Origin of the sequence: Streptomyces sp. NPDC001508 (genome assembly GCF_040298665.1) — a bacterium.
In the GTDB taxonomy this organism is placed as follows: Bacteria; Actinomycetota; Actinomycetes; order Streptomycetales; family Streptomycetaceae; genus Streptomyces.
Window position 1 is genome coordinate 125,732 of record NZ_JBEPAP010000011.1, and the last position, 50,133, is coordinate 175,864.

Annotated in this window: 48 protein-coding genes and 3 pseudogenes; 24 read left to right on the forward strand and 27 right to left on the reverse strand. The window is 68.8% G+C overall.

Annotation, left to right across the window (positions count from 1 at the left end; all coding sequences use genetic code 11):
• The 5 genes and pseudogenes from ABT245_RS13670 to ABT245_RS13695 form a co-directional block, all read left to right on the forward strand.
• A partial coding sequence (locus tag ABT245_RS13670) for a transposase (protein ID WP_351732812.1) occupies positions 1–840 on the forward strand: 840 nt, incomplete at its 5' end.
• A 215-nt stretch (positions 841–1,055) separates the two neighbouring features.
• The gene (locus ABT245_RS13675; RefSeq protein ID WP_351732815.1) at positions 1,056–1,280 is read left to right on the forward strand and encodes a SoxR reducing system RseC family protein; all 225 of its coding nucleotides are present in this window, start codon (positions 1,056–1,058) and stop codon (positions 1,278–1,280) included.
• Between the two features lie 25 nt (positions 1,281–1,305).
• On the forward strand, positions 1,306–1,734 hold the full coding sequence (locus tag ABT245_RS13680; protein ID WP_351732818.1) for a DUF8711 family protein: 429 nt from the start codon (positions 1,306–1,308) through the stop codon (positions 1,732–1,734).
• Positions 1,735–2,466: 732 nt separating this feature from the next.
• Positions 2,467–2,655 (forward strand): annotated as a pseudogene (locus ABT245_RS13690) (transposase); the annotation flags it as partial.
• Positions 2,656–2,943: 288 nt separating this feature from the next.
• Positions 2,944–4,566, forward strand: coding sequence for an ISL3 family transposase (locus ABT245_RS13695; protein ID WP_351732821.1), 1,623 nt, complete (start codon positions 2,944–2,946; stop codon positions 4,564–4,566).
• A 213-nt stretch (positions 4,567–4,779) separates the two neighbouring features.
• Here the strand turns inward: ABT245_RS13695 and ABT245_RS13700 are convergent, their stop codons facing one another.
• Positions 4,780–5,847 (reverse strand): tyrosine-type recombinase/integrase, encoded by a 1,068-nt coding sequence (locus tag ABT245_RS13700; protein WP_351732824.1) that lies wholly within the window; start codon positions 5,845–5,847, stop codon positions 4,780–4,782.
• 204 nt (positions 5,848–6,051) lie between these two features.
• Between ABT245_RS13700 and ABT245_RS13705 the strand changes: the two genes are divergently transcribed.
• The 3 genes from ABT245_RS13705 (at position 6,052) to ABT245_RS13715 (ending at position 8,853) form a co-directional block, all read left to right on the forward strand.
• A complete protein-coding gene (locus ABT245_RS13705; protein WP_351732826.1) occupies positions 6,052–6,495 on the forward strand; it encodes an Rrf2 family transcriptional regulator in 444 nt (147 codons plus the stop codon).
• A gap of 184 nt (positions 6,496–6,679) precedes the next feature.
• On the forward strand, positions 6,680–7,921 hold the full coding sequence (locus ABT245_RS13710) for an amidohydrolase family protein (protein ID WP_351732828.1): 1,242 nt from the start codon (positions 6,680–6,682) through the stop codon (positions 7,919–7,921).
• A gap of 62 nt (positions 7,922–7,983) precedes the next feature.
• Positions 7,984–8,853 (forward strand): SDR family oxidoreductase, encoded by an 870-nt coding sequence (locus ABT245_RS13715; protein ID WP_351732830.1) that lies wholly within the window; start codon positions 7,984–7,986, stop codon positions 8,851–8,853.
• 315 nt (positions 8,854–9,168) lie between these two features.
• Here the strand turns inward: ABT245_RS13715 and ABT245_RS13720 are convergent, their stop codons facing one another.
• Positions 9,169–12,213: a Tn3 family transposase gene (locus ABT245_RS13720; RefSeq protein ID WP_351732832.1), complete on the reverse strand. Its 3,045-nt coding sequence runs from the start codon at positions 12,211–12,213 to the stop codon at positions 9,169–9,171.
• Positions 12,214–12,502: 289 nt separating this feature from the next.
• Between ABT245_RS13720 and ABT245_RS13725 the strand changes: the two genes are divergently transcribed.
• Both ABT245_RS13725 and ABT245_RS13730 read left to right on the forward strand, forming a co-directional pair.
• Positions 12,503–13,315, forward strand: coding sequence for an ABC transporter ATP-binding protein (locus ABT245_RS13725; RefSeq protein ID WP_351732834.1), 813 nt, complete (start codon positions 12,503–12,505; stop codon positions 13,313–13,315).
• A gap of 2 nt (positions 13,316–13,317) precedes the next feature.
• Complete coding sequence (locus ABT245_RS13730) at positions 13,318–16,047, forward strand: FtsX-like permease family protein (RefSeq protein WP_351732837.1); 2,730 nt, start codon at positions 13,318–13,320, stop codon at positions 16,045–16,047.
• A gap of 200 nt (positions 16,048–16,247) precedes the next feature.
• Here ABT245_RS13730 and ABT245_RS13735 read toward each other — a convergent pair whose 3' ends face one another.
• The 4 genes from ABT245_RS13735 to ABT245_RS13750 form a co-directional block, all read right to left on the reverse strand.
• A complete protein-coding gene (locus tag ABT245_RS13735) occupies positions 16,248–16,445 on the reverse strand; it encodes a hypothetical protein (RefSeq protein ID WP_351732839.1) in 198 nt (65 codons plus the stop codon).
• Positions 16,446–16,606: 161 nt separating this feature from the next.
• A complete protein-coding gene (locus ABT245_RS13740; RefSeq protein WP_351732842.1) occupies positions 16,607–17,692 on the reverse strand; it encodes an amidase family protein in 1,086 nt (361 codons plus the stop codon).
• Between the two features lie 525 nt (positions 17,693–18,217).
• Entirely contained in the window at positions 18,218–18,892 is a 675-nt protein-coding gene (locus ABT245_RS13745) for a LuxR C-terminal-related transcriptional regulator (RefSeq protein WP_351732844.1), read from the reverse strand.
• Positions 18,880–20,091 carry a sensor histidine kinase gene (locus ABT245_RS13750; protein WP_351732847.1) on the reverse strand — a complete coding sequence of 404 codons (1,212 nt, stop codon included), beginning with the start codon at positions 20,089–20,091 and terminating at the stop codon, positions 18,880–18,882. Before ABT245_RS13750 ends, ABT245_RS13745 begins: the two co-directional genes overlap by 13 nt.
• Before the next feature lie 243 nt (positions 20,092–20,334).
• Here ABT245_RS13750 and ABT245_RS13755 point away from each other — a divergent pair, with 243 nt between their 5' ends.
• Together ABT245_RS13755 and ABT245_RS13760 are read left to right on the forward strand one after the other, a co-directional pair.
• On the forward strand, positions 20,335–20,745 hold the full coding sequence (locus ABT245_RS13755; protein ID WP_351732849.1) for a hypothetical protein: 411 nt from the start codon (positions 20,335–20,337) through the stop codon (positions 20,743–20,745).
• 560 nt (positions 20,746–21,305) lie between these two features.
• The gene (locus ABT245_RS13760) at positions 21,306–21,596 is read left to right on the forward strand and encodes a transposase (protein WP_351732852.1); all 291 of its coding nucleotides are present in this window, start codon (positions 21,306–21,308) and stop codon (positions 21,594–21,596) included.
• 110 nt (positions 21,597–21,706) lie between these two features.
• Here the strand turns inward: ABT245_RS13760 and ABT245_RS46050 are convergent, their stop codons facing one another.
• From ABT245_RS46050 to ABT245_RS46055, 4 genes and pseudogenes are all read right to left on the reverse strand, one after another.
• A complete protein-coding gene (locus ABT245_RS46050; protein WP_502982116.1) occupies positions 21,707–22,135 on the reverse strand; it encodes a DUF7919 family protein in 429 nt (142 codons plus the stop codon).
• Between the two features lies 1 nt (position 22,136).
• Positions 22,137–22,709, reverse strand: a complete 573-nt coding sequence (locus tag ABT245_RS13765; RefSeq protein ID WP_351732855.1) for a putative adhesin — start codon at positions 22,707–22,709, stop codon at positions 22,137–22,139.
• A gap of 160 nt (positions 22,710–22,869) precedes the next feature.
• Complete coding sequence (locus ABT245_RS13770; RefSeq protein WP_351732857.1) at positions 22,870–25,224, reverse strand: RHS repeat-associated core domain-containing protein; 2,355 nt, start codon at positions 25,222–25,224, stop codon at positions 22,870–22,872.
• 325 nt (positions 25,225–25,549) lie between these two features.
• A pseudogene (locus ABT245_RS46055) lies at positions 25,550–26,392 on the reverse strand (scabin-related ADP-ribosyltransferase); the annotation flags it as partial.
• Between ABT245_RS46055 and ABT245_RS13790 the strand changes: the two are divergent.
• From ABT245_RS13790 to ABT245_RS13805, 4 genes are all read left to right on the forward strand, one after another.
• Positions 26,313–26,843: a choice-of-anchor M domain-containing protein gene (locus tag ABT245_RS13790; RefSeq protein ID WP_351732861.1), complete on the forward strand. Its 531-nt coding sequence runs from the start codon at positions 26,313–26,315 to the stop codon at positions 26,841–26,843. The pseudogene ABT245_RS46055 and the gene ABT245_RS13790 sit on opposite strands and share 80 nt — an antisense overlap.
• A complete protein-coding gene (locus ABT245_RS13795) occupies positions 26,792–27,532 on the forward strand; it encodes an anchored repeat-type ABC transporter ATP-binding subunit (protein WP_502982117.1) in 741 nt (246 codons plus the stop codon). The genes ABT245_RS13790 and ABT245_RS13795 overlap by 52 nt, the downstream gene beginning before the upstream one ends.
• Positions 27,529–28,461 carry an anchored repeat-type ABC transporter permease subunit gene (locus ABT245_RS13800; protein WP_351732864.1) on the forward strand — a complete coding sequence of 311 codons (933 nt, stop codon included), beginning with the start codon at positions 27,529–27,531 and terminating at the stop codon, positions 28,459–28,461. The genes ABT245_RS13795 and ABT245_RS13800 overlap by 4 nt, the downstream gene beginning before the upstream one ends.
• A gap of 260 nt (positions 28,462–28,721) precedes the next feature.
• The gene (locus ABT245_RS13805; RefSeq protein WP_351732866.1) at positions 28,722–28,895 is read left to right on the forward strand and encodes a DUF1963 domain-containing protein; all 174 of its coding nucleotides are present in this window, start codon (positions 28,722–28,724) and stop codon (positions 28,893–28,895) included.
• On the opposite strand, the gene ABT245_RS13810 is transcribed toward ABT245_RS13805, so the two are convergent.
• From ABT245_RS13810 to ABT245_RS13845, 8 genes are all read right to left on the reverse strand, one after another.
• Positions 28,880–29,161 carry a hypothetical protein gene (locus ABT245_RS13810; protein ID WP_351732869.1) on the reverse strand — a complete coding sequence of 94 codons (282 nt, stop codon included), beginning with the start codon at positions 29,159–29,161 and terminating at the stop codon, positions 28,880–28,882. The two genes, ABT245_RS13805 and ABT245_RS13810, sit on opposite strands and share 16 nt — an antisense overlap.
• A 123-nt stretch (positions 29,162–29,284) precedes the next feature.
• The gene (locus tag ABT245_RS13815; RefSeq protein ID WP_351732872.1) at positions 29,285–29,947 is read right to left on the reverse strand and encodes a LysR substrate-binding domain-containing protein; all 663 of its coding nucleotides are present in this window, start codon (positions 29,945–29,947) and stop codon (positions 29,285–29,287) included.
• 668 nt (positions 29,948–30,615) lie between these two features.
• Entirely contained in the window at positions 30,616–31,497 is an 882-nt protein-coding gene (locus tag ABT245_RS13820) for a metal ABC transporter permease (protein WP_351732874.1), read from the reverse strand.
• Positions 31,494–32,375 carry a metal ABC transporter ATP-binding protein gene (locus ABT245_RS13825; RefSeq protein ID WP_351732877.1) on the reverse strand — a complete coding sequence of 294 codons (882 nt, stop codon included), beginning with the start codon at positions 32,373–32,375 and terminating at the stop codon, positions 31,494–31,496. Before ABT245_RS13825 ends, ABT245_RS13820 begins: the two co-directional genes overlap by 4 nt.
• 11 nt (positions 32,376–32,386) lie before the next feature.
• Entirely contained in the window at positions 32,387–33,328 is a 942-nt protein-coding gene (locus tag ABT245_RS13830; RefSeq protein WP_351732880.1) for a metal ABC transporter solute-binding protein, Zn/Mn family, read from the reverse strand.
• 214 nt (positions 33,329–33,542) lie between these two features.
• Positions 33,543–34,007, reverse strand: a complete 465-nt coding sequence (locus ABT245_RS13835) for a Fur family transcriptional regulator (RefSeq protein ID WP_351732882.1) — start codon at positions 34,005–34,007, stop codon at positions 33,543–33,545.
• 433 nt (positions 34,008–34,440) lie between these two features.
• Positions 34,441–34,761 carry an ArsR/SmtB family transcription factor gene (locus ABT245_RS13840; RefSeq protein ID WP_351732885.1) on the reverse strand — a complete coding sequence of 107 codons (321 nt, stop codon included), beginning with the start codon at positions 34,759–34,761 and terminating at the stop codon, positions 34,441–34,443.
• Positions 34,762–34,836: 75 nt separating this feature from the next.
• On the reverse strand, positions 34,837–35,139 hold the full coding sequence (locus ABT245_RS13845; protein WP_351732887.1) for a hypothetical protein: 303 nt from the start codon (positions 35,137–35,139) through the stop codon (positions 34,837–34,839).
• Between the two features lie 295 nt (positions 35,140–35,434).
• On the opposite strand from ABT245_RS13845, the gene ABT245_RS13850 reads away from it, so the two are divergent.
• The 4 genes from ABT245_RS13850 to ABT245_RS13865 all read left to right on the forward strand — a co-directional run bounded on the left by ABT245_RS13850 (position 35,435) and on the right by ABT245_RS13865 (position 40,346).
• The gene (locus ABT245_RS13850) at positions 35,435–36,934 is read left to right on the forward strand and encodes a Y4yA family PLP-dependent enzyme (RefSeq protein ID WP_351732889.1); all 1,500 of its coding nucleotides are present in this window, start codon (positions 35,435–35,437) and stop codon (positions 36,932–36,934) included.
• Positions 36,931–38,268: a pyridoxal-phosphate dependent enzyme gene (locus tag ABT245_RS13855; RefSeq protein ID WP_351732892.1), complete on the forward strand. Its 1,338-nt coding sequence runs from the start codon at positions 36,931–36,933 to the stop codon at positions 38,266–38,268. The genes ABT245_RS13850 and ABT245_RS13855 overlap by 4 nt, the downstream gene beginning before the upstream one ends.
• Positions 38,265–39,491, forward strand: coding sequence for an aminotransferase class V-fold PLP-dependent enzyme (locus tag ABT245_RS13860; RefSeq protein WP_351732894.1), 1,227 nt, complete (start codon positions 38,265–38,267; stop codon positions 39,489–39,491). The genes ABT245_RS13855 and ABT245_RS13860 overlap by 4 nt, the downstream gene beginning before the upstream one ends.
• Positions 39,492–39,578: 87 nt before the next feature.
• Entirely contained in the window at positions 39,579–40,346 is a 768-nt protein-coding gene (locus ABT245_RS13865) for a class I SAM-dependent methyltransferase (RefSeq protein ID WP_351732896.1), read from the forward strand.
• A gap of 64 nt (positions 40,347–40,410) precedes the next feature.
• Here the strand turns inward: ABT245_RS13865 and ABT245_RS13870 are convergent, their stop codons facing one another.
• Positions 40,411–40,971, reverse strand: coding sequence for a GNAT family N-acetyltransferase (locus ABT245_RS13870; RefSeq protein ID WP_351732899.1), 561 nt, complete (start codon positions 40,969–40,971; stop codon positions 40,411–40,413).
• An 81-nt stretch (positions 40,972–41,052) separates the two neighbouring features.
• Positions 41,053–41,190: pseudogene (locus ABT245_RS13875) on the reverse strand (CobW C-terminal domain-containing protein); the annotation flags it as partial.
• A gap of 117 nt (positions 41,191–41,307) precedes the next feature.
• Between ABT245_RS13875 and rpmB the strand changes: the two are divergent.
• The 3 genes from rpmB to ABT245_RS13890 all read left to right on the forward strand — a co-directional run bounded on the left by rpmB (position 41,308) and on the right by ABT245_RS13890 (position 42,413).
• Positions 41,308–41,544: a 50S ribosomal protein L28 gene (gene rpmB / locus ABT245_RS13880; RefSeq protein WP_351732902.1), complete on the forward strand. Its 237-nt coding sequence runs from the start codon at positions 41,308–41,310 to the stop codon at positions 41,542–41,544.
• Positions 41,544–41,849 carry a 30S ribosomal protein S14 gene (gene rpsN / locus ABT245_RS13885; protein ID WP_351732904.1) on the forward strand — a complete coding sequence of 102 codons (306 nt, stop codon included), beginning with the start codon at positions 41,544–41,546 and terminating at the stop codon, positions 41,847–41,849. The genes rpmB and rpsN overlap by 1 nt, the downstream gene beginning before the upstream one ends.
• Before the next feature lie 186 nt (positions 41,850–42,035).
• The gene (locus ABT245_RS13890) at positions 42,036–42,413 is read left to right on the forward strand and encodes a hypothetical protein (RefSeq protein ID WP_351732906.1); all 378 of its coding nucleotides are present in this window, start codon (positions 42,036–42,038) and stop codon (positions 42,411–42,413) included.
• Positions 42,414–42,996: 583 nt separating this feature from the next.
• Here the strand turns inward: ABT245_RS13890 and ABT245_RS13895 are convergent.
• From ABT245_RS13895 to ABT245_RS13915, 5 genes are all read right to left on the reverse strand, one after another.
• Positions 42,997–43,824, reverse strand: coding sequence for a class I SAM-dependent methyltransferase (locus tag ABT245_RS13895; RefSeq protein ID WP_351732908.1), 828 nt, complete (start codon positions 43,822–43,824; stop codon positions 42,997–42,999).
• 73 nt (positions 43,825–43,897) lie between these two features.
• Complete coding sequence (locus ABT245_RS13900) at positions 43,898–45,079, reverse strand: GTP-binding protein (protein WP_351732910.1); 1,182 nt, start codon at positions 45,077–45,079, stop codon at positions 43,898–43,900.
• 5 nt (positions 45,080–45,084) lie between these two features.
• Positions 45,085–45,255, reverse strand: coding sequence for a 50S ribosomal protein L32 (gene rpmF, locus ABT245_RS13905; protein ID WP_181658604.1), 171 nt, complete (start codon positions 45,253–45,255; stop codon positions 45,085–45,087).
• A 568-nt stretch (positions 45,256–45,823) separates the two neighbouring features.
• A complete protein-coding gene (locus tag ABT245_RS13910; RefSeq protein WP_351732912.1) occupies positions 45,824–46,609 on the reverse strand; it encodes a class I SAM-dependent methyltransferase in 786 nt (261 codons plus the stop codon).
• A gap of 17 nt (positions 46,610–46,626) precedes the next feature.
• The gene (locus ABT245_RS13915; protein WP_351732915.1) at positions 46,627–47,394 is read right to left on the reverse strand and encodes an ATP-binding cassette domain-containing protein; all 768 of its coding nucleotides are present in this window, start codon (positions 47,392–47,394) and stop codon (positions 46,627–46,629) included.
• Between the two features lie 287 nt (positions 47,395–47,681).
• Between ABT245_RS13915 and ABT245_RS13920 the strand changes: the two genes are divergently transcribed.
• Entirely contained in the window at positions 47,682–49,127 is a 1,446-nt protein-coding gene (locus ABT245_RS13920; protein ID WP_351732918.1) for an NF041680 family putative transposase, read from the forward strand.
• Here the strand turns inward: ABT245_RS13920 and ABT245_RS13925 are convergent.
• Complete coding sequence (locus tag ABT245_RS13925) at positions 49,124–49,561, reverse strand: GNAT family N-acetyltransferase (RefSeq protein ID WP_351732921.1); 438 nt, start codon at positions 49,559–49,561, stop codon at positions 49,124–49,126. The genes ABT245_RS13920 and ABT245_RS13925 overlap by 4 nt on opposite strands.
• Before the next feature lie 287 nt (positions 49,562–49,848).
• The coding region (locus tag ABT245_RS13930; protein ID WP_351732924.1) for a hypothetical protein at positions 49,849–50,133 on the reverse strand (285 nt) is incomplete at its 5' end.

Consider the following 50,133-nt stretch of genomic DNA (forward strand, 5'->3'; position numbering starts at 1 on the left):
GAAGCCGAAGCCGAAGCCGAAGCCGAAGCCGAAGCCGAAGCCGAAGCCGAAGCCGAAGCCGAAGCCGAAGCCGAAGCCGAAGCCGAAGCCGAAGCCGAAGCCGGGGGCCTGGCGGCACCGAACCTGATCACGGACGTGTTCACCACCGACGCCACCGTGCCCGACGTGAAGGCAACCGCACCTGTCCAACAGCGCCTGGCCGCACACGGGGTGACACCCGGCGAGCACTATCTCGACTCCGGCTACCCCTCCGCCGATCTCATCACCGCCGCGCTGAAGCAGGGCACCCGTATGGTCACCCCCGTCCTGCTGGACCACTCCGCACAGGCCAAGGCCCACGCCGGCTTCGACAAGAACGCCTTCACCATCGACTGGAAGGCGCGCCAGGTCCGCTGTCCCGCCGGCAAGAGCAGCGCGCACTGGAACCCGGTGAAACAGCACGGCGCGGACGCGATCGTCATCACCTTCAGTGTCCGCACCTGCCGCCCCTGTCCCTTCCAGGAGCAATGCACCACTTCCGCGCTGGGCCGGCGCATGCTCACCCTGCGGCCCAGGGAACCGCACGAGGCCCTCGTCCGGGCCCGCGCCGAGCAGAAGACCGAGACCTGGAAAGCCAAGTACGCCCTGCGCGCGGGAGTGGAGGGCACCATCAACCAGGCCCTGGACATCACCGGCATACGCCGGGCCCGCTACCGCGGACTGCCGAAAGTCCGCCTCCAGCACGCCTTCTCCGCCACCGCACTGAACGTGATCCGACTCGACGCGTACTGGACCGGACACGACCGGCACCACACCCGCAGCAGCCGCCTGGAACACCTCGCCTACCAGCTCACGGCCTGACCCAGGAATTGCGCAGCAGAGTCACCGACCCAACCAAAACAGCAAATGCGCCGGTGAAAAGGGTGCGGTCGGACCCTCGGCCGGTGTGGAACCCCGAATGGTGGTGCAGGCTTCACCCCGGTTCGGGTGCGCGGTGTACTGCCCGGAACACCGTCAGCAGGCAGCATGGAGGAGGCCGCGTGACGCGACGAGCACGGAGTGGAGTAGGAGTTCTCATGGCACGTTCGACCGACTACGACGAGGATCGCGCTTCCCGGAGGGCTAGGGGAGGGTGGTACGTGCTGCCACTGCTGGTGTTCTTCGTGGGCGCCATGCTCACGTCCGTGGTCTCGCATGGTGTGGACGGCGGCACGCACACCGCTGTGATGAGCGCGGGGTTCGGCCTGGACGCTCTCGCGGTGATCTGGGCGATCGTCCGGTGGCGGCGGTCCGCGAGTTGAGAAGGCACTCAGAGGGGGATGCTGAATGAAGTCGTCACTGGGCATGCGGACGCGCTTACCGGAAAGGCGCCGGAGGTTCGCTGTGCTCCTGGCTGGCGGAATCGTCGCCGTCCCGGCTGCCCTCGGCCTGACTGCCTGTGATTCCGCGCAGCACGCGCTGGATCGGGGCGATATATGCCTCGACATTATGGACGTCGCGCTTTTCGACCCCAATCCGTCGAGTGCGGATGAGGCCCGCAAGGACGTCCGCGAACGCGCCGACAAGATTGACGAGATCGCCGAAAAGGCCTCCGACGACAAACTGCGCGATGCCGCGGCGAAGACCGCGAAGGAGCTGCGAGACGCTGCCGACGGCGATCTGTCCGCAGGATCGGTCTCGGACTACGTGTCCCAGCAGAACGATCGGCTGAAGGCGCTGCGCGAGACGTGCACCGACCTCGGCGACTTCGGCTAACACACACCGCCGCAGAGCTGGGAGTCGGGCATCACGGGAGACATCCCCCCGCACCGTTGAGTTCAGATGCCCTTCCTCCTTTCTACCGGCGATGGCATTGAGGTTTTCTCGGCGAAATGATCTCCGCGAAGCAGGCTGATCGGCGCATGTCCGGATAGATCGGTCCGGGCGGCCCCAGCTCTGGACAGACGTAAAGCCCCTGGTAGGACAGGTCTCACCACAAGAGCGTGTCCGTAACCACCAGAGGCTTCACGTTGGTCACCTATGCTGCCACGCTCGACGTCCCGCGCCATGTCGTGGAGTACCTGTCCCGCCTGCTCGCAGCGCACCGGACCACCGCGGAACAGGGTCTGCGGGCGCCGGACCTGTCCCGCCTGCTCGCAGCGCACCGACGGCACATCGGCACCCCACGCGGCAGCCGGGCACTGGGCCCGTTCCGGCAGGCCGTGCTGATCCTGCGCTGGTTCCGCGAGCGCGGCTGCGTGCACTGCCTGGCCCGCGACGCCGGCGTCTCCCAGGCCACTGGCTACCGCTACCTGCACGAAGGCATCGACGTTCTCGCCGAGAAGGCCCCGGACCTGCACCAGGTCCTGGGCCGCTGCCAACGCGAAGGCATGACGCACGTAATCCTGGACGGGACTCTCATCGAGTGCGACCGCGTGGCCGGGATCCGAGAGAACGGCAACGACCTGTGGTTCAGCCAGAAGCACAAGTCATTCGGCGGCAACATCCCTGCTGCTGGACGGGGAACCGGCCACCGCCGAGCCGAAGAAGCTCCGCTACCGGCTGCTGCACGTCGCCGCCCGCCTCACCCGCGGCGCTCGGCGTCTGCGCTTGCGGATATCGGCGACCTGGCCCTGGAGACACGAACTGGCCATGGCCTTCCAACGCCTCGCCGCACTGCCCCGCCCCGCCGACTGACCGCCAAATCCCCGACCGCCCACGACTCGAAAGACCTTGGAGAACCCGACCACGCGCCGGGACTCCGCCATGCCCAGGCAACAAAATCACCCCGCCCACGCGACACCAGACGAACAGCGACGTCTGATCAACCCAAGCGAAACGGCGAGGTTAACGCTCTGAAGTGGGGTCTGGCCCAAGTTGTGGTGAGCCGACTACTCGTTGTAGCTGTTGATCTTCGTGACTGAGGTTCGGAAGTCGCCTTGAATTCGCTCCTCGTATGGCTGATGTGCTCGACATTCGGTCGCAGTGAACGAAGACCCGTCTCTGGTACAAGAGCTGTTGTTCCCGTCGAACACGAACGTCGTGATCACGTCCGCCGAGACGGACGGTGAGGTGATCCGCATCGAGGCGCGGTGCTCCGCGAGCAACGCCTGTTGCCCGGCCTGCGGGGATTGGTCTGCTCAGATCCACGGTTCCTACCTGCGCTTTCCCGCGGACCTGGCCTGTGCCGGACGGCCGTGCGTACTGGCACTGCGGGTCCGCCGGTTCGTATGCGCGACCCGGGAGTGCCCGCGGCGCACGTTCGTCGAGCAGGTGCCGGGACTCACCCGGCGCCACGGCCGGACCACCGAGCGTCTGCGGTCGGCAATGAGCAAGGTCGGGCTGGCACTGGCCGGGCGGGCCGGCGCCCGCCTCGCCAGACACCTGGGCATCACGACCAGCCGCAACACGCTGCTGCGGAGGGTGATGGACCTGCCCGACCCGGCAGCGACGCAGCCCCGCGCCGTCGGCGTGGACGACTTCGCGCTCCGGCGTGGCCACGTCTACGGAACGGTCGTGATCGACGCCGAGACCCACCAGGTCCTCGACCTGCTGCCCGAGCGCGACGCCGCCACCCTCGTCCCATGGCTCGCGGCCCGTCCCGGAATCGAGGTCATCTGCCGCGACCGCGCCAGCGCCTACGCCGAGGCGGCCGACACCGCCGCGCCCCAGGCCCTCCAGGTCGCCGACCGGTTCCACCTCTGGCAGAACCTCGCCTCGGCCGTCGAGAAGACCGTGGCCGCCCACCGCTCCAGCCTGCACGACCTGCCGCTGCCGGACCCAGAGCCGGAACCGGCCTGGGAGACGCCGATCAGGGCGGCCCCCGGCCAGACCGACGAAACGGACGCACCGACAGGCAAGTTCGCCGAGCGGGACCGTGTCCACCACGCTCTCGTCCACGAACTCCTCGCCCAGGGCATGAGCCTGCGGGGAGTCGCACAGCATCTGGGCTGGGGTCGGCACACAGTGCAGCGGTACGCACGCGCGGTCCGCTGGCAGGACATGGTCAAGGGCCGCAAACGGCAGCTCCCGAGCAAGCTCGACCCGTTCAAGCCCTACCTGGCCGAACGCTGGGCCGAGACCGGCGGGAAAGTGACCGTCCTCGACCTCTACCGGGAGATCACCGCCCGGGGCTTCCGCGGTCACTACACCATCGTCTGCGACTGGATCCGGCGCGACCTGCCCCAGCGGGAAGGCTTCACACCGCCTCCGGCCCCGCTGTCGGTACGGCAGGTGACCGGCTGGCTCACCCGGCACCCGGCCACCCTGACCGAAGAGGAGAAACTGCACCGCAAGGCCGTGCTTGACCGCTGCCCGGAACTGGCCTCCGCTGCCGACCTGACCAGCTCGTTCGCGGAAATGCTCACCACACTCGACGGACTGCGCCTCCCCGAGTGGATCACTGAGGCGGTGACATCGGGCCTGCCCGGAATCAGCACCTTCGCCACCGGGCTGGAAAGCGACTTCGACGCGGTGACCGCCGGACTGACCACCGACTGGAACTCCGGCCCGGTCGAAGGAGCAGTCAACCGGATCAAGATGCTCAAACGGCAGATGTTCGGCCGCGCCGGATTCCCGCTCCTCCGGAAACGCGTTCTCCTCGCGTGACACTCCGTCACCAACCCACACAACTTGGGCCAGGCCCCACTTCAGAGCGTTAATGCCACGGCGAGGACCGCCGGCACTCTGCGGCGTAGGTCTGTTCGAATTCCTGCGACTTCCATCACGGTTTCACTGCCGAATGGCCGGGCCGGTGTGTCCACCTCCCCTGGGGGTGGGGGTGCCGGTAAGAACGCTGTCACCAGCCGCAAACGGCGGGTGTCACGTGCGGCGACGTGCGGCGGGGTCGCGTTCCGCGACGTGTCGGGCGACCGCGTCGACGCCGGGACGGGCGTACCGCTCCAGGGAGCGGACGGAGGCGTGGCGAGAGCGGGCCAGCAGCATTGGGGTGGACGTACCGTCCTCGGCGTCATGCGTGAGGGCGCTGTGGCGGAGCCGGTGGAGGGTCCAGCCATCCAGGTCCTCGATGTCTGCGGGTGAGGCGAGCGGGTTGGCCAGCAGCCGGGTGTTCTCCTCGAAGATCTCCTCGGCCCGGCGGTAGGAGAGCCGGGCGCGTCCGGTCTCTGGACACACGTCGAGCGTCGGCGTTCCAGCCGGGGCCTTGCGGTCGGTGAGGAGCAGCGGGCCTAGGGTGCGGCGGGTGGTGAGTCGGGGCAGGAGCTGGGCGGTGCCGGACTGCCAGTGAATCCACTCGGTCGCCCCGCCCTTGGCGGTGATCCTGCCGCGCTTGTCCTGCGGGTACAGGTCTTCCACGTTCAGGCACAGCACCTCGTCGGCGCGGGCCGCCGACTCGTAGAGCATCTTCCAGAACGTCTTCTCCCGTAGGGCGACGTCCAGGCGCCACAGGGCGGCGATCTGGTTCTCGGCCAGGGCCTTGGTGCGGTCCGGCGGTGCAGGCCGCCGCTCGATGCCGATCGTCGGGTCGCCTTCGATCCAGCCCTGGCGCTGCCACCAGCCGATCGCCTTGCGCGCGATGGACAGTTCACGGTTGACGGTGTCGGCGTCCATCTCGTCCGCCCGCACCGCCGCCAGCTCGGCCAGCACTTCCGGCAGCGCCGGGTCGTCGATCGCGGTGACGGGGAAGACGGGCGGCTTCGCGCCCCGGCGGGCGGGTCCGGTCGGTGCCGGTTTGCCGGCGAGTATCCACCCCCACGTCGTGAGCGAGATCCGGTAGATCCGCGCGGAGGACTTCGCGATGCCCGCGCCGGTGAGGTACCGCTCGACCGCCGCGGTGTACGAGAAAGGCGGGGCGGACAGGGGTACGACCCGGGCGCGCGGCAGCCGGAGCGCGCCCCCGTTTCCGAGTTCGGTCACTGGCCCGATCGCCATGCCGGCTCCGCCCATCCCTGGCTCTGCCGCAGTAAATGCGTACACCTCGCCCCAACGGCCGGGTCACCCCACCGCAGGTCGCGTTGATCACGGGAGAGGCCCTGCCGCAGTAAATCCGGTATTTACTGCGGCAGTCGAGCTTGCGAGTGGATCAAACTGCAACTACTGTGGTTGCAGTTAACCGGCGACGGCAAGGAGTAGGAGATGGCGGGGCTCAGCAGTAGGAGCGCGGTCGCGATTCACGCGCTGGCGATGCTGGCGCACCGGCGTGGGGGCTCGTTGACTTCCGCGGAGATCGCGGACAGCCTTGAGAGCAATCCAGTCCTCGTGCGGCGTGTCCTCGGCCGCTTGCGAGACGCTGACCTGGTTTGGTCCGCCGAGGGCCGGGGGGGCGGCTGGTCCCTTGCTCGCGCCCCGCGGGATATCACGCTCTATGACGCGTACGCCGCCGTCGAGGAAGGGCAGATCTTCTCGCGGTACACCCATCCGCCCAGCGGGGCGTGCGAGGTCGGACGCAACATCGGCGACCTGCTTGACGTCGAGTTCCAGAGCGCGGAACGAGCTCTGGAGGAACAGCTCGGCAGGACGACGATCGCCGACCTGCTGCATCAGATACTGGCCTCCGACAACGAACCGAGGAATCACTGATCAGGCGCTGACGCGCACCCACCCTGCGTCATGAGGTACGCCTTAACTGTAACTAGTTTGGTTACAGTTTTTCCAGCCCGGGCACTCCGGGCCCTCCTGACTCTCGATGCCAGCGGCCCCGCATGATCCGTCCGCGTGTACCGCGGCCCGAACACCTACTCAGAACGCACCAGGAGTGAGAGCGATGCACCAGGAATCCGAAGCACTTGCGAGCACCGAAGCTCGCGGCCCTGCGACCTATGACCTCGTGATCAGTCGCGCACATGTCTTCGACGGCCGCCAGGCGCTCGCCGGTCTGTACGACGTCGCCATCAACGGCGGAGAGATCGCTTCCGTCTCGGCCGAGCCGCTCAGGGGCAGACAGGAGGTGGATGCGGCCGAAGGATGGGTCATGCCGGGCCTGATCGACACTCATATCCACTTCTACGACGTGCGCGCGGTCTCCGATCCGGATTCGATGCGGGCCTTCGAGGAGAACGAGCTTCCCGGAAGGCTCGGGCTGTTCCTCGACCACGGGATTACCACCATCAAGTCGGTGGGCGATCCGACGGGCGGAATTCTGGACACGCGGGCGAAAATCGCCGCGGGCGCGCTGCGGGGCCCGCGACTGCTTGCGACCGGTTGCGGTATCACCGGACGCGACGGGCATCCCGCCGCCACTGTCTTCAGCGGCAACCCCTGGGCGCGCGAGCGCTTCACGGGAGAGGTCGACAGCGTGCAGCAGATCCGCGACCTGGTGCACCACCTCGCTGACCGAAAGGTGGACGCGGTCAAACTCCTGTCGGAAGGCGCGTGTGCGCACGCTGGCGGGCCGAAGTACCTCTGGCAGAATCCTGCCTTTCCTGGTGGTGTCGAGTTGGAACGGCTTCCCCTCGATGTCCTTCTGGCGGGTATCGAGACCGGGCACGAGCGGGGCCTTCGGGTTACCGTCCACACCACCCAGCAAGCCGCGGCACGTGAGGCGATCGAGGCTGGAGCGGACGGCCTGGAGCACGGTGTCACCGTCGAGCCCCTCACCGACCACTCGCTCATCGACCTGATGCTCGAACACGGCATCACCTACACGCCCACGCTCTGGATCGACGATGCTCACCCGGACGCCCGTGGCAATCTCAAGAAGGTCGCTGAGGCCGGCGTGCACATCGCGCTGGGCAGCGACACCTTCAGCGGTCGGGGCCTGTTCGGAGCCAACACCCTGGACGAGGCCGAACTCATGGTGGCGGCCGGGATGACGCCCACCCAGGTGCTGGCCGCAGGCACCAGCGGCGCGTCGCGGCAGTGTGTCCGCCCCGACCTCGGCGCGGTGGCCCCCGGCAAGCGCGCCGACCTGCTCGTGCTGAACGCTGATCCCACTGCGGACATCGGCAACCTTCGCGACCTCAGCATAGTGATCCTGAACGGCGGGCTCGTCGTCGACAAGCGCTAGCTAGGCGCGCGCGTGGCGGGACGTCCTCCCGCCGCTTCACCGCAGCAGGGAGGAAACCACCCATGAGAACCTGGTTCATCACCGGCATCAGCAGCGGCTTCGGCCGCCTGATGACGGAAGAGCTGCTCGCTACCGGCGATCGCGTCGCCGGCACACTTCGGGACCTCTCAGCCGCCGACGACCTCAAGGCGCAATACGGCGACCGGCTGTGGCTCGCCGCTCTCGACCTGACACATGCCGGCGAGATCCGGCCGACGGCCGACGCCGCCTGGGCCGCGATGGGCCACATCGACGTGGTCGTCAGCAACGCCGGCTACGGGCTGCTGGGCGCCGCCGAGGAGGTAACCGACGAGCAGGTCCGCCACCAGATCGACACCAATTTGATCGGATCAATCCAGCTCGTTCGCGCGGTCCTTCCCCACATGCGCGAGCAGGGTCACGGCCGCATCCTCCAGGTCTCCAGCCTCGGAGGCCAGGTGACGATTCCCGGCAGCTCGCTCTATCACGCAACGAAGTGGGGCATCGAAGGGTTCATGGAGACGGTTGCGCAGGAGGTGGCCGTGTTCGGGATCGGCTGCACGATCGTCGAACCCGGCAGTGCGCGCACCGGCTTCCGTAACAGGAGCGCGAGAGTCGGGCCCCGTATCCCCGCCTATGACGCCTCACCCTCCCGCAGGATCAATGACATCCTTGACGACACCTCGCTCCACTCGCCGGGCGACCCAGGCAAGATGGTCGACGCAATGATCGCCAGCGTCGTTGAGGAACCCGCTCCGCTGCGCCTCGCTCTGGGCAGCGACAGCTACAAGCACATCACCCGCACGCTGAGCACTCGCCTGGCCCAGCTCCAGGCACAACGCGACCTGGCCTGCTCGACCGACTGCGCAGACCGGGGAAACGGCCCGCGCTTCTTCCAATCGGACGAAAGCTGACTCGCAGGCAGGGCTGAGAATGCTCACGCCTATGTCGGTCGCATGAGCAAGGCGCTGATCGACGAGAAAGCGGTGGCAGCAACGCAGAACGCGTTCGAATGCGGCCGCGACGCCGCACTCGCCGCCGCGACCACTTCATCCAACGGACAGCCGACGGGCTGATGATCCCCGTCGCCCAAATCGAGTTCGTCAGGTTCGATCTCAAGCACGCCGAGACCGAGCCGACCACCTGACGCGACAGCGCACCACGAATAAGCAGCGTCCGAAGCCACAAGAGGTGACTTCGGGCGCCGCTTCGACTGTACAGGCGCATGTTCACACCGCGTTCTCCGCGACGGATCGCTCGGCCTGGTCGGCCTGGGCACGGGGGCCCGGTACGGAGGTCGCGGCGAGGTGGAGGCGGGCGCCCATATCGAGGTTCACCTCACCGTAGGGCCGAACGTGGGACCAGAACAGCGGGGTCAGGCCGCGCCGGTCGGCGGGTGTGAGGAGATCCGCCCACGCCGGTTCGCCGAGGATGTCTTGGAGCATCAGGGTGTTCACGTACACCAGGGCCGATTGCAGAATCCGCAGGCACAGCACGAACATCTCCTGCTCGTCGCGCCGGTTGGAAGCGATCTCTCCGCCCTTGCCGTAGGCGATCACGCTGTTGGCGCCGTTGGAGGACTCCATGACGTTCAGGCCCTCCTCGATCTCCTGCTGAAGGTCACGCAGCCGCAGGTAGCGGGCCACGAAGATGGTCTTCTGGGCGCGGCCGACCTCCAGCATGGCCGCGTAGGTGGGGTGGGAGGCATTGCGGGTGAAGCGGCGCAGGATCACCTCGGTGGACGCGGTCCGCGTACGGATGGCGGTCGCGTACTTGATCATCTGGTCGTACTGCTGAGTGATGAGTTCCCAGCGGATCGGGCGGGTCAGCGCCGGGGTGAGCTGCGGGTAGGCGTCCGGGTCGCCGGCCGTCGGCCGGTACAGCTTGACCTTGTTGATCCGCTTGATGCGCGGCAGCAGGTCGAAGTTCAGCAGCCTCGTGATGCCGAATCCGATTTCCGACTGGCCGTGCGAATCGGTGTAGTTGGCCTCGACGTCCATGGTGGTGCCGTGCCGCATCGCGCCCTCGACCATCGCGGCGACCTCGGAGGCGGTGCAGTTGATCAGCTGGGAGTGGATGGCCAGTGACTTCTTCTCCACGTGCCAGTAGATGAGCACCCCGCGGCCGCCGTAGCGCGAGTGCCACTCGGTGAACAGGTTCTGGTCGTAGGCGCGCACGTGAGTGGAGTCGGAGGCGACCGCGGTCGAGCCCTGGCCCCACAGCTCGGTGCTGCGGGCGGCGAAAGTGGCGTCCGCTATCTGGATCGCGATGGCGCGGGCGGCCTCCGCCGAGAGGTAGCGGCGCCGGACGTAGCGCAGCTCGTCCTCGGTGTGGCCGTGGCCGCCGGAGGCGACGGCCTTGATCCCGGCGTTCGTGCCGTAGGCGTAGATCACCAGCAGCAGGCGCTCGGCCAGGACCTCCGCCGAGAGGGAGCCGCCGCCGGAGACCGAGGTGACCGCGTCCAGGCAACCCGTGCGCAGGACGGCCTCTTTGAGCATGTCGATGAGCGGCACGATGCCCCACCGGCGCTGTACCTCGCCCTTGATCCTGCGCAGGTTGCGCGGCTCGGGCTGGGCCTCGGCTGGGGTCAGCCGGATGGCCCCGGACTTCCGCTCGGCGATGTCCAGCCAGCTCAAGCGCGGCATCCCATCGTTCAGCAGCGTCAGCTCGGTGGTCATCTGCTCGCGCAGCTCGTCGACGAAGACGGCCGCGTCCAGTGGCTTGCGCAGCTCGCGGTAGTTCTCCTCGCGCCGCTCGGCGAAGTCCTGGGGCAGGTCCTCATCGGGGTTGCGCCACTTGTCGGCGCCGACCACCCAGATCTCCTTGCACTTGAGCTGGTCGCGAAGGGCCTGGAAGGCGACGACCTCGTAGACCATGCGCACCACCCGGCGCCGGCCACGCTTGTCGGTGCGGTGGACGACCTCGGCCCAGTCCCCGCCCATCGCCTTGTGCACCGGCACGGTCTCGCCCAGCGGGTAGTACGTGGTGTTGCCCGCCGCCGCGTAGCGGGCGACCAGCGCCAACGCCTCGACCACCGGCCGGTGGGTGTGGTTGGACGAGCGGAACTCCAGCATGTCCAGCAGCTTGATCAGCCCGCGCCGGTAGTGGTTGGTGTACGACGCCTTCAAGGTGGTCTGCACCGTGCGCCGGTAGACCGGACCGCGGGTCTTGAACTCGTGCACCAGCTCCCGCAGCGTCTGCTCACCGCCGGAGACCGCCGGGTAGACGACCTCGCGGACCGTACCCTCCGGCTCGCCGATCGACGCCTCAGCGAGCTTGAAGAGGATGTTCTCCTTGCCCGACACCTTCTTGAACGCGTTGACCAGCTGCTCGGTGACCTTCTTCTCCGCCCGCGCCCCGATCCGGTGCACCGTGGAGATCAGCAGCTCCACCAGCGTGTCCGTGATCTCCCGCTCCCGCTCGTGCAGCAGCGCGGCCAGCAGCGTCACCCGCAACGGCAGCGGATGCGTGCGCAGATGGGAAGGAGACTCCACCGCGGCCCGCGCCCGCCATGAGGCCACCACCTTCGGCGCGACATCGGCGAACAGGTCCATCGGCAGCCCGACGGCCCTCACCGCGAGCAGCTTGTCGATCTCGGTGAGCATCGTCTCCAGGCTCACATTGCCCGGAGCCTCCTTGATCTTCCCCAGGGCCGACGGCCCATCCTCGCCCTCACCGGTACCTGCTTCACCGGGTACAGCGTCGTCCTCCCGGTCGGCGCCAGCGACCAGGGCGACGATCCGCTCCGTGCCCTCCACCGTCAGCCGCGCCGAGATCCTCGCCGTCAGCGTCTCCTCGGCCACTCGCAGCGCGGCACCCACGATCCGGTCGCACCGCCCCGGAGTCGGCGGCTCGATGCTCTCCGCGCGGCAGCGAGCCAGCAGTTCCACCCGTACCTGCTCCGGCCGCCTCTCGTTGCACGCGACATGCTCGGCGAGCCAGGCCGTCAGCTTGTCCGCATCCGCGACGCTGCACTCACGAAAGCCCAGGTGCCCGCGGATCTGCGCGCGGTGGTACTCGACCGTTCGGCCGCTCCACTCGTACGCGTCCAGCTCGGAGGCGGGTACCTGTACCTGCCGGGCGACGAACTCCACCGCCTCGCCCGGCAACTCGAACCGGCCCCGGGGAAACCGACCGTACTGCGTATAGAACTTCAGCAACACGGCGAAGCCCAGGCGCGTCGCACCGCGCTTGCCGGACACGAGCCCCTGCTCGTCCTTCAACAGCGTCCAGTGTTCGACCAGCTCGTCCAGGTCCAAAGGGGTACGGGCCACGGTCGTCGATCGTCCTCTTGGGGCTTCACCCCGCGCAGCTGTACGACCCCGGACTCACCCACATGGGTGACACCCTCACAAGATCACCGCCGTTTGCGGCTGGTGACAGCGTTCTTACCGGCACCCCGGGTGGTGGCGCTGGCTGAACCGTGAAACGGGTGGGTGCTCCATCGTGCGGCGACGGGGGCGCTTCTAGATTCACCAGCAATGGGAAAACCCTGCTCAGCGGCTGCCGGGCGGGGTGCATGACGAAGGGCGCGGTCGGTGACGACCACCCGGAGGGCGGACCATGGCAAGGCTTCGGACGGGGAAAGACGCCCTGGTGCTCACCGCAGAGCACCCGGGGGACCGTGGCACCGCGGGTGCTCCGGCGCTCACACTGGAGTCGGTCACCAGGCGTTACCGGCGCGGAGGGAAGCAATTCCACGCACTGGAGGACGTCAGTCTGGAAGTCCCTCAGGGCCGGTTCCTCGCTGTCATGGGCCGCTCCGGTTCCGGCAAGACGACGTTCCTGCAGTGCGCGGCCGGACTCGACCAGCCCACCGCAGGCACGGTGTGGATCGGAGACACCGACTTGTCCCGGCTGTCCGAGGCGGCTCTGACCCGGCTGCGCAGGGACCGGATCGGCTTCGTCTTCCAGTCTCTGAATCTCGTACCGTCGCTCAGCGTTCAGGAGAACGTCGCGCTCCCGCTGCTACTGAGGGGCATGAGCCCCGGCGACCCAGGGGTGCGGGAACGCTCCCTGAAGGTCCTGGAGGCCGTCGGTCTCGCCGACCGGGCGGACGACACCCCGCTGCGGATGTCGGGCGGCCAGCAGCAGCGCGTGGCCATCGCCCGGGCCTTGGTCACCGACCCTGCGGTGATCTTCGCTGACGAGCCGACAGGTGCGTTGGACCCGGTCACGGCGCGCGAGGTGCTGAGCCTGTTGCGTGAGGCCGTCGACAGAGCGGGCCACACCGTCGTCATGGTGAGCCACGCTCCGGAGGCCGCCTCGTGGACCGACGAGGTGATCTTCATCGAGGCCGGGCGGGTGGTCGCCCGGCTGGACCGCCCCGCGGCGGATACCGTCGCTCGCGAATTCGCTCAGCTCACGGAGCGGTGACCATGGCCGTCGACACCCGCACGCGCCCCGACCGGCACGGTGAGTCGGTGGGCAACGTCCAGCGCACCGCCCGGTTCCTCGCCTCGCACTCCGTACGCCGGCATCGCAAGGCATGGGCCGCGGTGTTCGCGGCTCTCACGCTCACCTCGCTCCTCCTGGGCAGCTTCGCGCTGGCCACACTGTCGGCGTTCGTGGGCCACGCCCACGTGGAGCGCTATGCGGCGACCACCGCGGTGATCACCGCCGACCAGAACACGAGCTACCGCGCCAAGCCGTGGGGCAGCAAGCCGAAGACCGTGACGCAGTCGCTCACCGAGCGGGTCGGCGTCCCGTCCGACGTGGTCGCGCGGCTGTCGGACGTCCCCGGTGTGCGCACCGCGATCCCCGACCGCAGTTTTCCCGTGACGCTCGCCGACGGCGACCGCACACCGGTACGCGGACCGAGTACCGATTCGGGAACGGTGCCGGTGTATGGGCACGGTTGGTCGGCGGCTGCGCTTGCCCCGTTCACGCTGCGAGACGGGAAGGCGCCCGTGGGAGCGGGGCAAGTGGTCCTGGACGGTGATCTGGCTGACCGGGCCGGCGTGCGGCCGGGCGACCGGATCCGGATCCAGACGCTGGACACACCGGCCGAGTACGTGGTCTCCGGCATCGCCGCTCCAAAAGGCCGGGCCGCCACCGCCGGCCTGCCCCACCAGGGCGCCGTGTTCTTCACGGACGACGAGGCCGCCCGGCTGTCGGGCCATCCGGACACCGTGGACGCCATCGGTGTGCTGGCTGCGGACGGTATCACCGTGCATCAGCTCTACCCTGAGCTGCGCGAGGAACTGGATGGCGGGACTCCGGCCCGGGACGCCGCCGCGGGCACCCGGGCCCCGCAGGACTCGTCGCTGCTGCGCGTGCTCACCGGCAACGGGCGCGGTCAGGCGGAATTCATCGAGGCGGCGCCGAGCCGGGCAGGTCTGCTGAACCTGCTGGCGACGCTGTGTGCGACGGTCATCATGATCGCGGTGCTCGTCGTCGCCACCACCATCAGCCAGGCCGTCCACCAACGGGCCAGGGAACTGGCGCTGCTGCGCGCCGTCGGAGCGACGCCCTGGCAACTTCGGACGACGGTGGGCCGCGAGGTGACCGGCGTCTCGCTCACCGCCGCCGCGCTTGGGGCCGTGGGCGCTGTCCCTGTCTTCCTGGTGCTCAAGTCGATGCTCCGGTCCCGCGGAGCCGTCCCCGTCGGATTGGAACTGCCGGTCCTGTCCTGGATGCTCGCCATCCCCCTTGTCACGGCGATCCTGACCCTGCTCGTCGCGCGGGTCTCTGCGGCCCTCGCCTGCGCGCGCATCGCCAAGATCCGGCCTGCTCAGGCACTGGGGGAGTCCCACAGCGAACCGGCGCAGCCGGGCAAGGGGCGCACCGTCACCGGGCTGGTCGTCCTCTTCGCCGGCCTGAGTTCCTCAGGAACCGCGGCCCTGCAGTCGGGTGAGCTGGCGGCCATGGCAGCCGGCAGCGGGGCGCTGGCCTTGGTGATCGCCTGCGCCCTGCTCGGCCCGTGGATCGCGCGAGAGGCCATGCACCTGCTGGCCCCGACGGTCCGCAGGCTGGGCGGTGCCGGGGGCTACCTCGCCGCCGCGTCGGCCAGGGCGAACTCGCGTCGGCTCGGCGCGGCCATCACCCCCGTTGCTCTGATGGTGGCCTTCGTGGGCGTACAGCTGGCCGCGGGCGCGACCACGGAACATGAAGGCAGCGCGCAGGCCCGGCAGGCGCTGCGGGCGGATCTGGCCGTCACCACGCGGGGTGCGGGATTGCCCGCCGAAGCCGCGCGCCAGGTGGCCCAGGTGCCCGGGGTCGAGGCGGCCACCGGTGTGCTCCACAGCACGGTCGTCCTGGCCCACCGCTCGGCAGGTGAACCTGTGCTCGATCGACTCCCCGTGGTGGGTGTGACGCCGGACGCCCTGCCCGCGACGCTGGACCTGGACGTCACCTCCGGGACCCTGCGCGACCTGCGGCGGGGCACGGTGGCGGTCGGCACCGACCAGGCCGAGTCACTGGGCCTCAAGGTCGGATCCACGGTCAAGCTCCGCTACGGAGACGGTGTGGTGGGCTCGCTGCGGGTGGTGGCGGTGTACGAGCGGTCTCTCGCGCTCGGCGGCTATCTGTTCGCCCGGGAGGTGCTCGTCCCCCACGTGTCCGTGCCCTTGGACACTCGCGTCCTGGCCAGCCTCGCACCGGGCGCCGACCGCGACGAGGTGCGGCGCGAGGCGGCTGCCACGCTCGCGAGCACCGCGCTGGACGTCCGCGTCGAAAAGGCGCCTGATGCCGAGCACCTCCGGCCCGACGACCGTGGGGTGAGCGAGGTGCTCATCACAGTGGCGGTCATGGTCGTCGGCGGCTTCACCGTCATCGCCATACTGAGCACCCTCGTACTGATCCTTGTCGGGCGTCGCGAGGAGCTCGTCCTGCTGCGGCTGGTGGGCGCGGGGCGTCGGCAGGTGCGGTCGATGCTACGGATGGAAGCGGCGATCGTCATCGTGGCCGGACTGACGGTCGGAGTGCTGGCCGCGGTGATCCCGCTCACCGCGTTCAGCCTGTCCGTCACCGGCTCCCTGCCCTACCTTCCGCCGGCCCAGGCGGGTCTGATCGTCCTGGTGGTCGTCACGACCGTGGCCATCGGCTTCCTAGTCCCGGCGCGGACGGCGCTGCGCAGGCGTCGCCCCGCGGCGCTGGCGCGCTTCTGACGGCGTCGGCGCAGCTGGCCGCACCCCTTGCCGCAGCTTCGAGAGCACCAGAAGAGCCCCCGGGGGACCGGGGCTCTTCTGGTGGTGTCATCCGCCGCTGCTCACGGCTCGATCCTGCCAGGGGCCAGGGAGCGCGGTGTGTAGCGAGCCCGGATCTGCTGCTCGAAGGCGTGGGCCAGCCCCAGCAGCCGCGGCTCGCTTCAGGCGCGGCCCGTGAAGGTGACACCCAGGGGAAGCTGGAAGACCTGCCCGGCGGGCACAGCGATGGCGGGATAACCGGCCAGAGCCGAGGGCATGGAGCCCTCGCCCAGGTAGAAGTCCCCGTTCAGCAGGTCGATCTTCCAGGCTGGATTCCACGTCGGCATCACCAGAGCGTCGAGACGGTGCTGGTCGAGCACGGAGTCGAGTTCCCGTCGGTGCGCCAGATCACGTGTCTCGTCGAGCGCCTTGCGGTATCGGTCGGCGTTCAGGTCACCGTCGCTGAATGATTGAACCAGCTTCAGCGGTGCCTGACTGAAGTACCTCAGTTCGGTGTCGGCGTGCTGGCTTTATCGATGACTCACGTGAACAGAGCCAGCGTGTGACTACGGGGAGAACGACATGGCCGTTGACAAGCGTGCTGCCGGTTGAACTCGACCAGTTCGCTCAGACTGCGCGGGTGGGTCCCGGGGGTGTTCTGCAGATAGGTGTCGAAACTGTGCTTCGACTCGTACAGCGCGACGATTCCCGGCGCTTCCGAGCAGGCCATCTCCTCGACCGTGGGGATGTCCGCTGGATAGACCACCACGGCGCCGGCCGCCCGCAGTGCGTCCAGGGCCGCCTCGGCGACGGCATCCGCGTGTTCGCTGTATCCGAAGAACACCTGACGCGGCACGCCGATACGTGCTCCCCGCAGGGCATCCCGGTCGAGGAAGCGGGCGTACTCCGGGTGCGCGTGCCCTCCGGCGGCACGCGTGGCCGGATCGCGGCTGTCGGGGCCGGAGATCACTCCGAGCACCGCGGCGGCGTCGGCGACGGTGCGACACAGGGGCCCGACCGAGTCCTGGGACACGGAGGCGGGAATGATGCCCGCGCGGCTTGTCAGCCCGACTGTCGGTTTCATCCCCACCACGCCGCACACCGCGGCGGGACTGAGGAACGACCCGTTCGTCTCCACACCCAGGGCCACGGCGCACAGGTTCGCCGTGACGCCGACCGCTGGCCCGGAACTGGATCCGCTGGGCGAGCGGCCCAGCTGGTAGGGGTTGCGGCACTGCCCGCCGCGTGCGCTCCATCCATTGGTATGCGTCACCTCCCCGCCCGCCCACTCGGTCATGTTGGCCTTGCCGAGCAGGACTGCTCCGGCCCGGCGCATGCGGGCGGCGACCGTCGCGTCCTGCCGCGGGCGGGCACCGAGCAGGGCTGAGGAGCCCGCTGTGGTGTGCATCCGGTCCCGGGTCTCCACGACATCCTTCAGCAGGACGGGAATCCCGTGCAGGAGGGGATGCCGTACGCGGTGCCGGCTTCGCTCCCTGTCGAGTTCCTCCGCTGTGCGAAGGGCGTCGGGATTCGTCTCCAGAACGGCCCGTAGAGCAGGTCCGCTGGTGTTCATACGCTCGATGCGTGACAGGTAGTGCCGCGTCAACTCGACACTGCTGAGGGGCACCGACGAAACACTCGTCGTACGGGGACGAGTTGACGGACGCTCTGACCAGGTCGCGAGCGAGGGGCGCCTCGTCCGGCGGGAAAAGATCTCCGGCAGCGTGGGAGACGATCTCCGCGCAAGGGTGCATCGTCCCTGGTCAGAGAGTTCCGTCGGTGCGCCGCTGAGCTGTCCGCCGGCCATGAGGCGCTGCAAGTCCGCCAGTGTGGGCCTCGTCGAGTTCCGAGGACTGCCCGTCCGTCCGCCCGGCGCCGGGGTGCGGGGCGGGGGACCGGACCGGCACGCCGATGCAGGAGGCCGCGCCGGCACTGAGCGCGGCCCGGCGGGTGATCCAACGAAGCCCGCCGACCGTCGGACGTTCCCTGTCATCGTCGCCCACCACAAGACTCCTTCTCTGTCACCGCTGACAACTGCAGGAGCCTTCCATTGCGTAAGTGGGGCAGACATGCCTTTAAGCAGCGGACGAACCTGGCACGTGGAGACGGGTGCCAGGCTCACGTCCGGCGGTGCGCGGCTGCCGGTCGGCGGCTACCAGGAGGCTTCCCCGCTGGAGATGTCGTTGCCCAGGTAGGCCAGGACCGCCCGCACCCGGCGGTGGACGCTGGTGCCCTCCGCGGGCAGGTTTAGCTTGTCGAAGATGCCTCGGATGTGCTTGCTGACGGCCCGCTCCGTGATGAAGAGCCGTTCGGCGATGGCGGCGTTGGCCAGTCCCTGGGCCATCAGCTCCAGCACCTCGTGCTCGCGCGCCGTCAGCCCCTCCAGCGAACGCGACGACGCCTTCTGCTGGATGATCTCGTTGACCACTTCGGGATCGAGGGCGGTGCCGCCCTCGCTGATCCGCTCCAGGGCCTCCAGGAACTGTTCCACCCGGCCGACCCGGTCCTTGAGGAGATAGCCGATCCCGCACGCGCCCAGCGCCAGCAGTTCCGTGGCGTAGGCTTGTTCGACGTACTGCGACAGGACCAGGATGGGCAGCTCGGGGAACTCCTGGCGGGCCGCGACGGCCGCGCGCAGGCCCTCATCGCGGAAGCTCGGTGGCAGCCGCACGTCCAGCACCGACGCGTTCGGCTCGGTGCGGCGCATGGCCGGCAGGATCTCGGGTCCCGACGCGCAGGTGGCCACGACCTCGTGACCGTTGCGGGTCAGCAGCAGTGTCATGCCCTCCCGGAGCAACGCGTTGTCCTCCGCGATCAAGATCCGCACGGCAGCTCCACCTTCATCCTCGTCGGCCCCCCGGGAGGGCTCGTGATCTCGGTCGTGCCGTCGAGCGCCGCGACCCGGCGGCGAATGCCGAGCAGCCCGCTTCCGCCGTGCTCCTCAGCCCCACCGCGCCCGTTGTCCGTCACGACGATCTGCAGCATCCCGTCGGCCCTGGTGAAGCGTACTGAGACACGGTCGGCCCCGCTGTGCTTGCGGATGTTCGTCAGACATTCTGCGATCACGAAGTAGACTGCGGCCTCCACCGACGCCGGCAGCCGGTGACCACTCTCCACGGCCGCCAGGTTCATCTCGACCGGGATGTCCATGGAGACCGCCAGTGCGCGCACCGCACCGGCCAACCCTCGGTCGGTCAGGACCGGCGGGTGCACCGTACGGACGATGCCGCGCAGGGCCGCGAGCGTGCCGTCGATCTCCTCCTGGGCCTCGGCGAGCCACTGCGCCGCGGCATCAGGGTCGCTCTTGACTTGCTGTCGGGCGAGCCCTACGCGCATGGACAGCGCGACCAACTGCGCCTGGACACCATCGTGCAGATCACGCTCGATGCGGCGAAGCTCGGCGCTGTGGGCCTCCATCGCACCGGCCCGGGACTCGGCCAGCTCAGCGACACGTTGGCCGAGTTTCGCCGACGGGGACGGCTTCAACAGCGCCGCGGTCCACCGGGCCTGGGTGTCCGCCAGCGCCTCGTGCAGCGGCAGCAGCCGCGTACGGGCGGGCTCTTGAGCGGAGTCGTACGGCCGGACGCTCCTGCGGTCCAGCGCCCGGCGTATCCCGGCCGCGGCGCCGTCCACGAGCAGGGCCGGGGGCCACAGCACGAGCGCCAGTACGCCGAAGACGAGGATGGTGAAGGTCGCGACTGGCAGCCAGAGCGCGTCGCGCCAGGTGCCTGGATCGGTGAGCGCCAGCCGTACGCGGTCGCTGGGCGAGCCGTCCAGCGGCAGATACAGCTCCGGGATCGGCTTGCCCAGCCAGTCCCCGGCGCGGACCCGCTCGCTTCCGGCGAACCGGCGCAGTACTCGCACGATCTCCGGCCAGGCCGGCGCCCCGATGACGAACGCTGTGAAGAAGACGCCGATCGGGACCGCGAAGCAGCCCAGGAAGGCGGCCATGGCCACAGGCAGGCCGAAGGACAGGTAGCAGGATGCCTGCCAGGACCGCCGTAACTGGGAGGAGAAGGAGGACATGGGACCACGGTAGTTGGCTGCCGGGCCCCGGGAGGTGTGCCCATCTCCCCAGGACGGGTGGCGCTGGCTGAACCCCCGAACGGAAGGGCACTCCATCGTCCTGCCTCGGGTGCGGACATAGAGTCGGGCGAGGGATGAAGAGGGCACCCTCGCACCTCACAGGCACGAGCGGGACAGGACCGTCCATGCCTCGCCGCACGCGCAAGAAGACACACGCGCAGGAAGAAGCAAGGAGACGCACCCATGGCCCGTATCGCAGCAGTCGTGCTGACCCTGGTCGGCGCGGCGGCGCTGATGCTCAGCGCCTTCCAGCCCTGGTACGAGGGGCGGGAGGCGCGGGAGGTACCGCTGAAGGACCTCTTCACGGGGCTGGAGTCCGGTGCGGCCGACGGCGCCGCCACCTCCGTGCTGCTGCCACTGGCCGCCGGAGCCGTCCTCGCCCTGCTTGCCCTGCTTGTCCGGTCCCGGGCCGTGATGGCCGGGGCCTGCCTCATGGGCCTGGCGACGGGAGTCCTGTGGACGGTGCAGCAGGCCCGTGCGGTGGCCCCCGTCGCCTTCGAGGTGACCGATCTGCAACGCGGGCTGTGGAACGCCGGGGGCGGGATCCTGGCCCTGGTCATCGCTACCACGGTGTTGACACCGCGGACCTCCTGACCCCCGCTCCGTCGCCGTAGCGGCTCCCGCCCTGCCCCGCGGCGCCAGGCACACACTACCCAAGCTCTCGGCTTCGCCCGGGCAGCGGGGACCCCATGACACCGCGAGGTCTCAGCCTGGATCCACCGCGTGAATTCTGACCATCGCCTTCGGGCGGGTTCGAGGTGATCTTTCGGGGTCTGGGCAGCGCGGGGTGCCGGGTGGCCGTCCGGTGCGGGGTCTCCGAGGGTCTTCCTGGTCGTGGGTGGGCAGCCGCATCACCTGATTCAGGTGAGCATGCGCTGGCCGGTTGCGGTCCACAGGTCGGTGAAGTCGGCTTCCCAGCACCAGCGTTCGGGCAGGTGGAGGGTGAGGCGGCGGGCTCCGGTGGCGATCCGGGCGGGGATGTTGATCAGGTGGCGGCGGATGGTTCCGGTCCGTGCCCTGGCATGGAAGACAGAGGCGAGGTGTCCGGCCGCGCGGGTGAGGTTGTAGGTGAAGTTCCCCCACTGAAGTGGACAGCCTGATACTGGGGCGGATCGTCCCGGAGGAAGCAGTCCAGGTTGAATGGCAAGAGCAACATGAGCAAGCGGTACACGGCCGAGTTCAAGCGCGCCGCGATCGCGCTCGTCCGTTCGTCGCCGCATCGGAACATCACCGAGATCGCCCGGGAACTGGGGGTCAGCCCTGAAGGGCTCCGTGGCTGGGTGAAGCAGGCGAAGATCGACCAGGGCGAAGGACCCGCGGGTGCGTTGACCAGCGATGAACGCGACGAGCTTCGGCGCCTGCGCCGCGAGTTGGCCGAGGTCAAGAAGGCGAATGAGATCTTGGTAAAAGCCGCGGCCTTCTTCGCGAAGGAGATCGTGAAGTAGGCGCTGTGTGCCGCTTCATCGGTGCGGAGAAGGCCACCGAGGAGAACCCCGATGGCTACAGTTGTGTTAGCCGCTGTTACAGCAGTTCTGAACTCATCCAGACGCGGCGACTACGGAACATCAGCTGAAGGAGCGGTACGGTGGGCCTCGACTGCTTCAACGAATATTTGCGGCGGCCTGTAGGAATGCTTTGCTACGTAGTGGTAGATCAAATCTGGAGCGATAAGCCAGTCACCTGATTCTGCGATCACGCGGATCTCTGCTCCGCCCACGAACTGCATGTTCCCTCGAATGTCGATCGCTATGGGGTACTCGCAGGGTGCGCCTTCATGTGAGAGCGTACAGCTATGCAATCCTCTCGTCTGCATCTGCCTCTCATAACAGACAAGGTGACCCAGACTTTGCAGAAACTCCTCCGTGACTGCGCCTGTGGGGAACCTTCGATTGCCTTCCAGCCATCCCACCGACAGGGCCTTGGTCCCATCGGGTACAGAATCAGGGAAGTACACATACGGTGACAAGTCCGCATAGTATGTCATTTCAACACACCACTCCCCTGCATGCGGCCCAGTGAACGTCGCCCATATTGGGGCGGAGAAGGTCTGAAAGCCGCGTCTCTTTCTGGACGGTTATGTTTCGCGGCGAGCCAAGTATCTTCAACCCGTGAGGTGGAAAGAGTGAGTAATCGGGGAGCTTTTCACCCGGACCGTAGCTTTCTTCAGCAAGGGCCTTTCCCCATTTCCCTGTTTCGATGTGATTCCCGAGCCGGTCACCGATGACCTCGCCATGTTCGCTGTACATGTGGAGGGTCGTTCCCTTAGGTACGGTTACTGCAGCACCGTCGCCAGCGCGAATCGCACCGTGTCCGCTCAAGACTAGCTGGTTGTCGTGACGTCCGATACCTCGCACGTCAACGACACCGTCGCTGCTCCCTGCCACAAACCCTGGTGCAGAGCGGCTAGCGTTGACGGCTGTCTTACCCACGAGTCCCTTCAGCCAGTTGAAAGCCGGGCCAAGGAGACTGCCACCAGCACCGGTGAGTGCTCCCACCAAGAGGTCGGTGGGCGTGGTGGGCTGGCATTGGGCGGTGTTGATCGCCCAAGTCAGCCCCATGCCGATGACGCCGTCGGTTACAGCCGCGACGGCGAGTGCCCGCCCGCCCTGCAGGCCAAGCTGCGTCGCGAGGGCGCCGCCCGCTGGGGCGAGGAAGCCTCCGACTGCGCCAACGACCGCGCCTTGTGCGGTGGCGGCGGCGAAGTCGCCCCAGTCGAAGTCATCCTGGTGGGCGAGGGCGTAGACGCCGCCGCTGAACGGCTCCGATGGCTGCGCCGATACACATTGGGCACTGGCCGGTCGGGTCCGACAAGTTCCCGGGGTCGTTGTCGGCGTAGTTGTACGCGGACTGGTTCGGGTTGTCCGCTGCGGCGCTGATCGGGTCCTGGGTGGTGAAGCGGCGCTGGGTGGTGTCGTAGGAGCGGGCACGCAGTTGGAGGCGGTCGGGGAGGTACTGGTCTTTGTACTGGCCGGTGTAGCCGTATGGGCTTGTCTGGCCGCCCGTGATGGTGGCGGTGCCTGTGGGGGTTCCCCAGTCGCTGTATGTGTAGCGGTAGTTGTCGGTGCCGGCGGCGTCGTAGACGGCGCTGGTGGAGTTCTGGCGGTCCTGGGTGAAGTAGTAGGTGCCGGCGGTGCGGTCCATGGAGCGGGCCGTGCCGTCGGGGTCGTAGTGGTAGTCCGCGAGGAGGGCGCCGGTGGCGTTGGTGTCGGTGGCTATCTGGGGCAGGGCGTTGTTGATGTCCCAGAGGGATGTGCCGGCGAGTGTGTTGTTGTTCTTGACGTTGGCGCGGTTGCCGTCTGCGTCGTGGGTGAACGCGTAGTTGTTGCTGCCGATCGTCGCCGATTTGATCCGGCCGGCGGGGTCGTAGGTGTAGGTGCCGTCGTTGTCTTTGGTCTGGTTGCCGTCGGCGTCGTAGGTGTAGCTGGTGGTCGTCGTGCCGTTCGTCGTCGACAGGAGCTGGTCGCCGGCGTCGTATGCATAGGTTGCCGTCGAGGCAGAGGTGGCGGCGGTTTTGAGGTTGCCGACCTTGTCGTAGGTGTATGCGGTGCCTGCTGTGCCGGTCAGGCAGGACGTGGACGAGGTGTCGGTGCAGGTGCGGGTGATGCGGCCTGCGTCGTCGTAGGTGTAGCGGGTCGGGTATCCGGTGCCGGGTTTGTCGGCGACGATTCGGTTGTTGTTGTCGTAGGTGTAGGTGTTGTTGACGGTCGGCGTTGTCAGTGTCGCCAGGCGGCCGGCTTCGTCGTAGGTGCGGGTCTCGGTGCGGGCGGTGGTGGTGGGCAGGGTGACCGTGGTGGGGTTGCCTGCCTTGTCGTAGCCGTAGGTGATGGCTTTGCTGTTGGTGGTCTGGGTCTTGGTCCGTCCGGCCTTGTCGTAGGTGTAGCTGGTGGCGCGGCCGTCGGGGTAGGTGCGGGACTTGAGGGTGTCGTCGGTGTTCCAGGTGTAGGTGAACGGCTTGGTGGCGCCCGGTGATGTGATCGAGAGGATCTTGTCGTCGTTGTCGTAGGTCAGGGTGCGGGTGCCGGTGGAGTCGGTGGCGTCTTTAAGGCGACTGGCGTCGTCGTAGACGTAGGTCTGTGTCGGGGTGCCGTCGGAGTAGGTGATCTTGGTGGGCAGGTTGCGGGCGTCGACCGTGGTGATGACGGTCTGGGCGCGGGCGTTGGTGTATTTGGTGCGGTTGCCGTCGAGGTCGTATTCGTACGAGACGGTCTTGTTGAGGGGGTTTTTGACCGAGGACAGCTGGCCTTCGGTGTTGTAGCCATAGGTGGTTGTGTGGGTGTTGGCGTCGGTGCTGGTTTCCGGCAGCCCGGCCGTGTTGTACGTGAAGGTGGTGGTACCGGTGTCCGGGGCGGTGACCTTCTTCGGCCGGTTGAGTTCGTCGTACTCGTAGACCGTCCGTTTGTCGGCCGCGTCGGTGAACGAGGCGATGTTGCCGGCCGGGTCGTAGCCGACGGATTGCTGGTGGCCGAGCGGGTCGGTGACGGAGGTGGGCTGGCCGGCCTCGTCGTAGCCGTAGGTCCAGGTGTACTTCGCCGGGTCGACGCCGGTGACGTTGCCGCGCGGGTCGACGGCCGTGGCGAGCTGTCCGTCGTCGTCGTAGCCGTAGGTGGTGCGTTCGGTCTCCGGCGAGACTTCGGCGGACAGGTGGCTGTCGTCGTCGTACTCGTAGGAGGTGGTGTAGCCGGCCCAGGTCTTGGATGTGAGCAGCCGGTTGTTGTCGTCGTAGGTCAGCGTCATGCCGTGGCCGAGGCCGTCGGTGGTCTTGACGACGCTGCCATTGTCGTCGTAGGTGACACTGCGGGTGTGGTTGAGGGGGTCGGTCACCGACAGTGGCCGGTTGTCGGCATCCCAGGTGAAGGCCGTGGTCTTGCCCAGTGGATCGGTGACGGTCTTGCGGTTGCCGACCTTGTCGTAGCCGATCGTCCAGGTGTACTGCTTGGGATCCGCGCTGGTTGCGTTGCCACGGGCGGTGATCACCTGGATCTGGTTGCCGGCCTTGTCGTAGCGGTAGGTGACAGTCGCGCCCCGGCGGTTGGTCTCCTTGTTCAAGCGGCCTGCCGGGTCGTAGCCCAGCACAGGTCTGCTTCTGTGCCGGGTCGGTGATCGTGGTCAGGCGACCGGCATCGTTGTAGCCGTATGTCGTGGTGCGCTGGGCAGCGTCCGTCACCGTGATCAGGTTGCCCGCGTCGTCGTACTCGAAGACAGTGCTGTTCCCGCGGGCATCGGTAAGCGACTTGATACGGTCGGCGGCGTCATAGGTATAGGAGGTCGTGTACTTCGCCGGGTCCGCGCCGCTGGCGTTGCCGCGTGGGTCAACGACCGTCTTCACCTGCCCCGACGGGAAGTAGGTGTAAGTGGTCTCGTTGCCCTTCGGGGTCTTGACCGACTTCAGGTTGCCGACCGCGTCGTATCCGTACGTCGTGGTCTTCCCACGGGGCGGGGTAACCGTCTCCAGGAGCCCGGTGCTGGGGTTGTAGCCGTAGGTCGTCGTCTTGCCCAGCGGATCCCTGACGGTGGTGAGCTGGTTGGCCGTGTTGTAGCCGAAGACGGTCTTGTTCGACTCGCCGTCCGTGTAGGTGACGACGTTCCCGTCGCTGTCATACGTCCACGACTCGTCGGATGCCGAGTTGGACCGGGCGGTCAGGCGACCCGAAGTGTCGAACGTCCACTGGGTCTCGCGGATCTCCGCGTCGATCTCGCTGGTGCGGTTGAAGAACTCGTCGTACCGGTAGTAGCTCTTGTTGTTCAGCGGATCGATCTGGGTGAACAGGACGTTCTTGTAGTAAACGTCCGTCCACACACCCTGGTCCGGCACGGTGACGTCGACCTGGTCGAAGACTCCGTTCTTGGAGTACGTGAAGATCGTCTTATGGCCCAGCGCGTCCGTCTGGGTCGCGACCCGTCCCTGCGTGTCGTACTCGTTGAACGTAACGGTCTTGCTGAGGGGATTTGTGATCTTGTTGAGGTGGCCGGATGTGTCGTAACCGTACGTCTCGGTCTTACCGTCCAGCGCCGTCACACCGGTCAGCTGGTCGCCGGTGTAGCTGTAGGAGACCACCCGGCCGTCCGCCAAGGCGACCTTGTCGAGCCGGTCACCGACATACGAGAGACTCGCCGACCTCCCGACGGCATCCGTGATCGTCGTCGGCTTGCCGCCGGAGTAAGTGACCTGGCAGCTCACCGACGTCGAGGGCCCGGGCGACTTCATCCTGTTCCTCAACGGCAGCTTCGGCACGCCCGGCATCGTCTTCGACGGACGCAAGAAGCTCCCACGGGAGACGGGCATCGAGGTCAACAGCCACGTCCACGGCAACTGGGCCTTCACCCGACCCGGCACCTACCTCCTGCGGGTCCGGATGAGCGCGAAGACCAAGGACGGCACCGGCCACACCGACACCCGAACCCTCAGGTTCTCCGTCGGCCCGCAGGACCCGCGCAAGGCGTTCGCCGCCAAGATCCCCACCACCGCTGCGGCAGCGCCGGCATCACCGCCCACCCAAGCCTCCTCCGCACCCCTGTGGTGGGGACTCGGTGCCGTGGCGGCCGTGGCCTGTCTGGCCGCCGTCCTGATCCGGCGCCGCGGCCCCCACCGGAAGCACACCGCGCCCGCCGCGGAAGGGGACATGAAAAGAGCAACACTCCCGTGCTGGACGTGCGGTCCCTCTCGGTGGAACTGGGCGGGCGCCTGGCCCTGAGCGGTGTCGACCTGACCGTGCGCACCGGCGAACTGGTCGGCCTGATCGGACCCAACGGGGCCGGCAAGACCACGCTGCTGCGCACGATCCTGGGCCTGCTCACCCCGCACAGCGGCGTCATCCGCCTCCAGGGGCAGCCCGCCGACCGTGTCCGCGGCACCATCGGCTACGTCCCCCAACGCCACGAGTTCGCCTGGGACTTCCCCCTCTCGGTCGAGAAAGCCGTCCTCACCGGCCGTACCCACACGATCGGCTGGCTCCGCCGTCCCAGCGGCACCGATCGTGAAGCGGTGCACGACGCACTCGAACGGGTCGCCATGACCGACCTGCGGCACCGCCCCATCGGAGAACTGTCCGGCGGCCAGCGACAGCGCGTCCTGGTCGCCCGCGCCCTGGCCCTGCGCCCGCAACTGCTGTTGCTGGACGAACCGTTCACCGGACTCGACGTCCCTACCCAGGAACTGCTCACCGCCCTGTTCCGGCGACTCCGGCAAGAGGACAAGGCGCTGCTGATGACGACCCACGATCTGCCGGCGGCCGCGGACACGGCCGGCAGGCTGTGCCTGCTGAACAAGACCGTGATCGCCGACGGCCCCCCGGAGAGTCTGCGGGACCCGGCCGTGTGGCTGCGCGCGTTCGGCGTGGCCAAGTCCGACCAGTTGCTGACGTCCCTGGGGGTGACCCGATGAGCGCGATCCTGGACTTCCTGGGCGCCCCCTGGGAACACCTGTTCATGCGGCGGGCCTTCGCGGTCGCCGTCATGTGCGGCATCGTCTCCGGGGTGATCGGCGCGCATGTCGTCCTGCGCGGCATGGCCTTCATCGGCGACGCGGTCTCCCACTCGGTCTTCCCCGGCGTGGCCGTCGCCTTCGTCCTCCACTTCAACCTGGTCCTCGGCGGTGCGATCGCCGGCCTGCTCACCGCGCTGGCGGTCGCGGTCTTCGCACAGAACCGGCGCCTGAAGGAAGACAGCGTCATCGGGGCGTTCTTCGCCGGGGCCTTCGGGTTGGGCATCGTCATCCTCAGTACCGCGCCCGGCTACAGCGGATCCCTGGAATCCTTCCTGTTCGGGCAGATCCTGGGCATCAGCGACGGGGATGTCGTCACGGTCGCGGTCATGGGCCTGGTCCTGCTGCTGGTGGCCGCGGCCGTGCACAAGGAACTGGTCACCGTCAGCCTGGACCGTGAGACCGCCCGGGCCGCGGGACTGCCCGTCTTCGCCCTGGACATCGTGCTGTACGCGCTCGTCACCGTGACGGTGGTGATCTCCCTGCAGGCGGTCGGGAACATCCTCGTGCTGGCCCTCCTGATCACCCCCGCGGCCTGCGCGCGACTGCTGACCGATCGCATCGGCGCCATGATGCTCCTCGCCCCCGCGATCGGCGCGGGCTCGGCGGTGGTGGGCCTGTACCTGTCCTACGCCTACAACCTCGCCGCCGGGGGCCTGATCGTCCTGGTCGTCACGGCCGTGTTCATCCTGTGCTGGCTCCTCGCCCCACGCCACGGACTCCTCGCGGCCAGGCGCGGCCGCCGCGCCCCGGACCTCACCCAGGACCAAGTGCCCGAGCCCCGGCCCACGCCCGACGGGGTGCGGACCGAAGAGCCCACGGCGCCGTGACGGCAGCCCACTGAGCATGGCTGAGCGGGCCCGCCGCCGAGGCCGGCGGCGCCGTACCGGTGACGGAGTGTCAGGGCACAGGTAAGCGCCCCCGACCTGTGGTTGCCCGAGGCCCGGCAAGCCCTGCTCGGCGACACCCGGCACTGGCCTCACCCTCGCGAGACACCAGCCGAACTCAGGTCGTTCCTCCGTGCCTTCGGGCGCCTGCGCACCCGGATTGGTCACCGGATCGGCGGCCACGCCGTGCCCGTCAGGGCCCGGTGGAGTACGACATCGCGAACGCGGCGCTCGGCGGCATACATGCGTGGGGCGACGAGGGCACCCTCTACTGGCTCATTCGCCCCGAGGACCTGACCGCCCGCCGCTTCGACCAGTCCCGGCTCACTGTGCGGTGCCAGCCGGCTCCCCTCGCGCGGCCTCAGAGGGTGTCGTAGAGGCGTACGTCGGGCTCTGCCCGCAGCAGGGGGGCGAGTTCTCCCACGACGTCCTTGGTGAACAGTTCGCTGTCCAGGTACGCCCGCGCGTCCGTCGCGGACCGGAAACCGTGGAGCACCTGCACGTCTTCGTCCCGGACGAGGAGTTCCTTACCGGTGGCACCGTCGACGGTGGCGAGGAACGGCTGCTTGTACTTTTCGTAGACGGCCGCCGCCGCGGGGCGGTCGGCCGCGTCCACGCGCAGGGTGATCTGGAGATAGGCCATGGCTATGGGTGCCTTTCCGGCTGGTCGGATGCGCTGCTTTCATCGCCGCAACGATGCGCCCAAGTTAGGCAGCCGTCCGCGGAGCCGGTAGGGGCGACCGTTGAATCCGAGCATAAGCACAGGTTATGTGCTGCTGGTGGCCCCGAGTGAACGGGCCAGGAGGGCGAGGTCCGCGCGCAGTGCGGTGTCCGGGTTCCACACGGCCTCGAAGGAGATCTGCACCTGCCGGCCTTCGTTCAGCAGCGGGCGGTGGGGGACGTCGGGTGAGGTCAGTCTGGACCGCGGGATCAGCGCCGAGCCCAGGCCGAGACCCGCCCATTCCTCAAGTACGCGGTAGCTGGCCGCCTCCCCTGGGTAGGCGCGCAACGGCACCTCGTTCGCGCGGAAGAGCTGAGTGGTGAACGTCGTCAGTCCGCACGCGTCCGGTACGAGGATGAACTGCTCGTCCGCGGCCTCGGCCAGTTCCAGCGTGGCGTCGCGCTCCGCCGCGGTGCCGACCACGACGACGGGCTCGACGTCGATGACCCGGTGTTCGAGGCGCGGCATCGCCGCCACGGCCGGGATCAGGATCAGGTCCAGTTCCCCGGCCCGCAGAGCGTCCCGCAGGTCTTGCGTGTTCGCCTCGCGCAGGACGAGATCGCGGGGCGTGGGCAGGTCGCAGACGGCGCTGAACGCCCGCGCCGCCACGTGTGAGCCGATGAGCGGTGAGAGCCCCATACGGATCTTCCGTTCACCGGGTTCGGTCAGCCTCTGCGAGCGATCGTCGCGCTGAACATGCTGGGCCACCTGCCGCCGGGCCGCTGTGCGTCAACCCGCCCCAGCGGACAGGTGCATCCGCTCCTGCCCGCCCCCGTGCCGATCCGTCCCGGAGCGCCGGAACCCACCAACCCGAAGGGAAACCCTCATGCTCCCAAGCGGTCGGCATGACGTCATCGTGATCGGCGCCGGCGCCGCGGGTCTGGCCGCGGCGACCGCGCTGCACACGGCCGGACGCGGTGGCAACCTGCACGTAGGGCCGTGTTCCTGGAACCCAATCTCAGGTCCCGCTCCTGTGAGTTGACCCAGTTCGCGACCGAACGGCACATCCAGGTCTGCCCCATCTACGGCGACACCCTCGACTCCCGCGCTCCCAGCTACGTGCGGATGATGCGTTTCAACGCTGACTCCCGACTCACATGCCTCGGCCCCCGGCCAGCCCGGTAACCGCCCATCGACGCCCTGACCGACCGAACGACACCGTGATGCGCGACGCCCTCACCCCACATCGCAGACCCCCGCGCCGGCCAGCAGGCGGTGGCCGAGGCCCCTTGCACCGGCGCGCATGCCGGAAACCGCCCGGTGCCGGATTTCCGGTCACTGACGTCGTACGGCCTCGCCGCACGACCACGAGCGGCCCCCGTCCGGTGGGACGCGGAACTGGTGCTTGGCTCGCGGTGGTGTGCGGGCGTGATCGTTCAGGCGGGTTGCGGAGGCGTCTTCCGGGTTCCCCACTGTCGGGTCCGGTAGGAGCCCGCGAACCTGCAGGCGACGTAGATGGTGAACGAGATGGTGGTGACATAGGGGCTGATGGGGATGCTGCTGCCCAGGGCGAGAAGTATGCCGCCCTCGATGGACACCACGGCGAAGGCGACGCTGAGCAGCGGGAGCAGAACCGGTGACGCGGTGACGCGGGCGGCGGCAGCGGCGGGGGTGACGACGAGAGTGAGGACCAGCAGGGCGCCGACGATCTGCACCGACAGAGCGACCGTGAGCCCGAGGACGAGCATGAAGGCGAAGGACAGTCCCCGTACCGGCACACCGCGTGCCTGGGCGACGTCGGGGTCGGCGCTGGCGAAGGCCAGCGGGCGCCAGATGACCGCGAGGACGACCAGGACGAATGCGGAGGTGCCCAGCAGCCAGGTCATCTGCGGGGTGTCGACGGCGACGATCTGGCCGGTGAGCAGGCCGAACTTGTTGGCCGCCCGTCCCTTGTAGAGGGCGAGGAAGAGCACACCGAGTCCCAGGCCGAACGGCATGATGATGCCGATCACCGAATTGCGGTCCCGGGCGCGCGCCCCCAGCACACCGATCGCGCCGGCCGCGACGAGCGAGCCGACGATCGAGCCCGCCACGATGTTGACCTCCAGCAGCAGGGCCGCCGAAGCACCCGCGAACGACAGCTCACTGATGCCGTGCACCGCGAAGGGCAGGTCGCGCATCATGACGAAGACCCCGGCCAGTCCGCCGACCAGGCCGAGCGCGGCACCGGCGATGAGGGAGTTGCGGACCAGCGCCAGCAGTTCGCCGTAGTTGTCGAAGGCGAAGATCTGGTGCCAGAACGAGTCGGCGAGTGTCATGACCGGACTCCGTCCGACTCATGGGCTTCCTGAGTGAGGTGGTGGGCCGGCGTGGCCGGTTCGTCGGGTGCTCCCACGACCACGACCCGGCCGTGGACGCGTACGACGTCGACGTGCGTGCCGTACAACTCGGACAGCGAAGCCGAGTTGAGGACCTCCTCCGGGGTGCCGACCCGGTAGCCGCCGCGCGCCAGGTACAGCACCCGGTTGACCAGCCCGAGGATCGGATTGATCTCGTGGGTGACGAAGACCACCGCCGTACGGTGGGAGCGGCGTCGGGCGTCCACGAGTTCGGTGACGGCCCGCTGGTGGTTCAGGTCCAGGGAGAGGAGAGGTTCGTCGCACAGCAGGATCCGGGGGTCGGTCGCCAGGGCCTGCCCGATGCGCACGCGCTGGCGCTCGCCTCCGGACAGCAGGCCGAGCGGGGCCTCGGCGTATGCCGAGGCCCCGACCGCCTCCAGGATTCCGTCCACCCGGCGGCGGACGCCGCCCGTGTGCAGCCTCGGCCCGAAGCGGTGCCCATCGATCCCGAAGCGTACGAGGTCACGGGCGCGCAGCATCGCCTGCGCGGACAGGTCCGCCTGCTGGGGGACGTACCCGATGTGCCGTCCGCCCTCTCGTGCGGGCCGGCCGAGGACCGTCAGTGTTCCGGCGGACAGCTGCTGCCGGCCCAGCAGGGCCCGGACGAGGCTGGTCTTGCCCGAGCCGTTCGGCCCGAGGACGGCGAGGAACTCCCCGGGCCTGACGTCGAGGTCGAGGCCCTGCCACACCGTGCGCTCGCCGTAGGAGACGGCGGCGCCACGCAGACTGATCACCGGATCGGTGCCGGTGACACGGGTCTCGGGCGTGCCTTGGCGGGCTTGGGGGGCGGGGACCATGCCCGGTCGCCTCACTTGGCCAGCGCGCTCGCGAGCGCGTCGACGTTGGCCGTCATCCAGCCGAGGTAGTCCTTGCCCTTGGGGAGGGTCTCGGTCACCGGCACGACAGCGATGCCGGCCGTCTTGGCGGCGTTCTCGACCTTCTCCGTCTGCGGTCCGGAGGTCTGCGCGTTGTAGACCAGCGCCTTGACCTGCTTGCCGGTGTACAGGGCCAGGGTTTCCTGCAGGACCTTCGCGGAGACGTCGCTGCCTTCCTCGATGGCCTCGCTGAACTCCGCGGGTGTCTTGTTGACCAGACCGCTTGCCTCGGTCATGTACAGCGGCACCGGCTCGGTGATGCCGATGCCCTCGCCACCGTGCTCCTTCTTGATCTGTGCTTCCTTCGACTCCAGGGGCGTGAGCTTCGTCTTGAAGGTCTCGGCGTTCTTGGTGAAGACGGCGGCGTCCGCGGGATCGGCCTTGCCCAGCGCGGTGGCGATGCTGTCGGCGATTGTCGCGACGGTGGGGAAGTCGTACCAGACGTGCTCGTTCAGCTCGCCGCCCTTGGGTGCGGTCTTGCCGGAGACCTTGACGGCGTTGATCACTTCGGCGGAGGAGTTGCTGCTCTTCAGCATCCGGTCGACGAAGTCGTCGTAGCCGCCGCCGTTCTCGACGACGATCTTCGCCTTCGACAGCGCCAACTGGTTCTGGGTGTCGGCCTCGAAGGAGTGCGGATCCTGGTCGGGGTCGCTGATGATCGAGGTGACGTCGACGTGGTCGCCGCCTATCTGCTCGACGACGTCACCCCAGACGTTCGTCGAGGCGATCACCGAGATCTTGGACGGAGCGGACGAGGCCGAGTCCGACGCGGAGCTCCCGTCGCCTTTGGAGTCCGAGGAGCTGCCGCAGCCTGCCAGAAGGGCCAGGGAGGCGCCGGTGATCAGCGCGAGGCTGCGGGACGGGGACGAGGGCATGGGTCCTCCACGACGGGGTTGGAGCGGGATTCTTCACCAGCGTTGGGTCGGCCGGTCAAGCCGGTCAGTGACCACGCTAGATGGAAATGAATGTCACGACTATGACTTGATCTGATCGATATGAAAATCGTTGCCAAGGCTTGACGTGCCCGCTACGGATGCGAGATGCCCCGCTACGGAGCGGTATGCCCCGCTATGGATGCGGCATGACCCGCTACGGATGTGGCCTGTTCGGCTCCGGATGTGACGCCTGTCGGTCCGGTTGCGGCTGGCAGCGGTCGCAGATCCCCGTGAGTTCCACGGTGTGCTCGACCTCGGCGAATCCGGTGGCGGCGGCCACGTCGTCCGCCCAGCGCTCGACGGCGTCGGCCTCGACGGCCCGGCTGAGGCCGCAGCGCCGGCAGACGAGGTAGTGCCGGTGTCCGTCGCTGGGGCGGGGGCGGTAGAGCCGCTCCCCGGACTTGTCTCGAACGACGTCGACGAGGCCCGTTTGCTCCAGGGTCCGCAGGGTCCGGTAGACCGTGGTCAGTCCGACCGTGGTGCCGCCCGCTTCGAGGGCCGCGTGCAACTCCCGTGCGGAGGTGAGGTCGGGGCAGTCGTGCAGCGCGCGCAGTACGGCGCTCCGTTGCCAGGTCGAGCGCCAGGCAGGCGGCGGCTGCAGGGTCGATGAGTCCCGCATGACGCTTGCCTCCCGAGGTGCTGGAAGTGATCTGTCGTCCAGGCTAATTGAACATGGTTTCCATGGCTATGCAGTTGGGTGCGGTCGGCGCCGCCCGGTGGCAGTTCTGGAACGGCAAAAGTCGACGGCGTGCCGCTGGAAAGGCGTCCAGTCCCTGGTTCGGGCGTCCATGCCTCGGGCAACCGGTCGGGCGTACGGGCGTTGCGGGGCTCCAACTCGCAGTGGACGCGGCCATGTTCCTGGGGTCCGTGACCCGGCGGTCGAACGGGTGGTACGCAACGCCGTACCGATCAGGCTTCGCGGGATGGTGAAGTAAACGAAGGCGTAGTCGATCGACGCGCCGAACTCCCCGGTCCGGGGGCCGCTGGGGACCGCGTCCTTTCTGCGGTACTCCGCTGCCCGGCCGTGCTGCGGGAACAGAAGGGTTTCCTGACTACTCCTGTGCGTGCCGGACGGCGTCCAGCACGATGTGGGCGACGTGGTCGTCGGTGAGGCCGTACCGGATCTCCCGGGCCTGCCGGTGCGCGGTCACGATGCGCGAGGTGCGCAGGACACGGAGATGCTGCGAGACCAGCGGCTGACTCACTCCAAGAGCGGCGACCAGTTCGTGGACGTACTTCTCGCCGTCGGACAGTTCGCGCACGATGCCGAGACGCACCGGGGAGGCCAGTGCCTTGAGAAGGTCACTGGCCGCCTGCAGGGCGCGTATCGGCTCGTTCGTGGGGGCCGCCCGATAAGAGGGAGGGACTGTCACGTGCATACATTAGCGCGTGACAATGATTGTCGGTCTGGTTCGCGTGTGGCATGACGGAACGGAACGCGACCCTGGTCAGTGGTCGTCCCAGTGTCCCTCGTGGGCCGTGTGACGGTGTCCGTCGTGCACGTAGTCGACGTGGTCCTCGTGCGGGACGGCGACGTGGCCGCAGCCCTCGCCGTGCTGGTGGTCGTGGCCTTCGTGGGTGGAGTGGCCGGTGCTGGCGCACTCGTCGACGTGGCCTTCGTGGGTCCGGTGGAGGTGTCCGTCGTGCGCGTAGTCGGTGTGGTCGCCGTGCGGGACGGCGACGTGGCCGCAGCCCTCGCCGTGCTGGTGGTCGTGGCCTTCGTGGGTGCGGTGCTCGGTGGCGGTGGTCATGTCGTGCTCCTGATCGTGTCTTCGGGGCGCTTGTAGGCGATGTCCGTGCGCCAGGCGTGGTGTCATCAATATATAGCAATGCATGCATGTGTACTGTGTCGGCGGCTTCGCCGGCCACGGTGTGTCCACGTGAGGGTGCTCGACCGTGCTGTCGCGACGATGACTGTCGATGCCCGCTCGTGCGGAACGGCGTCTGATCGCCCGCCGGGGCTTAAAGACGCTTGTAGACGGAAATGATTACGCCCGAACGGTTGTCGGAGTAGTGGTCGACCAGTGTCGAGGGGGAGGATCTGCCGTGGGTGAGCCCCTTTGTCTGCGGCCCCGGCTCGAACCCCCGCTCACCTCGCTGCTGGCCGCCGGACCGTTCCTCCACTCGCTCGTCGACGCGCTCGGCTCACCGCTCAACGTGCTGCTGCCGGAACGGATGGCCGAGAACGCACGACGGTTCCACGCCGTCTACCGCGAGCACCACCTGGCCGGACGTGTGTACTTCGCGCACAAGGCGAACCAGTCCAGTTCCCTGGTACGGCGATTGGCGGTGGAGGACCCCGCTGCCGTCGGCGTCGACGTCGCCTCAATCGGGGAGCTGCGCCACGCCCTGGGCTGCGGCTTCACACCGGACCGGATCATGGCCACCGGCCCCAAGGACCAGGAGTTCCTGTGGCTGGCGGCTCGCGTCGGAGCGACGGTGAACCTCGACTCGCGCCACGAACTGGAGCAACTGGCCGATCTGGTGCGGAAGTACGCCCTTCCCCGGGTCGACGTCCTGCTGCGGCTGTCCGGGTTCGAATCGGCAGGAGGCCCGGAGGAGTCCGGTGTGCGGGTACTCTCACGGCGCAGCCGCTTCGGCTCACCGGCGGGCGAGGTGGGTGAACTGCTCTCAGCGGTTGAACGGCACCGCGACGCAGTCGAGTTGACCGGCATCGCGTACCACCTGGACACGACCGGTCTCGCGGAGAAGGTCCGCGCGCTGGAGAGCTGTGTGATGGTCATGGACGAGTGCCGGGCACGGGGTCTTTCGCCGCGGGTCCTCGACATCGGCGGAGGGTTCGGAGTCGGTTACGTCGCCGACGCCGGCGAGTGGGAGCGCTACACCACCGCGCTGACCGAGGCCGTGCTCGGCACCCGTCCGGCCCTGACCTGGCGCGGGCACGGCTACGGGCTGCGCAACGAGGGCGGCACGGTGCGCGGGGCCGCGGCCCTGTACCCGGCGTACCGGCCCGCCGCCGGACCCGACTATCTCGCCGAGTTGCTCTCACTTCCCGCGCCCTCCCTGGGCCGCCCCACCGCGACCCTGCTCCTGGAGCACATGTACGACCTGTGCGCCGAACCGGGCCGCGCTCTTGTCGACCAGTGCGGACTCTCGCTGGCGAGGGTCCTGGACGTACGGCGAACGGGGCAGGGGGCCGGGGAGTATCTGGTGCGGCTGGGCATGAACGCCGGAGATGTGAGCCTGGAGGAGCACGGTGTCCTCGTCGACCCCGTCCTGCTCGCACGCGCTGGAGCGGAAGAGGAGAGCGATGACGGGCCCGTGGGGGTGTATCTCGTCGGCAATCTCTGTCTGGAGGCCGATCTGATCACGCGCCGCGCGGTCTTCCTGCCCCGGCTGCCGCGCGCCGGCGACCTGCTGGCCTTCGCCAACACCGCGGGCTACGCGATGGACTTCCATGCCCATCACGCCCAACGGCAGCCCGTGGCCCGCACCGTGGCTGTCGTAGCGGACGGCAACTCCTGGCGCTGGTGCCTGGACGAGGAGTACTGGCCGATCACACACCCTGGGGGAGCCTGGTCATGAGGTACGACAGCATCACGGAGGCCATCGGCAACACGCCGCTGGTGCGCATCGACCCCGCCGTGCATGGACTGCGCCACATCGACCTGTACGCGAAACTGGAGATGCTGAACCCCTTCGGCTCGGTCAAGGACCGGCCCGCCTGGAACATGGCCCGCCCGCTCCTCGAAGCCGCCACCGAGCACAGCGAGACAGTCGTCGAACTCTCCAGTGGCAACACGGCCAAGGCGCTCGCCCTCCTCGCCGGAATGCACGGCCTGCGCTTCAAGAGCGTCACCAACCGGATGCGGGTGCCGGAGATCAAGGAACTGCTCCTGCTGCTGGGCGCCGAGATCGAGGAACTGCCCGGACAGAGCGAGTGCCTCGACCCGACCGACACGGACGACCCGCTGACCCGCTTCCACCAGGCGCTGACCGAGCCGGGAAGCACCTATCTGCACACCGACCAGTACTTCAACCCGCTCAACACCGAGGCGCACACGGCGGGCACCGGCCCGGAGATCATCAAGGACCTCGACGGCCGCGCGCCGGACTGGTTCATCGCCTGCGTCGGCACGGCCGGTTCGTCGACCGGCGTGGCCAGGGTGCTGCGCGAGCACGACCCGGACGTACGGGTCCTCGGCCTGGTCGCCCACAAGTCGGACTTCATCCCCGGCATCCGCACCATCGACGAGGTTCACCAGGTCGGCCTGTTCGACCCGGCGACATACGACACCATCGAGTCGGTCACCTCCGACGAGGCCATCGACGGCATGCTCACCCTCATCCGCCGCTGCGGACTGCTCTCGGGCCCCACGGGTGGTGCCGCCTACCATGGCGCCGTACGTCATCTGCGTTCCCTGGACGCTGAGTTGACGGCTTCCGAACAGCGTCGCACGGCGGTCTTCATCGTCTGTGACCGCGCTGAGAGCTATCTGAGTTATGTACGGCAACGCCGCCCCGAACTCCTGAGCCGGCCGCGCCGTGGACACTCCGCCGCGGCCCTCACCGAGGCCGAGGTACGAGCCGAGGCCCGGACCGTCGACATCGACGCCGCCCGGCGGTGGATGGCCGACGGAGAACCGCGCCCGCTCGTCGTCGATCTGCGGGGCCCGCACGCCTACGCCGCGTTGCACATCGAGGGTTCGGTCAACATCGTCGACGAGCTGTTCGAGGAACTCGTGCGCGACGGGCTGCCCTTCAGCAAGCGGCAGCCGGTGTTGCTGGCCTGCCCGGTCGGCGAGAAGTCCGCCCGGTACGCCGCGCTGCTGACCCGGATGGGCCACCCCGACGTACGCAGTCTGACCGGCGGCATCATCGCCTGGCGGGACGCGGGCGCGCCGCTGATACGGGAATGAGCGTCATGCATCCCGGCCACGGGCAGGAGCGAGCCGACGCGGCCTGGCAACGCGAGATGCGGGAGCAGTTCCCCATCATCACCGCTCATCCCGACCTGGCCTACCTCGACAGCGCGGCCACCGCGCAGAAGCCCCGGGCGGTACTGGAAGCGGCGCAGTCGTACCTGACGACGTCGAACGCCAACGCGGGGCGGGGCACCTACCCGTGGGCCAACCGAACCACGGAGCTGGTGGAGCGCACCCGACGGCGCGTCAGGGGGTTTCTCGGCGACCCGGATCCACAGCGGTCCGCCGTCCACTTCACCAGCGGCACCACCGAGGGACTGCGCACCATCGCCCGCGACTGGCTCACCTCGTTTCTCTCCGACGGCGACGAGATCCTCGTCCCCTTCGCCGACCACCGGGCCAATCTGGACCCCTGGCTTGAGGCCCAGCGGCTGCTCGCGGACCGGGGAATCGACGTCCGCGTGCGGGCACTGCCGTACCAGGCCGAGTCGGGCGACTACGACCACCGGGTGCTGGGTCAGGCCGTCGGCCCTCGTACCCGTTTCGTCGCCGCCACGCACGTCCACCACGTCTACGGCGGCGACATGAACGTCCACCGCATCCGCGCGGCCGTCGGCCCGGACGTGCCGATCTGCCTGGACGCCGCCCAGAGTGTCGGCCATCTGCCGGTCTCCGTCGCCGAGTCGGCGCTCGATGTGGACTTCGTGGTCTTCTCGGGACACAAGGCGCTGGCGCTGCCCGGTACGGGCGCGGTCTGGGCGCGCAACGCGCGGGGCCCGGCGTTAGAGCCGGGCGGCTGGCGGGGCACCCCCAACACGGTGGGTATCGCCTCGCTGGAGGCGGCGCTCGACTGGCTGGAGGCGGCGGGTGTCGAGCGGATCGCGCGGTGGACGGTGGCTCTCGCGACCCGGCTGACCGACGGACTCCGGCACCTCGCCTCCTACGAGATCCTGGGCTGCCAGTCCAGCCTGGCAGCCGACTCCGCGCTGTCCCTCCACCAGCGGCGCCACGGCATCGTCACCTTCCGCCATCGCGGCATTCCATCCGACGACCTCGGCTTCATCCTCTTCAGCCACGGCTTCATGGTGCGGGCCGACAGTCTCTGCCAGGCCGGCGCCGACGAGAAGAAGGACGGCTCGGTGCGGGTCAGCCTTCACGTCTACAACACCGGGGACGAAGTCGACCGTCTGCTCATGGTCCTGGCGTCACTCGATTGACGCATAAGATGGAATCGAAAACCGTTACCACCTGTAGATTCGACGGCGTTCGCGACAGGTGAGAGACGGAAGAGGTGGCGCGACCAGATGGGCGTGAGCATGGGGACGGCCAAGATGTGGGTGGAGCGCTGGGAACGGCAGCAGCAGCGTTACGCCGTCGACCGTGAAGGGCGGTTCACCGTGATCGCGGATGTGGTCGGGCACCTGACCGCCGGTTGCGGGCGACCGCTCCTCCTCGACCTGGGCTGCGGACCGGGCTCGTTGGCGGCGCGGCTCGCCGGACGCCTGCCGGGCGCGCAGATCGTCGCCGTCGACATGGACCCGGTCCTCCTGGAACTCGGCCGCACCCACCACGCGGACGCCGCACGCTACGTCGACGCCGTCATCGGCGACGACGACTGGACCGACACGCTCGGCCTGGACCGGCATCTGGACGCGGCCGTCTCGACAACAGCCCTGCACTACCTGTCCGAGCCGGCCCTCCTGCAGACATACCGCCGCCTCGCGGGACTTCTGCGACCCGGCGGCGCCCTCGTCAACGGCGACCACTTCCCCCAGTACGGCTCGCCCCTCGCGGAGCTCACCGCGCATGTGGGCCGCCGCAGGGCCGAGCGATCACGTGCCCACACGCACGAGGACTGGGAGTCCTGGTGGGCCGAGGTGGCCCAGGACCCGGAACTCGCCGACTTGTTCGCGCAGCGAGAGCAGCGCCGGGCCGCCCAGCCGGCCGGCGGGCCGGGCGGCCACCTGACCGCGGCCCGGCATGCCGAACTTCTGCGCGAGGCCGGCTTTCGCCATGTCACGTCCGTCTGGCAGTTCGGCGACAGTCGAGTCCTCGTCGCGGTCAAGGACTGATCCGTACCGCCTGTGCGCTCCCCGAGCCCACGAGGACGACTCCCTGCCGGGTCGCGGACGGCCGTCACAGGGCGAGGCTCATCAGGATCTCGTCGCGGTCGTCACCGGGGGCCACCCGCAGCGCCCCCGGCCATCGGCCGACCTCGACCCAGCCCAGCTTGCGGTAGAACTCCTCAAGTCCCAGACCTGATCTCGCGGTGAGCCCCAGTCGTTCCAGGCCCATCTCGTCACGGGCGACGCCTGCAAGACGGCGCATCAGCGTGGCACCGATCCCCAGGCCACGGAACCTGGTGTGCGTCTGCACGTGGTTGACCATGCCGCAGTGCGCGACGAGCGGGTGCGGATCACGGTGAAGGAGCAGCCATCCCGCCAGCACACCCTCCACGGTGGCCACGAGCAGCCTGCTTTGCTGCGGATCCAGCGTGTGGACGATCTGGTCGAGCACCGGCCCGACCTCCTGCGCACTCACCGGTGGCAGGGAGAACCCGTGGGGGATGACCGCCCCGCCGGCATTGCTCACCGTCACCCAGCAGTCGACCAGCTCCCGCCTCAGGCCGGAGGTCAGCTCGTGGGGCCAGGTGATCTGTGTGAACTCGGGTGACCCCACTGTCTTATGCGCTGCCATGGCGATCAGCCTGCCAGACGTCCTTCGACGGCGGTGGCGAGTCGGCGGTCACGCGGCGTCGAGCGTGGAGGCGAAGCCGGCGGGCAGGGAGGCAGGCCACGGGCCGGCGCTTTCGACACACAGGGCGCCACCGGCGGCGTCCCAGGAGAGCAGGGTGTCAGGGCGGTCGGCGAGCCGGAACCGGCCCCTGTTGCGGGCCGCCGCGCAGCACAGGTCTTCCCGGCGGTGGGCCGGAGCTTGATGACCGGGCGGAGTTCGGTGCGAGCCACGAGCGCTACTATGTGGGAACGATTTCCATTACCGATAGGTATCGTTCAAGGAGAGGCAGGTCATCCTGTGTCCGCCCACTGCCAATTGACCGGCGCCCAACCAGGCTTCGGCAACAACATCTCCCACTCGCACCGGCGTACCTCCCGCCGCTTCAACCCGAACATCCAGCGCAAGCGGTACTGGCTGCCCAGCGAGTCCCGGTACGTCCGGCTGACGCTGAGCGCCCGCGGCATCAAGACCGTCGACACCATCGGCGTGGAAGCGGCTGTCGCGCGCATCCGTGCCCGGGGAGGGAAGGTCTGATGGCCAAGCGGAGCAAGATCGCGATGAACGAGAAGCGCAAGGTCGTCGTCGAGCGCTACGCCGCCCGGCGGGCCGAACTCAAGGAGATCATTCGGCGTCCGTCCTCGACGGACGCCGAGCGCGGTGCCGCGCTCGCCGAACTGCGTCGGCAGCCGCGAAACGCCAGCGCCACCCGCGTCCGCAACCGGGACAGCGTCGACGGCCGCCCCCGGGGACATCTGCGCAAGTTCGGGCTCTCCCGCGTCCGTGTGAGGGAGCAGGCGCACGCGGGCTTCCTGCCCGGTGTCACCAAGTCGTCCTGGTGACGGCAGTCCCTCCGTGCGCACGGAGGGACGCGAGGGGGCGCGGCTCACGTCCGGGCCGTGCCCTCGCCCAAGGCGGTACGAGCATGCCGGGGAGCCCTGGCGTGCTCGTGGTCGCCGCCCGTGCTGATGCGAGAGGTGAGGCCGAAGTGGAAGCCGTCCGCTGTGAGATCCGGCAGGAGGGCACACATGAGTGACGCCGCACGCGGCCACCGGGGCCGTCCCTTCACCCTTGTCGTCTGCGCCTCCTGTGAGGCCGCCACCGGTCAGGTGCTGGACGAGCTGCGCCGGGCGGTCCGCGACAGCCCCCACGGCGTCATGATCTCCACAGGATGCCTGCGGAGGATTCTCCACTGCGCGGGCCGACGAGGGCCGCACGCCGCCGTACAGCCGTGCACGGCGGAGCGCAGCCCCACCGGAGCCGTCGTGCGTCTCGGCCCGCTCGTCACCGCAGCCGACGTCGCGGCGGTCGGGGCGTGGCTGCGAGCCGGAATGCCGGACGACGGCACCCTGCCCGACAGGCTGCTGGCGCCGCCCGCCCCGCCGAGCGTCGCGCACCTCAACTGAGGCTGGACGGTGTAAGCAAGGGTCTGTTGAGCGTGGTGACCGGCAACACGCCCGGCGTTCGCGGTGCCGTGGCCGACCAGGTGCTGAGGCTTGCTTCTCGCGCTGTGGTCCTGGCGGTGTCGATCCAGGCGCAGGGCGAGGGACACCCCACTGTCCAGCGCTTCCTCTCCGGCACCGGGACAGCACTTGCGGGCAGGGCGTTGCGGGGTGCGACAGGTGATCCGGTCGTCATCCTGCGCCAGGACCTGCTGTCGCTGCGCCGTTCGCCGGGCGCGGCACACGTCGTCCTCGCGCCGCCGGACAATGTCGACGCCCTCCCGCTTCTGGTGGAGCTGTGGCGTCCTCGGGTGACCAGCGGATCGCTGGGGGAGTACTACGACCCGGCCCCGATCGTGGTCGGTATCGACACGGAGTCGTTCATGGCGGACATCGGCTGTGTCCACCGGGCGGAACGACTGTGGAGCGGCGGCCTCAGCCGCGGCCGGGCGGCACGGATGGGGCGGCACGGGAGCTTCCCGCCTCGCTCGTCCACGCCCTGCCGGAGGCCGCCGACGAGGAGTGGCGGTGCCGACTGGAGCCGGGGTCAGGGCAGTTGGAGGAGATTGAGCCGGTACGCCTCGGCCTGGGGCAGCCGTTGGGCGGCTAGGCCGGACAGCATCTCCTGGTACGCGGCCGGCAGTTCGTCGTACATCCGGGGCGGGAGGCTGCTGAGCGTGTGGGAGGCGAGGATCTGTGTCCCCGGTCGCCATTCGGCGAGTTCGGCCGGGTCGTCGCAGGTCCACTGCATGCGGGCCTCGACCTTGCTCATCGCGTCGTGCCGGTCCTGAGCGTCGATGAACGCGGCGCCGGCGGTGTCGAGGGCGAGCAGAGAACCGGGGAAGCGGTCGGCGAGGAGCCCGACGACGTGACGCACATCCGTCTCGCGCAGGAAGGGCAGGACGGCTTCCGCGACGAAGAAGCAGGGGCCGCCGGCCTGAGCGGTCACCCCGTCGGCCCACGTCTCGTCCGTCACCGACGCGGCGATCATCGTCCTGCGTGGGGTATCGGCGAAGAAGGTTCTGCGGAGGTCGATCACATCGGGCAGGTCGAGGTCGAACCAGCGGGCCTGGGCGTGGTCGACGCGTTCATACCTCGTGTTGAGCCCTGTGCCGATCTCCACCACGGTGCCGGTGGGACGAGTGGTGAGGAAGTCCGTCACCCACCGGTCGAAAAGGCTGGTACGCAGCACTGCTCCGGTCAGGCTGGGCAGGTTGTCGAAGCGCGCGAAGTCGTAGTCGATCGACGCGACGATCTCCGCGGCCCGGGTATCGCGCAGCGCGGGCTGCTCCTTGCGGTTCTCCACCGCGCGGCCGTACAGCGGGATCAGCAGGGTCTCCTGGACCCTGCCCAGGCGTATGCCGTGCTCTGCCATGCCGACCTCCCGGATCGGGTTCCGTGCCGGGCCGGACGGTGCCGTGGCTGCGTCCACCGCCCGGCCCGGGGTCTCAGGTACCCGCGACGAGTGCGGGCTGCTCGTGTTCGCAGGTGTCGTCGATGCCGTAGGTGTCCCAGGCGGGGAACGGGTCGACGGGCGGCAGGCTCTCGCCGTCCGCCATGAGGCAGTCGGTCAGTGCCGCTCGCAGCGCGTCCGCGTGCAGGTCCGTGCCGATGAAGACCAGTTCCTGAGCGTCGGGACTCTTGGCGTCGCGGGCGGCGGAGGGCTCGAAGCGGGCCACGGAGCCGGCCTGCGACCACAGTCCCGTCACGAGCGGGCGGCTGGCCAGGGTGAAGAAGCCCTTGGACCGCAGGATCCGCCCGTAGGCCCCGCTGTCGAGTTCCTCGGTCACGAACGTCCACAACCGGCCCGGGTGGAAGGGCGCTTCGGAGCGGAACACGGTGGAGGAGATGCCGTACTCCTCCGTCTCGGGCACGTGGTCGCCGTTGAGTTCCCTGACCCATCCGGGGGCCTGCTGGGCGCGTTCCAGGTCGAACAGCCGGGTGCCGAGCACGTCGGCGACCCTCACGCGGCCGTGGGCGGCCGGGACGATGCGGGCGGCCGGGTTGAGGCGGGCCAGCGTGGCCCGGAGCCCGTCAGCGGTCTCCGCTTCGACCAGGTCGAGTTTGTTGAGCACGATCACGTCGGCGAACTCGATCTGGTCCATCAGCAGGTCGCTGACGGTGCGTTCGTCGTCCTCGTACTGGTCCAGGCCGCGCTCGACGAGTTCGTCTCCGCTTGCCAGTTCGGCCAGGAAGTTCGCCGCGTCGACGACGGTGACCATGGTGTCCAGGCGGGCGAGGTCGTCCAGCGTCGCCCCGTCGTCGCGGGCGAAGGCGAAGGTGGCGGCCACCGGCATGGGTTCGGAGATGCCGGACGACTCGATGAGGAGGTAGTCGAAGCGGCCCTCGCGGGCCAGCCGGTCGACCTCCTCCAGCAGATCGTCGCGCAGGGTGCAGCAGATGCACCCGTTGGTCATCTCGACCAGCCGTTCCTCGGTGCGCGACAGGGCGGCCTCGCCGCCGCGCACCAGAGCGGCGTCGATGTTGACCTCGCTCATGTCGTTGACGATGACGGCGACGCGCAGGCCCTCGCGGTTGCTGAGGACGTGGTTGAGCAGGGTGGTCTTGCCGGCGCCGAGGAAGCCGGACAGGACGGTGACGGGCAGCCGGTCGGGCCGGTCGTACGGCACGGAGCTCAGCCCTCGGGGCGCAGCAGCCCGCGCTCGTACGCCTTGGCCAGCCGCTGCGGCACCAGGTAGGGGACGCCGTCGACGGTGACCGGCACGAGCTGCGGGGTGGTGGCCTTCCACTGGGCGCGGCGGTGACGGGTGTTGCTGCGGGACATCTTCCGCTTGGGTACGGCCATGTTGTCCTCCTGGCTGAAGCTGATGGGCGAGGTCAAACGCTACATGAAAATGGAACCCATTACGAATGGTGGCCGTCGCGCCGGCCAACCAGGGTGTCTGGAGGCGGACACGGGACGGAGCCCGCGAGGGCCCGACACCGCGCGGCTCACCGCCATGTGCAGCCCCCCGCTGGTCCTCAGCCCCGTGACCGCACCGGCCACGGCCCCGGGCCCTTCCCCGACGAGGAGACCGAGCCAGGCGCAGCCACCGGCGAGGAGCGCCGTGGGCGGAACGGACAGGGACCACAGCCTCTTGAGTCGCTCGCTCATCCCGGCCCGCCCGCGCGCGGGTGATCGGATACTCCCCGGGCCACACCCCGTCCGCGGAGGCCGTCTGTCTGTCCTGCGTTCCGTGCACGGAACCTCACTTGTTTCCTGCCGCGGCTCCGCTCACCGGCCGTCGCCGGACGGCGCGACCGACATCTGTCCGAGGGGGGTGCGGGAAGACAGCGAACCGACAGAATTTCGTAGGGCGTTGACGGCAGGCGCGGACCGGGCGGAGGAAGCCGTCCGGGCCGGGACCAGCGGCTCAGCGCAGCGCGGCCACCAGTGCGTCGCCCGCCGAGCACCAGATCTGCCGTGCCTCGGCGAAGCCCTGTTCGCGCAGCGTGTCGAGGTGCCACTGGACAGCGGTGGGGCGGTCGGGTTTCGTGCCCGCGGGCCGGGGCTCGCGCGGGTCGCCCAGCAGGGCGAAGCGGCGGGCCGCCGGTTCGGCGAGGGTGGGGTCGTCGGCGACCCGGCCCCACCAGTCGGCCCAGTCGAGGGCGCCCTCGCGGCGCTGCCGTTCCCGGCGTTCGGTGAGCAGGGCGTTCATGGCGGCGTTGAGGCGGGGCGCGGACTCGTCGTCCATGTGGTCGGCGTTGAGGAAGACGCCGCCCTCGCGTAGCAGTCCGGCCAGGGTGCCGTAGAGGCGGCGCAGTGGTTCGGTGTCCAGCCAGTGCAGGGCGGTGGCGGTCACGACGGCGTCGACGGACGGGTGGGGGAGCCGTGCGGTCCAGTCGGGGTCGGTGAGGTCGGCTTCGACGAAGGTGACGCGAGGGTCGTCGGCGAAGTGGCCGCGGGCGATGGTCAGCAGGACCGGGTCGATGTCGACGCAGACGGTGCGGGCGCCGGGGAGGCGTCGCAGCAGGCGGTCGGTGATGCTGCCGGTGCCGCAGGCGAGGTCGAGGACGAGCGGGGTGCGGTCGGTCACGGCCTCGACGACGTCGGTCATGACGCGGAAGCGTTCCTCCCGGTCCGGCATGTACCACTCCTGCTGGCGGTCCCAGCTCGTCTGCCACTGCTGCCAGTCGGTGGAGGTCGGGGTGGTGGTCATGGGTGCGGGTGTTCCCTTCACTGATCGCTCTGTTCGGTAAGGGGTGTTGGGGCGGTGCCCAGATGCCGGGACCGCAGCAGCAGGCGGGTGGTGTCGGCTGCGGGGGAGGCAAGGACCGTGCGGCTGCCGCCGCTTTCCACCACCGTGCCGGTGTTGAGGACGACCAGGTCGTCGGAAAGCCGCTCCACGAGTTCAAGATCGTGGCCGATCCAGAGCACCGCCGTGTCGCTCTGCTCGCGCAGACGGGTGATCTCGGCGGTGACCAGGTGGGTGCTGACAGCGTCGAGGACGGTGGTGATCTCGTCGCAGATCAGTACGTCGGGTTCGGCGAGCAACGCCCGTGCCAGTGCCACACGTTGCAGCTCGCCGCCCGACAGGGAGGCGGCGTACCGCGCCCTGTGCTCCGAGGTGAGCCCGAGCCGTTCCCACAGCTGCCGTGCCTGCCTGTCGGCCTCCGGTGTGGTGAGGCCGCGGAGTCGCACCGCGGTGCGAGCGACCTGTTCCAGGACGGTGCGCCGGTCGTCGAAGGAGTTGCGCACCTCCTGCCAGACGTACTGCACGCCGCGGATCTGCCGGGTGGTGCGGCGGCGGAGGGCGGGCAGCGGCTCACCGCGGTAGCGTTCGTGCAGTCCGGCGAGGCAGCGGGCGAGGACGGTCTTGCCGCTGCCGGAGGGGCCGACGAGCGCGGTACAACCCCCTTCCGGCACCCGCACCGTCACATCGTGCAGGACCTCGCCCCGTCGGCCGGGGCGCAGCCACGCGGTCAGGTTCCGTGCCTCCAGCACGGTCCTGGTCGGCCTCGCGGGCCCGACAGGCGTCGGGGGAGGGGGTGGTACCGCAGGGGTCAAAAGTACCTCCGGCGTGGGGCCCGCGGCGGCCACCCGGCCGTGCCCCAGCAGGACCGTGCGGGCGGCCACCGCGCGCACCAGGTCGTGGTCATGGCTCAGCTTGGCGTTTAACCTCGCGGGTCACTCGTCCTGCTGACCTGCGGTTCTTCATGGGACAGCGGAGGCGGCCGTTCTCCACGCTTCGAGATGTCGAGTCACAAAGCACGAGGGAACGGCCGCTGCTTATGAGTCTGCCTGTCGAGGTGCCCGGAATCGAGGCGTTGGGCCTGTTGTCCCGCTTTCGGGTCGAGTTCTACGAGTGTCTCTACAAGCGGGCGGACGCGCTCTTCGAGCTCACCGATGCGGTGCTGTGCGCGGACGGGCCGGTGAAAACCTTGGTCGAGCTCTCCTTGGCGGTCGAGCATCGGCGCGGGCACGGTGCGCTGTACGCGGCCCTGGACCGTGGCTGGCTGGAGCCGACACGGTTGCGTCGCGCGCTGGCGGGCCTGCCGCTGCCGAAGGCGGCCGACGGGCGGATCGTGCTCGCCGTGGACGTGTCGCACTGGCTGCGACCCGACGCTCCCACCAGCGGCGACCGGCTGTTCTGCCATGTCCATGGACGCGGTGACCGCAGCTCGGACCAGCTGGTGCCCGGCTGGCCCTACTCCTTCGTCGCGGCCCTGGAGCCCGGCCGCACCTCCTGGGTCGCTCTCCTGGACGCGGTCCGTCTGGGCCCGGCCGACGACGCGACGACCGTCACTGCCTCCCAACTCCGGGATGTCGTCGAGCGGTTGACGAATGCAGGTCACTGGAGACCGGGCGATCCGGACATCCTGATCGTGATGGACTCCGGCTACGACGTCGCCTACCTGACCCACGCTCTCGCCGATCTGCCCATCGTGCTGGTCGGGCGCCTGCGCTCTGACCGGGTCATGCTCCGCGACCCCGGCCCCGCCCGGTCGGGCCCCCGGGGCGGGCGTCCTCGCCGGCACGGCGGCGTCCTCACGTTCAAGAAGCCCGACAGCTGGCACGAGCCCGACGTCACGACCGCCACGGACACCACCCGCTACGGCACAGCCACCGCAACGGCCTGGGACCGGATGCATCCCCGGCTCACCCACCGCGGCCCCTGGCTGAACCACACCAAGGAAGAACTCCCCGTCCTGCACGGCACGTTGATCCGCCTGAAGGTCGAGCGGCTGCCCGGTGACCGCGACCCGAAACCGGTCTGGCTGTGGTGCTCGGCCACCGCCGCCACACCGGCGGACCTGGACCGCTGGTGGCAGGCCTTCCTCCGCCGCTTCGACCTGGAGCACACCTTCCGGCTGATGAAACAGACCCTGGGCTGGACCGCCCCGAAGGTCAGGAACCCCGACACGGCCGACCTGTGGACCTGGCTGATCATCACCGCCCACACCCAGCTCCGCCTTGCCCGGCCCCTTGCCGAGGACCTCCGCCGCCCATGGGAACGGCCCGCGGAACCCCGCCGCCTCACCCCCGCCCGAGTCCGCCGGGGGTTTCGCAACCTCCGCGCGGCAGCGGCCCGCCCAGCAAATGCGCCGAAACCGTCCCGACCGGGCCCCGGACGGCCTCCCGGCTCGAAGAACAAGCAACGGGCGAGGCGTCACGACGTTGGCAAGACCGTCAAACGCGCCGAATCAATCAAGGAACACCAAGACCAGCGAGGTTAAACGCCAAGCTCAGACCAGGCCTCGCCAGCGATCTCGGTTGCGACGCGCCGCCAGAAGCGGACTGCAGCCACATTGGCGTCTTGGAAGGCGACTTCCCACCGCCCTGGATGGCTGGCGACGACCTGCTGAACTGCCCGCAGGCCGATCCCCGCCCTGCGGGCTCCGCGAACCACGAAGAAGCTGTTCAGTACATGCGTTGGCTCCGTCAGAGCACGGACGAACGCGAGACCGACAGGGAAATCGCCACTGGTCAGCAAGTACGGCGCCCAGCCGGTCTCCGTGAAGGCGGCCTCAAGCCGCTCACTGCGGAACGTCCCGTCGGGGAAAGGGAGCAGGCCGCCGAATTCCGACATGTCGTGGCGGAACATGAGCCACAGTCGTTCGATGGTAGGACGGTCGTCAACGGTCGCGAGGCGCACTGAAACGTCTGGCATGGCACTCCTTTGGACAGGGGACCGACCGTCGGACATGCCTATGCCGAACTCAGTGGTCGGTGCCGCGGGCTTACGCCCGAGAGGGGTGGTCATGCCCCGGGCGGTGGCCGACGAGGCATGAAGAAAGCCTCCCCGGGGATAGGCGTCCGACCGGGAAGGCTTCAGTGATGACAGGGATCATAGCGTGGCCTTGACGGCGCCGTCTGCCCGACCACATGGAACTACAGCGGACAGGCTCCACGAGCTCTCGAATCAGCGATAGCGCCACAGGTGTTGCATCAGATATCCTAACACTGACCGGCGCTGAGCTGCCAAAACTTGCCCCAACTCGCCTCGCGCCACACGGTCACCCCCAGAGAAGTCGGCACACGGCGCTCGGCGGCAACGGTGTAGACGAAGAACTTCCCCGACTCGGCGAACACCTGATAGGGCGCCATGACATCCGTGGCCGCGGAGCCCTCGTTGCTGACCGCCACGGCCACCGTGATGCGGCCCTGGGGCACCTCCCGGGCAGCCGGCCAGGACCGGGCAGCTGATCCCCCAGGGGCGGCGGTGAAGCTGTCCGTCATGGA

Excerpts from the sequence above, each read along its gene's own strand:
- ABT245_RS13675 (WP_351732815.1), top strand. The coding sequence starts at position 1,056 with ATGGCACGTTCGACCGACTACGACGAGGATCGCGCTTCCCGGAGGGCT.
- ABT245_RS13680 (WP_351732818.1), top strand. The coding sequence starts at position 1,306 with ATGAAGTCGTCACTGGGCATGCGGACGCGCTTACCGGAAAGGCGCCGG.
- ABT245_RS13700 (WP_351732824.1), bottom strand. The coding sequence starts at position 5,847 with ATGGCGATCGGGCCAGTGACCGAACTCGGAAACGGGGGCGCGCTCCGG.
- ABT245_RS13705 (WP_351732826.1), top strand. The coding sequence starts at position 6,052 with ATGGCGGGGCTCAGCAGTAGGAGCGCGGTCGCGATTCACGCGCTGGCG.
- ABT245_RS13710 (WP_351732828.1), top strand. The coding sequence starts at position 6,680 with ATGCACCAGGAATCCGAAGCACTTGCGAGCACCGAAGCTCGCGGCCCT.
- ABT245_RS13715 (WP_351732830.1), top strand. The coding sequence starts at position 7,984 with ATGAGAACCTGGTTCATCACCGGCATCAGCAGCGGCTTCGGCCGCCTG.
- ABT245_RS13725 (WP_351732834.1), top strand. The coding sequence starts at position 12,503 with ATGGCAAGGCTTCGGACGGGGAAAGACGCCCTGGTGCTCACCGCAGAG.
- ABT245_RS13730 (WP_351732837.1), top strand. The coding sequence starts at position 13,318 with ATGGCCGTCGACACCCGCACGCGCCCCGACCGGCACGGTGAGTCGGTG.
- ABT245_RS13750 (WP_351732847.1), bottom strand. The coding sequence starts at position 20,091 with ATGTCCTCCTTCTCCTCCCAGTTACGGCGGTCCTGGCAGGCATCCTGC.
- ABT245_RS13755 (WP_351732849.1), top strand. The coding sequence starts at position 20,335 with ATGGCCCGTATCGCAGCAGTCGTGCTGACCCTGGTCGGCGCGGCGGCG.
- ABT245_RS13760 (WP_351732852.1), top strand. The coding sequence starts at position 21,306 with ATGAGCAAGCGGTACACGGCCGAGTTCAAGCGCGCCGCGATCGCGCTC.
- ABT245_RS46050 (WP_502982116.1), bottom strand. The coding sequence starts at position 22,135 with ATGACATACTATGCGGACTTGTCACCGTATGTGTACTTCCCTGATTCT.
- ABT245_RS13765 (WP_351732855.1), bottom strand. The coding sequence starts at position 22,709 with ATGGGGCTGACTTGGGCGATCAACACCGCCCAATGCCAGCCCACCACG.
- ABT245_RS13800 (WP_351732864.1), top strand. The coding sequence starts at position 27,529 with ATGAGCGCGATCCTGGACTTCCTGGGCGCCCCCTGGGAACACCTGTTC.
- ABT245_RS13810 (WP_351732869.1), bottom strand. The coding sequence starts at position 29,161 with ATGGCCTATCTCCAGATCACCCTGCGCGTGGACGCGGCCGACCGCCCC.
- ABT245_RS13820 (WP_351732874.1), bottom strand. The coding sequence starts at position 31,497 with ATGACACTCGCCGACTCGTTCTGGCACCAGATCTTCGCCTTCGACAAC.
- ABT245_RS13825 (WP_351732877.1), bottom strand. The coding sequence starts at position 32,375 with ATGGTCCCCGCCCCCCAAGCCCGCCAAGGCACGCCCGAGACCCGTGTC.
- ABT245_RS13830 (WP_351732880.1), bottom strand. The coding sequence starts at position 33,328 with ATGCCCTCGTCCCCGTCCCGCAGCCTCGCGCTGATCACCGGCGCCTCC.
- ABT245_RS13835 (WP_351732882.1), bottom strand. The coding sequence starts at position 34,007 with ATGCGGGACTCATCGACCCTGCAGCCGCCGCCTGCCTGGCGCTCGACC.
- ABT245_RS13845 (WP_351732887.1), bottom strand. The coding sequence starts at position 35,139 with ATGACCACCGCCACCGAGCACCGCACCCACGAAGGCCACGACCACCAG.
- ABT245_RS13855 (WP_351732892.1), top strand. The coding sequence starts at position 36,931 with ATGAGGTACGACAGCATCACGGAGGCCATCGGCAACACGCCGCTGGTG.
- ABT245_RS13860 (WP_351732894.1), top strand. The coding sequence starts at position 38,265 with ATGAGCGTCATGCATCCCGGCCACGGGCAGGAGCGAGCCGACGCGGCC.
- ABT245_RS13865 (WP_351732896.1), top strand. The coding sequence starts at position 39,579 with ATGGGCGTGAGCATGGGGACGGCCAAGATGTGGGTGGAGCGCTGGGAA.
- ABT245_RS13870 (WP_351732899.1), bottom strand. The coding sequence starts at position 40,971 with ATGGCAGCGCATAAGACAGTGGGGTCACCCGAGTTCACACAGATCACC.
- rpsN (WP_351732904.1), top strand. The coding sequence starts at position 41,544 with ATGGCCAAGCGGAGCAAGATCGCGATGAACGAGAAGCGCAAGGTCGTC.
- ABT245_RS13890 (WP_351732906.1), top strand. The coding sequence starts at position 42,036 with ATGAGTGACGCCGCACGCGGCCACCGGGGCCGTCCCTTCACCCTTGTC.
- ABT245_RS13895 (WP_351732908.1), bottom strand. The coding sequence starts at position 43,824 with ATGGCAGAGCACGGCATACGCCTGGGCAGGGTCCAGGAGACCCTGCTG.
- rpmF (WP_181658604.1), bottom strand. The coding sequence starts at position 45,255 with ATGGCCGTACCCAAGCGGAAGATGTCCCGCAGCAACACCCGTCACCGC.
- ABT245_RS13910 (WP_351732912.1), bottom strand. The coding sequence starts at position 46,609 with ATGACCACCACCCCGACCTCCACCGACTGGCAGCAGTGGCAGACGAGC.
- ABT245_RS13920 (WP_351732918.1), top strand. The coding sequence starts at position 47,682 with ATGAGTCTGCCTGTCGAGGTGCCCGGAATCGAGGCGTTGGGCCTGTTG.
- ABT245_RS13925 (WP_351732921.1), bottom strand. The coding sequence starts at position 49,561 with ATGCCAGACGTTTCAGTGCGCCTCGCGACCGTTGACGACCGTCCTACC.